Origin of the sequence: Neosynechococcus sphagnicola sy1, assembly GCF_000775285.1 — a bacterium.
In the GTDB taxonomy this organism is placed as follows: domain Bacteria; phylum Cyanobacteriota; class Cyanobacteriia; order Neosynechococcales; family Neosynechococcaceae; genus Neosynechococcus; species Neosynechococcus sphagnicola.
In genome coordinates this window covers 115,344-173,014 of record NZ_JJML01000017.1, presented here as the reverse complement: position 1 = coordinate 173,014, position 57,671 = coordinate 115,344, and the positions used below count along the sequence as shown (strand labels likewise).

Annotated in this window: 45 protein-coding genes, 5 pseudogenes and 1 riboswitch (1 of these 51 only partly in view); of the genes and pseudogenes, 21 read left to right on the top strand and 29 right to left on the bottom strand. The window is 51.9% G+C overall.

Going from position 1 to position 57,671, the window contains the following annotated elements; all coding sequences use genetic code 11:
* Positions 1-383, bottom strand: partial view of a hypothetical protein gene (locus tag DO97_RS09060; protein WP_036532613.1) — the beginning only. The gene continues 595 nt to the left of window position 1, outside the view; 383 of the gene's 978 nt are visible here — the first part of the coding sequence; the start codon lies at positions 381-383; its stop codon lies beyond the left edge, outside the window.
* Positions 384-686: 303 nt separating this feature from the next.
* On the opposite strand from DO97_RS09060, the gene DO97_RS09055 reads away from it, so the two are divergent.
* On the top strand, positions 687-2,048 hold the full coding sequence (locus DO97_RS09055) for a radical SAM protein (protein ID WP_036532612.1): 1,362 nt from the start codon (positions 687-689) through the stop codon (positions 2,046-2,048).
* 238 nt (positions 2,049-2,286) lie between these two features.
* Here DO97_RS09055 and DO97_RS09050 read toward each other — a convergent pair whose 3' ends face one another.
* Positions 2,287-4,149: a coiled-coil domain-containing protein gene (locus DO97_RS09050; RefSeq protein ID WP_036532611.1), complete on the bottom strand. Its 1,863-nt coding sequence runs from the start codon at positions 4,147-4,149 to the stop codon at positions 2,287-2,289.
* A 109-nt stretch (positions 4,150-4,258) separates the two neighbouring features.
* Here DO97_RS09050 and DO97_RS09045 point away from each other — a divergent pair, with 109 nt between their 5' ends.
* The 4 genes from DO97_RS09045 (at position 4,259) to DO97_RS09030 (ending at position 10,477) form a co-directional block, all read left to right on the top strand.
* Positions 4,259-5,260, top strand: coding sequence for a hypothetical protein (locus DO97_RS09045; RefSeq protein ID WP_036532610.1), 1,002 nt, complete (start codon positions 4,259-4,261; stop codon positions 5,258-5,260).
* 476 nt (positions 5,261-5,736) lie between these two features.
* Complete coding sequence (locus DO97_RS09040) at positions 5,737-6,543, top strand: hypothetical protein (RefSeq protein ID WP_036532608.1); 807 nt, start codon at positions 5,737-5,739, stop codon at positions 6,541-6,543.
* 11 nt (positions 6,544-6,554) lie between these two features.
* Positions 6,555-9,203 (top strand): glycosyltransferase, encoded by a 2,649-nt coding sequence (locus tag DO97_RS09035; RefSeq protein ID WP_052128551.1) that lies wholly within the window; start codon positions 6,555-6,557, stop codon positions 9,201-9,203.
* A 272-nt stretch (positions 9,204-9,475) separates the two neighbouring features.
* The gene (locus tag DO97_RS09030) at positions 9,476-10,477 is read left to right on the top strand and encodes a zinc-dependent alcohol dehydrogenase family protein (RefSeq protein WP_036532607.1); all 1,002 of its coding nucleotides are present in this window, start codon (positions 9,476-9,478) and stop codon (positions 10,475-10,477) included.
* A 68-nt stretch (positions 10,478-10,545) separates the two neighbouring features.
* Here DO97_RS09030 and DO97_RS09025 read toward each other — a convergent pair.
* The 4 genes and pseudogenes from DO97_RS09025 to fbp form a co-directional block, all read right to left on the bottom strand.
* Positions 10,546-11,938 (bottom strand): annotated as a pseudogene (locus tag DO97_RS09025) (cobyrinate a,c-diamide synthase).
* A gap of 27 nt (positions 11,939-11,965) precedes the next feature.
* Positions 11,966-13,294 carry a glucose-6-phosphate dehydrogenase assembly protein OpcA gene (opcA, locus tag DO97_RS09020; RefSeq protein ID WP_036532605.1) on the bottom strand — a complete coding sequence of 443 codons (1,329 nt, stop codon included), beginning with the start codon at positions 13,292-13,294 and terminating at the stop codon, positions 11,966-11,968.
* 71 nt (positions 13,295-13,365) lie between these two features.
* The gene (zwf, locus tag DO97_RS09015) at positions 13,366-14,895 is read right to left on the bottom strand and encodes a glucose-6-phosphate dehydrogenase (protein WP_036532602.1); all 1,530 of its coding nucleotides are present in this window, start codon (positions 14,893-14,895) and stop codon (positions 13,366-13,368) included.
* Positions 14,896-14,949: 54 nt separating this feature from the next.
* The gene (gene fbp, locus DO97_RS09010) at positions 14,950-16,014 is read right to left on the bottom strand and encodes a class 1 fructose-bisphosphatase (RefSeq protein ID WP_036532600.1); all 1,065 of its coding nucleotides are present in this window, start codon (positions 16,012-16,014) and stop codon (positions 14,950-14,952) included.
* 256 nt (positions 16,015-16,270) lie between these two features.
* Positions 16,271-16,375: riboswitch (Glutamine riboswitch) on the top strand.
* 48 nt (positions 16,376-16,423) lie between these two features.
* On the opposite strand from fbp, the gene pirA reads away from it, so the two are divergent.
* Positions 16,424-16,840: an arginine synthesis PII-interacting regulator PirA gene (pirA, locus tag DO97_RS09005; RefSeq protein ID WP_036532599.1), complete on the top strand. Its 417-nt coding sequence runs from the start codon at positions 16,424-16,426 to the stop codon at positions 16,838-16,840.
* A gap of 1,452 nt (positions 16,841-18,292) precedes the next feature.
* Here pirA and crtD read toward each other — a convergent pair.
* The 3 genes from crtD to DO97_RS08980 all read right to left on the bottom strand — a co-directional run bounded on the left by crtD (position 18,293) and on the right by DO97_RS08980 (position 20,587).
* Positions 18,293-19,807 carry a C-3',4' desaturase CrtD gene (crtD, locus tag DO97_RS08990; RefSeq protein WP_036532596.1) on the bottom strand — a complete coding sequence of 505 codons (1,515 nt, stop codon included), beginning with the start codon at positions 19,805-19,807 and terminating at the stop codon, positions 18,293-18,295.
* A 125-nt stretch (positions 19,808-19,932) separates the two neighbouring features.
* Positions 19,933-20,226, bottom strand: coding sequence for a DUF3288 family protein (locus DO97_RS08985; protein ID WP_036532595.1), 294 nt, complete (start codon positions 20,224-20,226; stop codon positions 19,933-19,935).
* A gap of 1 nt (position 20,227) precedes the next feature.
* Positions 20,228-20,587 (bottom strand): hypothetical protein, encoded by a 360-nt coding sequence (locus DO97_RS08980; protein ID WP_036532593.1) that lies wholly within the window; start codon positions 20,585-20,587, stop codon positions 20,228-20,230.
* Positions 20,588-20,813: 226 nt separating this feature from the next.
* Between DO97_RS08980 and cdf31 the strand changes: the two genes are divergently transcribed.
* Positions 20,814-21,716, top strand: a complete 903-nt coding sequence (gene cdf31 / locus DO97_RS08975; RefSeq protein WP_036532592.1) for a CDF family zinc efflux transporter Cdf31 — start codon at positions 20,814-20,816, stop codon at positions 21,714-21,716.
* Between the two features lie 194 nt (positions 21,717-21,910).
* On the opposite strand, the gene guaA is transcribed toward cdf31, so the two are convergent.
* Complete coding sequence (gene guaA / locus DO97_RS08970; protein WP_156120506.1) at positions 21,911-23,479, bottom strand: glutamine-hydrolyzing GMP synthase; 1,569 nt, start codon at positions 23,477-23,479, stop codon at positions 21,911-21,913.
* A gap of 237 nt (positions 23,480-23,716) precedes the next feature.
* On the opposite strand from guaA, the gene DO97_RS08965 reads away from it, so the two are divergent.
* The gene (locus DO97_RS08965) at positions 23,717-24,028 is read left to right on the top strand and encodes a hypothetical protein (protein ID WP_036532587.1); all 312 of its coding nucleotides are present in this window, start codon (positions 23,717-23,719) and stop codon (positions 24,026-24,028) included.
* Positions 24,029-24,043: 15 nt separating this feature from the next.
* Here DO97_RS08965 and DO97_RS08960 read toward each other — a convergent pair whose 3' ends face one another.
* Positions 24,044-24,856: a hypothetical protein gene (locus tag DO97_RS08960; RefSeq protein WP_052128550.1), complete on the bottom strand. Its 813-nt coding sequence runs from the start codon at positions 24,854-24,856 to the stop codon at positions 24,044-24,046.
* Positions 24,857-24,943: 87 nt separating this feature from the next.
* On the opposite strand from DO97_RS08960, the gene murG reads away from it, so the two are divergent.
* The 4 genes and pseudogenes from murG to thrB all read left to right on the top strand — a co-directional run bounded on the left by murG (position 24,944) and on the right by thrB (position 28,049).
* Positions 24,944-26,041 carry an undecaprenyldiphospho-muramoylpentapeptide beta-N-acetylglucosaminyltransferase gene (murG, locus tag DO97_RS08955; protein ID WP_036532585.1) on the top strand — a complete coding sequence of 366 codons (1,098 nt, stop codon included), beginning with the start codon at positions 24,944-24,946 and terminating at the stop codon, positions 26,039-26,041.
* A 50-nt stretch (positions 26,042-26,091) separates the two neighbouring features.
* A complete protein-coding gene (locus DO97_RS08950) occupies positions 26,092-26,502 on the top strand; it encodes a tetratricopeptide repeat protein (protein WP_052128549.1) in 411 nt (136 codons plus the stop codon).
* Positions 26,503-26,569: 67 nt separating this feature from the next.
* Complete coding sequence (locus DO97_RS08945; RefSeq protein ID WP_036532583.1) at positions 26,570-27,076, top strand: hypothetical protein; 507 nt, start codon at positions 26,570-26,572, stop codon at positions 27,074-27,076.
* Between the two features lie 25 nt (positions 27,077-27,101).
* A pseudogene (thrB, locus tag DO97_RS30980) lies at positions 27,102-28,049 on the top strand (homoserine kinase).
* 6 nt (positions 28,050-28,055) lie between these two features.
* On the opposite strand, the gene DO97_RS08935 reads toward thrB, so the two are convergent.
* From DO97_RS08935 to DO97_RS08920, 4 genes and pseudogenes are all read right to left on the bottom strand, one after another.
* Positions 28,056-29,093, bottom strand: coding sequence for a serine hydrolase domain-containing protein (locus DO97_RS08935; protein ID WP_036532581.1), 1,038 nt, complete (start codon positions 29,091-29,093; stop codon positions 28,056-28,058).
* Positions 29,094-29,265: 172 nt separating this feature from the next.
* Positions 29,266-30,330: a RuBisCO accumulation factor 1 gene (locus DO97_RS08930; RefSeq protein WP_036532579.1), complete on the bottom strand. Its 1,065-nt coding sequence runs from the start codon at positions 30,328-30,330 to the stop codon at positions 29,266-29,268.
* Positions 30,331-30,363: 33 nt separating this feature from the next.
* Positions 30,364-31,260 (bottom strand): DUF6999 family protein, encoded by an 897-nt coding sequence (locus DO97_RS08925; RefSeq protein WP_052128548.1) that lies wholly within the window; start codon positions 31,258-31,260, stop codon positions 30,364-30,366.
* A 12-nt stretch (positions 31,261-31,272) separates the two neighbouring features.
* Positions 31,273-33,133: pseudogene (locus DO97_RS08920) on the bottom strand (3-oxoacyl-[acyl-carrier-protein] synthase III C-terminal domain-containing protein).
* A 223-nt stretch (positions 33,134-33,356) separates the two neighbouring features.
* Between DO97_RS08920 and sir the strand changes: the two are divergent.
* The 3 genes and pseudogenes from sir (at position 33,357) to pbpC (ending at position 41,026) form a co-directional block, all read left to right on the top strand.
* Positions 33,357-35,274 (top strand): annotated as a pseudogene (gene sir, locus DO97_RS08915) (sulfite reductase, ferredoxin dependent).
* 137 nt (positions 35,275-35,411) lie between these two features.
* A complete protein-coding gene (locus DO97_RS08910; RefSeq protein WP_072016409.1) occupies positions 35,412-38,510 on the top strand; it encodes an FHA domain-containing protein in 3,099 nt (1,032 codons plus the stop codon).
* Positions 38,511-38,731: 221 nt separating this feature from the next.
* Complete coding sequence (gene pbpC / locus DO97_RS08905; protein WP_052128567.1) at positions 38,732-41,026, top strand: penicillin-binding protein 1C; 2,295 nt, start codon at positions 38,732-38,734, stop codon at positions 41,024-41,026.
* Between the two features lie 26 nt (positions 41,027-41,052).
* Here pbpC and DO97_RS08900 read toward each other — a convergent pair whose 3' ends face one another.
* Positions 41,053-42,348 (bottom strand): tetratricopeptide repeat protein, encoded by a 1,296-nt coding sequence (locus tag DO97_RS08900; RefSeq protein WP_156120502.1) that lies wholly within the window; start codon positions 42,346-42,348, stop codon positions 41,053-41,055.
* Positions 42,349-42,507: 159 nt separating this feature from the next.
* Between DO97_RS08900 and rnhA the strand changes: the two genes are divergently transcribed.
* Positions 42,508-42,912, top strand: coding sequence for a ribonuclease HI (rnhA, locus tag DO97_RS08895; protein WP_036532576.1), 405 nt, complete (start codon positions 42,508-42,510; stop codon positions 42,910-42,912).
* 13 nt (positions 42,913-42,925) lie between these two features.
* Here the strand turns inward: rnhA and DO97_RS08890 are convergent, their stop codons facing one another.
* The 5 genes from DO97_RS08890 to DO97_RS08870 form a co-directional block, all read right to left on the bottom strand.
* On the bottom strand, positions 42,926-43,657 hold the full coding sequence (locus DO97_RS08890; RefSeq protein WP_204368547.1) for a hypothetical protein: 732 nt from the start codon (positions 43,655-43,657) through the stop codon (positions 42,926-42,928).
* A 103-nt stretch (positions 43,658-43,760) separates the two neighbouring features.
* The gene (locus tag DO97_RS08885; protein WP_036532574.1) at positions 43,761-44,675 is read right to left on the bottom strand and encodes a hypothetical protein; all 915 of its coding nucleotides are present in this window, start codon (positions 44,673-44,675) and stop codon (positions 43,761-43,763) included.
* Between the two features lie 56 nt (positions 44,676-44,731).
* Complete coding sequence (locus DO97_RS08880; protein WP_156120501.1) at positions 44,732-45,253, bottom strand: hypothetical protein; 522 nt, start codon at positions 45,251-45,253, stop codon at positions 44,732-44,734.
* Between the two features lie 70 nt (positions 45,254-45,323).
* Positions 45,324-46,421, bottom strand: coding sequence for a chemotaxis response regulator protein-glutamate methylesterase (cheB, locus tag DO97_RS08875; protein ID WP_036532570.1), 1,098 nt, complete (start codon positions 46,419-46,421; stop codon positions 45,324-45,326).
* 242 nt (positions 46,422-46,663) lie between these two features.
* A complete protein-coding gene (locus tag DO97_RS08870) occupies positions 46,664-46,903 on the bottom strand; it encodes a hypothetical protein (protein ID WP_036532569.1) in 240 nt (79 codons plus the stop codon).
* 569 nt (positions 46,904-47,472) lie between these two features.
* Here DO97_RS08870 and dpsA point away from each other — a divergent pair.
* Together dpsA and DO97_RS08860 are read left to right on the top strand one after the other, a co-directional pair.
* Positions 47,473-48,027, top strand: coding sequence for a DNA starvation/stress protection protein DpsA (dpsA, locus tag DO97_RS08865; protein ID WP_036532567.1), 555 nt, complete (start codon positions 47,473-47,475; stop codon positions 48,025-48,027).
* 30 nt (positions 48,028-48,057) lie between these two features.
* The gene (locus DO97_RS08860; protein ID WP_052128547.1) at positions 48,058-48,912 is read left to right on the top strand and encodes a sirohydrochlorin chelatase; all 855 of its coding nucleotides are present in this window, start codon (positions 48,058-48,060) and stop codon (positions 48,910-48,912) included.
* On the opposite strand, the gene DO97_RS08855 is transcribed toward DO97_RS08860, so the two are convergent.
* The 6 genes from DO97_RS08855 to DO97_RS08835 form a co-directional block, all read right to left on the bottom strand.
* Positions 48,888-50,114 (bottom strand): DUF1501 domain-containing protein, encoded by a 1,227-nt coding sequence (locus DO97_RS08855; protein WP_036532565.1) that lies wholly within the window; start codon positions 50,112-50,114, stop codon positions 48,888-48,890. The two genes, DO97_RS08860 and DO97_RS08855, sit on opposite strands and share 25 nt — an antisense overlap.
* A gap of 34 nt (positions 50,115-50,148) precedes the next feature.
* Positions 50,149-51,444, bottom strand: coding sequence for a DUF1800 domain-containing protein (locus DO97_RS08850; protein ID WP_338038495.1), 1,296 nt, complete (start codon positions 51,442-51,444; stop codon positions 50,149-50,151).
* Complete coding sequence (locus tag DO97_RS27565) at positions 51,389-51,709, bottom strand: DUF1800 family protein (protein ID WP_275574982.1); 321 nt, start codon at positions 51,707-51,709, stop codon at positions 51,389-51,391. The genes DO97_RS08850 and DO97_RS27565 overlap by 56 nt, the downstream gene beginning before the upstream one ends.
* Positions 51,710-51,762: 53 nt before the next feature.
* Entirely contained in the window at positions 51,763-52,314 is a 552-nt protein-coding gene (locus tag DO97_RS08845) for a Spy/CpxP family protein refolding chaperone (protein WP_052128546.1), read from the bottom strand.
* Positions 52,315-52,383: 69 nt separating this feature from the next.
* Complete coding sequence (locus DO97_RS20890; protein WP_052128545.1) at positions 52,384-52,758, bottom strand: hypothetical protein; 375 nt, start codon at positions 52,756-52,758, stop codon at positions 52,384-52,386.
* The gene (locus DO97_RS08835) at positions 52,755-53,354 is read right to left on the bottom strand and encodes a sigma-70 family RNA polymerase sigma factor (protein ID WP_081980684.1); all 600 of its coding nucleotides are present in this window, start codon (positions 53,352-53,354) and stop codon (positions 52,755-52,757) included. Before DO97_RS08835 ends, DO97_RS20890 begins: the two co-directional genes overlap by 4 nt.
* Before the next feature lie 213 nt (positions 53,355-53,567).
* Between DO97_RS08835 and DO97_RS08830 the strand changes: the two genes are divergently transcribed.
* Both DO97_RS08830 and DO97_RS08825 read left to right on the top strand, forming a co-directional pair.
* The gene (locus DO97_RS08830; protein WP_052128544.1) at positions 53,568-54,617 is read left to right on the top strand and encodes a tetratricopeptide repeat protein; all 1,050 of its coding nucleotides are present in this window, start codon (positions 53,568-53,570) and stop codon (positions 54,615-54,617) included.
* Positions 54,618-54,848: 231 nt separating this feature from the next.
* A complete protein-coding gene (locus DO97_RS08825) occupies positions 54,849-55,649 on the top strand; it encodes a TPM domain-containing protein (protein ID WP_036532562.1) in 801 nt (266 codons plus the stop codon).
* Positions 55,650-55,657: 8 nt separating this feature from the next.
* Here the strand turns inward: DO97_RS08825 and DO97_RS20885 are convergent, their stop codons facing one another.
* On the bottom strand, positions 55,658-56,035 hold the full coding sequence (locus DO97_RS20885) for a septal ring lytic transglycosylase RlpA family protein (RefSeq protein WP_239651585.1): 378 nt from the start codon (positions 56,033-56,035) through the stop codon (positions 55,658-55,660).
* A 159-nt stretch (positions 56,036-56,194) separates the two neighbouring features.
* Here DO97_RS20885 and DO97_RS08815 point away from each other — a divergent pair.
* Positions 56,195-57,146: pseudogene (locus DO97_RS08815) on the top strand (aldo/keto reductase).
* On the opposite strand, the gene DO97_RS08810 reads toward DO97_RS08815, so the two are convergent.
* Positions 57,143-57,580: a hypothetical protein gene (locus tag DO97_RS08810; protein ID WP_204368546.1), complete on the bottom strand. Its 438-nt coding sequence runs from the start codon at positions 57,578-57,580 to the stop codon at positions 57,143-57,145. The pseudogene DO97_RS08815 and the gene DO97_RS08810 overlap by 4 nt on opposite strands.
* Positions 57,581-57,671: the final 91 nt, after the last annotated feature.

The following is a 57,671-nucleotide window of genomic DNA, read 5'->3' as shown; positions in this document are numbered from 1 at the left end:
GACTTAAGATGCTGGTTGTACTCTGACAGCAACAGATCGTCCTGCCGTCGCAGGTACAGAACGATGAAAACATCGCAGTAGTCAAACTCGGCGCGGACGATTTCCACGTTGCGGCAGAATTCGAACTCCTCGCTACTCATCACGACCTGTTCGCAACGCGAATTCAGGATCTCACCCTGGAGTCCGGCAAAATCGAAGGGCTTCTTCTTCGCCTTTATCAGACCCCATGCGGCATCGTGATGGCCGAAGTTTGACTCGGGGCATCCTGCGCGGGGGTAAAGCCATCCGTCTACTTCCAGTGCCTCCCGATTGAACGAGAGAATCTGTTGCAGAGCGGTGGTGCCGGTCTTGTGAGTTCCGATATGTAGGAACAGTGTTTTCATGTGGTGAGACTAGATCGCGGAGCGCGCTGACGACCGGACATGGTTGGGAAATTTGGAGTAGACATTTTCGATGTTATTTTAGCAGCTGTTTCATCGCTTCCCAATTGAACTAGTAACCCGTCAGCAATTCTCACTATGGTTCTTTAGTACTATTTTGCATCTGTGAAACCTAACTTGATGACAGTTGGATTAAACACCTATTCAACGGAAGAATGAATGTCTAAATTTCTATCACAGGGCAAAGAACGAAAAATATTCTCATAATTAGAATGGATGATAATTTCCCCTAGGGGGACTACCAACATGGTGAGCCTATCTATCGCTAATGTTCTACCAGCCATTCGTAATCAGGACTTGGAGTTCAGAAAATACGCCAACCTCCTAGGAGTGCTGATCAGTCGCCGAGAACGCTGGAACGTAGTTCCTGGCAAACCTCTCGACATCACCGTTGACCTGACTACTTTCTGCAATCTGCGCTGTCCATATTGCGTCACTGGCAGAGGCGAATTGGAACGTCCAACCGGAATTCTCAGGGTTGAGGGCAATGAGAACATCCTGAATTTTTGCGGATTCGAGCTGTTCATGTGTTCTTACTTCAGCAACGGTGAACCCTTGCTAAACAAACACCTCCCCGAGTTGATGACCATGGCTTCTGAGAAGGAAGTATTCACCGTCATCTCAACTAACCTCAGCGTACCTGTTGGCACGAAGAGGCTTGAAGCGTTGGTAGATTCTGGCTTGAATGTTGTTGTGGCCTCAATTGATGGAACGTGTGAAACCACCTACAAAAAGTATCGGGTAGGAGGAGATTTTAACTTGGTCTTGGACAACCTAAGAACACTCGTAGAGATCAAGAAACAGCGGAACCGGGAGTTTCCAATCATTGAGTGGCGCTTTCTGGTGTTCGAACACAACCAGCACGAAATGCCTGAAGTCTTGAGAAAAGCCGAAGAAATAGGCGTTGATCTGGTCGAATTTTTTCCTGGAAATGCACCGCCAGATCCTCCACCCGGCAGCGTTCGCCGGAACACACTTGAAAAAGTTCCATTTGCTACCTACGGTTCGTACCTGGTCAAAAGCAAAGCCAGAACCGACACGTTGTTGCGCAGACGCTTGTTAGGACAACAAGAATCTGAGGGCAAGCTCGATTTTCCCAGCATCCAGCAAAAGTGCGACTGGCTTTACTTCGGAGGGATGTATTACCCAGAAGGCAACGTTGGGCCTTGCTGCGTTGTAGGGAATACCGAAACAGACTTCGGGTCTTTCTCCAAAGAAGGTGGATACGAGCAAATTTGGAATGGCGATATCTACCAATCTGCGCGCCAACTGTTCAAGACCAGGGACATCTCATCACCATCGACTGTATGCCATAGTTGTCCCATGCCATCGGCACAAGACCAAATGTTCAAAAACTCCTTGCGTGCCTATTTGCTCAACGCACCCGAATGGTTTCTGGCTATTGTTTCGGCAGATCCAGATCGCTTTTTTCATCCCCACGATCCACTTCTGTTGCCGCGCGAGGTGATCGGAATTGTGATGATGAGCAAAGAGAAAATTTCCGTATCTTCAGAAGTAACGTCGCGCCTGTTTCACCTGTTCAAGGAGCATCCTGGTGTGTTAGGCATCATTCGAGATATTGTTGAGAAGCATGGCTGGGGTGATTGATATCACTACTATTACTATATTCTGACCAGCTGTTGCGCATTTAAACTGCATTGATAAGCTGTTGCGCATCCAAACCGCATGAGACTAGGCGTGAAACCCTTGCAGCAAGGTAATCAGCTTGGAAAAATAAATGTAGAGGCTATTAAGCTGGTGAAGTTCAGTCGATTCTTGACTGGCAAAAGCTTTAGGGCTGGAAGTGTACCGCACTTGGCAGAGAACCTCTATGCCGATTAGTTTATTACTTCGACGTATTTGATAGAACTCGTCGCTTAGGAGACGTAATCGATTTCACCAATTGTTGCCATTCTGCTGAATTTGTCAGGATATAGGTATCAAAGTGATTCCCCCTTTCCAGTGAAAATTCAGCGAATCGTTGTAGCCAATTTAAAATCGTTTCTGAATGGGTCAATGGTGTATGTTTCAGAGATTTTTTTAGGCACTGAGTCATTTCCGTGAGGTTGGCATGATGGTAGGCACTATAGGCATCCCAAACTAACAGCTGATAATCAATAGGTAGTTGCTGATCGGGTTGACTCGTAAGACGCTGTGCCAGTTGCATGCGCTCTAGTTGCCCCTGAGATTGCCGCAACTGACTTTGAAATTGCTCCAGCAGTGTTTGGGTTTGGCGCAACTGTATTTGAGATTGTTCCAGTAGTCCTTGAGTAAGTTGTTGCTGAGTGTGGGTCTGTTGGAGTTGAGCCTGAGTGTTTGCTAGTTTTTCAGTTAACTGCTGCTCTCGGGTTTGAGACTCCTCTAGTTCGACCTGAACCCGTAATGACTGGCTGCGAAATTGTTTTAGTTCTTGGCCAGCCTGAAGGGCTTGGATGTTTGACTGYGCTAATGCCTTTTCAGTTTGTTGATGCTGGGTCTGAGAGGTTTGCAACTCTGCATGGGTCTGTTGGAGTTGAGTCTGAGAGCGTGCTAGTTCTTCAGTTAAATACTGCTCGCGGGTTTGAGACTGTTGCAATTCCAGGTGAGCTTGCAACAACTGGCTGTGCAATTGTTTTAGTTCTTGGTCAGACTGAAGAGCTTGAAGTTTTGTCTGTGCTAACGCCTGCTCAGTTTGTTGATGCTGGGTCTGAGAGATTTGCAACTCTGCATGGGTCTGTTGCAATTGATCCTGAGACCGTGCTAACTCTTCGGTTAAATGCTGCTCGTGGGTTTGAGACTGCTGCAATTCCAGATGAGCCTGCAACAGCTGACTCTGGAACTGCCTCAGTTCTTGGCCAGACTGAAGCGCTTGAAATTTTGTCTGTGCTAACTCTTCGGTTAACTGCTGATCGCGGATTTGGAACTGCTCTAGTTCCGACTGAGTTTGTGACAGCGTTAGTTCCGCCCCTGCCTGCATATCTTGCAGCAGGGATTTCTGCTGTTCTAGATTTAGCTGTAGAGCCTCCGTTGCAGATTGAGCCTGAAGGATCTGTGCTTTAACAGTTGTGAGTTCTGTGGAAGTTTGCGCTAGTTGTTGAAGACGCTGGGAGACATTAAACCAGACATTTAAAATCTCAGGTACCGCAGGGAGAGATTGAGAGCGGTTCTCATAGTTAAAATCTGGCTCTCGCCCCAAGAGTTCAGCGTGGGACTCAAGACATAGGTAAAGTTCATTCAGTTCGGGTAACTGTGGACTCAGTAGCGGAACACAGAGGTTACCCCAGTCCTGGAGATTGTTATCAACTGGTTGTCGGAACTCTGTCACCCCAGGAGCGGGTGAGGCTATGCCCAGCCTCTGCCAGAGGTGCGGCCAAGCCTGAACATCCAGGTAGTCTAAATTCACCAGAAAACACGCTTGGGGGTAAGCATATTTGAGCTGGAGCATTGCTTTAGTGCCAGCTTGCCACTCTGCCAGTAACTGTTCTCCAGGTTGACCTGTGACTAAACCGTGGTGCAGCATCATCCAAGGTGAAATGTAACCCAGGATGGCAATAGTCCCCGAATCTGACCGCAGCACCGCGTCTAAATTCTGAAAATCATGCCAAACGAACGCGTGGGCATCAGGCAGGGGCTGAGAGGGCCGAATGATCTCAATTTCTTTGGCAGAGAACCAACTCTGGTAACGCTCCCAGATACTTGCTGGAGTACCCGCGATCAGGACTTTGGACATGTTTTCAAGGATGACTTGGAGCGATAATATCATAACTCTGACAGAGGCTGGGGTAGGCAACCATAGGTACGTCGTACACTAGACCCGGAGCGCACTATAATAGGTTGCCATGACAGAACAGTACTCAAATAGTCAGGGCATTAATAGTCAAGGCATTGTCTGGGTCGGTGCTGGGGATGGTCGGCAGATTGAACGTCTGTGGAATTCAAAACGACCACTGTGGGTGCTTGAGGCTGATTCCGTTCTCTCAGAAAGACTTAAAGAACGATTTAAAGATGATCCACAGGTACACGTTACAACCCAGCTAGTGACGGAAGTATCGGGTGATGCTACCTTCTATTGCTATAACAACTCCCGTGAGAATGGGCTGTTACCACTGAACTTATCTCAGGCTTTTTGTCCAAATATACGGTTACTGTCAGAGCAAAAACTTCAAGGCCAATCCCTAGCCTTCCTCCTGGAAGATACCGAAGTTCACTACGCTGATTTGGTGATTGACTGCCGACCCGCATTACCGATTTTGCGCGGAGCAGGGGGGATACTCAGCCAATTTGAACAGGTGCAAGTTATACTCTGTCGTGCAGGGGAGCAAGACGAGTCAGAGGCTGTTATGCAACTCCTACAGCAGTTTGCCCTAGAACTATCCAGCACTCAAGAGACAGCCCATCCAGCCCTAGCCATTTTTTCCTTCAAGCGCGATCGCTTAGCTTGGTCAGAACTACACCGCCATCATTTAGCGCAACAACTGGCCGCCAGTGAACAGGTAGCCAGCGATCGCCTAACGCAGGTTGAGACTCTGAGCCATGAAATAGCACAGATCACCGCATCGCTGACCGAACAGAAAAACCAAGTTGAACAACTCAGGCAGGCCAGGGATGAGCAGACCCGATTAGCCCAAGATCGCCTGACACAAATTGCATCCCTGAGTCAAGGCAAGGCCGAGTTGGAGACCAGACTCAGCGAAAGCATCACCCAACTAGAAATACTCCGTCAAGTCAAGGGAGAATTAGAGCAATCCCTAGCCGCACAACAGACCCAGATTGAGAAACTGACCCAAGCTCAGGCAAAACCAAGGTCAATACTGGGCAGACTGAAATTATTCCTAGGATAATTTTGGCACTGGGAGACGTTGACAAATGAGGCGAAGGAGCAGAGAGCAGTTATATCGAGACTAGAAGCAGAGGATACGGCACTTAAACACAGTCAGTTACAGACAGTCAGATACAGTAGGAACTTAGGTGGACAGAACGCACCTTGGAGTATCCCACCCATTGACTTCTAAGCTTTTAAGTAGCGCCCACCTTTTATATTTCATATTCAAGGGATATATGGAAGCAAGAATTGCGGGGTCATTATAGTTTAAAACATGGGAAAATATTTTATGTCCAATCAAAAAACGAAATATGCTTCCCCTGGAGATCCTAATTGTTCATTTTTTCAGCTAGCCATCAAAATACTATAAATCTTGTGGGTATTGAATGCATTTCCATTCAGTGAGTTCTAATCCAAATAGAGTGGCGAGAAAACCCAGAAAACACCTAGAATATTAAACTTATGTCTCACTCATCTAGCGATATCACTAATCCTGTGGCTGCTAACCTTCCGAACCCAACTGTGCAACTTCTCGAACAACAACAGACCACCAACACACACCATCTAGAAGCAGCCGAATCTGGTTATTTTTTAGGTATTGAAGAAGAGTATGCAGTTGGCTATCTTCTACTAAAAGAAGATCCTAAAATATCACCCTCAGTTGAATTACTAGATGGGCAAAAACTGATCGCCGTAATGCCAACAATCAAACAGGCACAGAAAGCAAGATGCGGAGTTAACCGAATTTACAACTCAAGTTTTAATCAAGACATAGACAACTGGAATTTAGTTGTTAGTGGTGAAGAATCCCATCACCTAGGTGTCCGTCTTAGTGATACATGGAATTTAACAAATGGTTCTACAGCCTTTATTCACCAGAATTCCTCCAGTAGCCAAGGGTTTGCTGATCTTATTTACCAAGATCCGGAGGAAGGTGAGTTTTTGCGAATTCGCGAGTTTTACGAATATCAATTTTCAGGGTATTTTGGCCTACATCGATGTAATGGATCTCTGCAAGTTGAGTGGTTTGATGCCCATAAAAACTCATTAAAAATAGATACTCAATTCATTGAAACTAAGCTCCTAGGAGGAGCTGATTTATCAGCTTACTTCAAATCAATTAATTTACTAATTGCTCCAAAAAGTGCAGCATTTGCTCGACTGAGTCTCAGGAAAAATGCAACCAAAAAACGTGAAGATGATAGTTTTTGTTTTTTACACGGCTGTTTTTTGGTGAAGTGTCTAAAACTCCTGTGGAGTGGTGTGAATCCCCCGAGCGATTGCCTGGGTACTCAAGTTTAATCGCTCATGACTTGGTACGTTATACATTCAAAATTCCGCTGCCACCGCTGCTTTTTGATGGACAACTACACCTGTTATCAGTTCGTGAGCTTTCAACGGGTAGAGTTTGTGGCGGTTCCCAGCTGACCTTTCAATACACAGTCAAGATTGTTGGCGAAGTCATTGGTTTAGATGGTGCAGCAATCTGTGGCTGGGGGATGGACGAAAAGTCTCCCCATGAACCCCTGACCGTGAAACTTTTGGAGGGAGATCAGGAAATTGCGGTGGCGATCGCTAATTTACCTCAGTCTGCAAAAGGTAATGTTGGATTTCGGCTCCCCCTAACGGCTGATTTTTTTGATGGCAGACCTCACCTCTTCTCAGTTATTGCTGCACCCTCAGGATTCCTGATTGGGCAGACGGCTGTGATTGTGCCCTTTATGATCACGCCTTGGCATGCACTCCAGAAATATGCTGGTGATCCTCTGCCTGCTTTCTTAGCTCCGACGGCTCATTTTCGTTATCAGGCATTACTGGCTCACTTAGCTACCCTTAGTCAGCAAGTTGGCCTCCATAAATTGGCTCCAGGGGCAGTTAACGATGAAGATAATTTAGACTCCAGGTTGCCGATCTCTCAAATTGAACAAATGATGCAGTTGTCCCAACTACATCATCAGATTCTTCATGGCTTTGAGAAACGCAAGACACTGGAACCGATGAAGGTGCCCAAAGTCGTTAATCCTCGGGTTTCAATCATTATTCCAGTCCATAACAAATGTGCGGTCACCTACAACTGTCTGGCAGCGTTACTATTTGCTCACAACCAAGCCTCATTTGAAATCATTATTGTCGACGATGGTTCTACGGATGAAACCTTAGAGTTACCAGAGTTAATCCCAAATGTGACCTATGTCCGCCATGAATCAGCCCAGGGTTTTATTCGAGCCTGTAACCATGGATCTCAATATGTCCAGGGTGAGTTTGTTGTTTTTCTCAACAATGATACTGAGGTGACTGTCGGTTGGCTGGATGAAATGCTATTTGTATTTGAGAGCTTTGAGAATGTAGGTCTTGTTGGTGCGAAGCTGCTTTATCCGGATGGCAGGTTACAAGAAGCAGGGGGTATTGTTTGGGGAACTGGCGACCCCTGGAACTATGGCCGCTTAGGTAATCCCCAAGATCCCAAGTACAACTACACTCGCCAAGTGGACTACCTATCTGGAGCAGCAATCATGGTGCGGCAGGAAGTCTGGCAACAGTTGGGAGGATTTGATGAAGCTTATTGTCCTGCTTATTACGAAGATACCGATCTAGCTTTTCGGGTGCGATCTTTGGGATTAAAAGTTGTCTATGCACCCTTTAGCCAGGTGATCCACTTCGAGGGTCTTAGTAGTGGCACCAGCACTGCCTCTGGAATTAAACGCTACCAAGAGATTAACAAACCCAAGTTCAAGAGTCGCTGGTTTAATGCCTATCGTTGGAATGGCGAGGTGGGTAAAGATGTGGATCTACAGAAAGATCGTGGTATTGATCGACGGGCTTTATTTATCGATAGCCAAGTTCCCTGCCCCGATCAAGATGCAGGGAGCTATGCCGCGATCCAAGAAATGAGACTGATACAATCCTTGGGATTTAAGGTGACATTTATTGCGGAAAGTTGTGCCTATTTAGGGAATTACACAAAGAACCTGCAAAAAATCGGAGTCGAATATCTCCATGCTCCCTTCTTTAGTTCTGTTAATGAAGTCTTAGAGCGGAGAGGGAGAGAATTTGATGTTATCTATATCACTCGCTATAATGTTGCCGAAAAATATTTGAAAACCGTCAAGATGTATGCACCCCAGGCAAAAATTCTGTTTTGTAATGCTGATTTACATTTTCTCCGTGAACTCAGAATGGCGATCGCCCAGGGTGATGATTCATTACTGAAAAAAGCAATTCAAACCCGTGAAATAGAATTGGCTATTATGCGGGATGTGGATGTTACCCTTTCTTATAATGAGACGGAACATGCCGTGATCCAATCTCATAATTTGGGCCAGAGTTGTATTGCTAAATGCCCATGGGTGGTTGATGTTATCCCTCAGGTGCCCTCGTTTGAGAAGCGTCAGGATATCGCCTTTCTGGGTGGTTTTGGTCACCCTCCTAACATCTCTGCTGTGAAGTTCTTTGTTCAGGAGGTGATGCCACTACTGCACCGTCATTTGCCAGATCTCCGTTTCTTAATTTACGGTAGTAAGGTTACGGCCGAAATTGAAGCACTTCAATCTGACACAGTGATTATTAAAGGATTTGTTCAGGATGTTGCTGAAGCTTACAATTCCTGTCGGGTGTTTGTAGCTCCGCTTCAAATCGGAGCAGGCATAAAGGGAAAGGTCATTGATGCCCTTGCCTATGGGGTTCCTACGGTCATGACCCCGATTGCGGCGGAAGGTACAGGGATTCGTCATGGCATCGAAGCAATGATTGTAGATGAACCCCAGAGATGGGCAGAGGCAGTGATGGAGCTATATAGCAATCAGGTAAGGTGGCAGGCGATGTCTACCGCAGCCCAGACCTTTGCCCAGGTGCAGTTTTCCTTTGAAGTTGGGCGATCTCTGATGCGGAAAGCTCTAGAAATGGCAGATATTTTCGTCTCCGAAGACATGCAGTCTCTGAGTTTAAATCGATGTCAAATTTAAGGGTAAGATTTGTTTGGATTCCCGAAACCTCTAGCCATGGACGATCACCATACAGAATTCAAGGGAATTGCTGTAACAAGTGCGATCGCTACGATTCAAACACAATCTTCAGCTACAATCCCCGACGATTTATGTCCCTGGGCGATCGCGTTTTACAGGTAAAAAACAACTCTTAGATGGTTCTCGGCATTGGCTTTTATGCTGCTGCACAACTTAGGAAGGAGAATAGAAGCATCGAAGTTCCTCGCTGCTCACTATACGATGATCTGTCTATGAAAGCCGCCGTCATGACTGCCCCAGGGGGGCCAGAGGTTTTACAAGTCCAGCAGTGGCCGATGCCGATCTTGCAACACGATCGCCAGTTGCGTGTTCGCATCAAAGCCGCAGGGATCAACCCCATTGATACCAAACTTAGGCAGCGGGGCACCTTCTATCCCGATCAAATGCCAGCCATCTTAGGGTGCGATGGGGCAGGCATTGTCGAGACCGTGGGTTCAGCTGTCGAACGCTATCGTCCTGGTGATGGCGTTTATTTCTGTCAGGGGGGGTTGGGGTCGGCGGCGGGGAACTATGGGGAATACATTGTGGTCGATGAGCGCTTTGTCGCTCCCAAGCCAAGTTCTATTTCCTTTGTAGCAGCGGCGGCAGCTCCCCTGGTATTAATTACAGCCTGGGAAGCCCTCTACGATCGGGGGCGGCTCCAAGCGGGACAGCGGGTACTCATTCACGCGGGAGCTGGAGGAGTTGGCCATGTAGCGATCCAACTTGCCAAATTGCAGGGTGCGGCAGTATGTACCACGGTTGGGTCTCTGGATAAAGCTGACTTTGTCCGTCAGCTAGGAGCCGATCACACCATTCTTTACAAGCAAACCGACCTAGTGCCAGCGGTTCTAGACTGGACTCAGGGAGATGGAGTTGATTTAGCCTTTGATACGGTGGGAGGGACAACCTTGATGCAGACCTTTCCCGCCGTTAAGCTCTATGGCGATGTGGTCACGATTCTGGAACCCGCTGCCACGACCCATTGGCAGGTCGCTCGCTCCCACAATCTGCGGATTAGTTTGGAAATGATGCTGACACCGATGCTGCAGGGGCTGATCGCTGAACAACAAGCCCAAGCCAAAATTCTGGAGCAGTGTGCCCGTCTGATCGATCAGGGAGATCTTAAGATCCAGGTGGGGCAAACTTTCCCCTTAGCAGAGGTGGGGGCTGCCCATCGGTTGCTAGAAACAGGGGCGACGAAAGGGAAAATCGTCTTGAATTTGGACGACTAAGGGCTGTACCTGACCCTTGCCGTTCAGTCTCCTGGCACCACATTGCTGAGATACTGGACGGTCGGCCTCTAGGGTTGCTGATCCGATGGACGACGATAACGCCGACAATGTTGGACAAATCTCATGGGTAGTTCGGGTTGACCGCCCCAGTGGAGATGCACATAGGAGGCATGGAGATGTTCCAACCGCCAACCTTCTTCCCAAGTAGGGCTGTTACGCTCATGGCCTCGAAGATGGTAGAGCGGAGCGGTGGGTTGTGGATGCAGGGAAGAGTGATGAAATTCATGACCCCAGATACAAGTCCCGGCTGTCAGTAGGGGGCTGTCTTGCAAAGCAGTTGCCTGCCGATAACCTAGGATTAGACGTTGTTGCATCACCGCTCTACTGGGGAGGCAGCCCACCATCGGAAATTCCTGTTCCTGAAAATCAATAATCCCTGCGCACAGATACATCAACCCCCCACACTCTGCATAGGTGGGCATGCCCGCCGCGATCGCCCGTTGTACAGCGCTGCGAGCCGGATGGTTGGCTGATAAGGTGGCAGCAAAGAGTTCTGGAAAACCGCCTCCCAAGTACAAGCCCTGAATCTTGGGGGGCAAATCGGTGTCCGTTAGGGGACTCCAGGGAATCAACTCCGCACCCAGGGCGGTGAGTAAGTCCAGGTTGTCGGCGTAGTAGAAGTTAAAGGCGCGATCGCGGGCAATGGCAATTCTGATCGGAGGCACTGCCGAAGTTTTTGTTTCCAGGGGGGAACTCAGGGAGGTGAAGGTTGACGAACTGCGCGGTGTTGCCAGCAGCGGTCGCAATTGCTGCCAGTCAAAACAGTCAGTGCCCATCTTAGCCAGCCGCTCGATCAGCTGAGAAAATTCGGGCAATTCATCCGTGGGTACCAACCCCAGATGGCGATCGGGGATCGTGATTGCTGCCTGACGGCGCAAGACTCCCAGAATCGGTAAGGCTAGGGGGGCCAGTGCCTCTTGGAGAAATTGTAAATGGCGATCGCTCCCTACCCGATTCAAGATCACCCCCGCCAAATGCAGTCGGGGATCGAAGGAACGATAACCGTGAGCGATCGCCGCTACGGAGTTCGAAAGGTGGGCACAGTCAATCACCAAGACAATGGGCAGATGCAACAACCGGGCTATATGGGCCGTACTGGCCCAATCTCCCTGCCCTGCGGCACCATCAAACAAACCCATCACCCCTTCCACCACGGTGTAGTCAGATCCCTGGAGATGGGTGGAAAAACCACTGCTGCACGTAGGGTTCAGACGTTAACACCGGATCGAGATTTCGGCAGCTCCGTCCGGTTACCTGGTGGTGAAACATCGGATCAATATAATCCGGACCCACTTTGAAAGACTGCACTGCTAACCCTTGATGCCGGAGAGCGGCGAGGAGCGACAGCGTTACCGTTGTCTTACCCACACCGCTCCGCTCTCCGGCAATCATCAGGGCCATGCTGTTAGGGCATTAGACTGCTCCACCCTAATGGCCGAGTTTGAGAATCTTAACCGCCACAGCTAAACTTTCCTCAAACAAGACATCCCGACCCCACCGTTGCAACTGCTGACTCAGCAGAAATTCCGCCCGTTGGTCATTGATCGCCGTGACCTGTTCGGTGCGACAGGTCTGGGCACTGCCCCCGGACTCCATCCGCATGCATCCAGTGGTTTCGGAACAGAGGATAGTGCAGCAGTTAGCATCCAAGTTGGAAGAGGTTAGGCGCAAGCCAATTAAATCACCCGTAATCTCCCCAGATTCGGCGGTTGGAATGGCTGCCAGCTCGGCTTGGATGGTCTTCTGATTCTTCCCCATCAAGGTAATATGCTTCAGATCGTACTCTCCCCCCGTTGGTACGAAAGAAGTTGGCTCCCAACCCAGGCGACTCGCCAGCCAACCCAAGAACATCAGCGCTTGGGCGGCATTGCCCTTTTCATAGTCAATGGTGACTTGATCAATTTCTCCTAGGGAAGACCGCCGTTCCGGGGGGTCGAAGGCCGCCGCCGTCAGCTCTTGCCATGCAGAGAGGCGATGCCAGTTGAGATCCGCCACCGAGGTGCCGGAATCAAACAACCCCTGCACCCTAATAAATTCTGCTTCTGGAGCCGTGAAGTAGGAGGAATCCAAAATAATGCAATGGCAGGTTTCTACCAGCCGCTTGAACAGATCCTGCTCAATATTGGGCGTTGCCTTCCACCAAACGAACTTCGGCAGATCTGGGATCAGCAGCGATGCGACCAAATCCCCAACCTGGTTCAGGGCGGTCTTAGTACCTCGCAGAGTAATATACTCGCAACAGATCAAGTTGCTGCCACTTTGCTGCACCGGACAATAGGCAGACACCTGAGCAGTGACCCCTTGATCCTCTCCCAGGGTTGGACAGAGGGTAATAATGCGGCAGGGATTCTGGATGGCGATCGCATCACTAATACTGAATCCTCGCAAGTTAGGATTAGAAATTTTCGTCCGCTCTGCGGGTTGCTTTGCCACTTCCTCTCTTAGCCGCGCCAGAGTTGCAGGATCAATTCGTCCTGTAATCCGCAGGCTGTAGGACTTTTGAGCCTCTTCCACAGCTGCTTTCGTCAGGGGACCGTGAATTCCATCAATGGGGCCATCATAAAAGCCCAACACAGCAAGCAATTGCTGAAACTCTTCCGGTTCGTAGACAACCATACTAAAGGTTGAGGCTCGCGTCGGTGCGAGGGAAGCCTTGTCCCCATTCTGGCTATGCCAGATTGCACTGAGTTCAGCTTCGATTTCATCCAGGGAAATCCCCTTGGGTTTTTGCAGGGTGACAAGTGGAGTAGTAGTCATAGGTTCAGTAGTCAGCAGTGAGTAGATTAGCAATCGTGTAGAAATTCATCCCTAATCCTGGAGGATTGAGCCTAAAGTCTTCGCCAGTTACGCCCATCTCGATTCAGCAGCAACTCTGCTTCAACCGGCCCCCAACTTCCAGCCTCATAGAGCGGAATCACCTCAGGGGGCGCGGGTGCATCCCACACCTCCAGTAAGGGCGTCAGAATTCGCCAAGAAGCTTCCACCTCATCTCCCCGAGTAAATAGAGTCTGATCCCCTAACATACAATCCACCAGCAGCCGACTGTACGCATCAGTGTTGGCTTGTCCGAAGGCCGTATCGTACCGAAAATCCATATCCACTGAGCGGGTGCGCAGGGAATTACCTGGGGTTTTCACCTCAAAGCGCATGGAAATTCCCTCATCCGGCTGAATTCGAAGTACCAAGGTATTGGGGTTCGCTTGTTTGGCAGCGGATTGGAACATCAGAAACGGGACTTCGCGAAACTGAATGGAAATCTCCGACAACTTACGTGGCATCCGCTTACCTGTCCGCAGATAGAAAGGCACCCCTTTCCAACGCCAGTTATCAATATTGAGTTTCAAGGCAGCGTAGGTGGGCGTTGTGGAACCAACCGCTGCCCCCTCTTCCTGCCGATACCCAGGAACAGGCTTACCATTTCTCCACCCGGATGTGTACTGCCCCCGCACTGCCGAGAGATTGAGATCACTCAAGTTAGACAGGTGAGTGGTTTGCAACACTTTGACCTTTTCGTTGCGGATACTATCGGCATCCAGGGAATTGGGCGGCTCCATTGCCGTCAGACAGAACAACTGCATTAAATGGTTTTGCACCATATCCCGCAGCGCCCCAGCTGATTCGTAATAACCAGCACGGCCCTCGAGTCCAACGGTTTCTGCCACTGTGATTTGAACATGATCAACAAATTGGCGATTCCACAGGGGTTCAAAGATGGCATTGGCAAATCGAAACACCAACAAGTTTTGAACGGTTTCTTTCCCCAAGTAGTGGTCAATTCGGTAAACCTGCTCTTCTGCACAAACCTGCCGCACAATCCGATTGAGAGCTTGGGCAGATCCCAGATCGCGGCCAAAGGGCTTTTCAATCACCAAACGTTGTTTGCGCGGGTTTTCAATCATCCCTGCCGTTCCCAACTGTTGCACCGCCTCAGCGAAAAAGCGGGGAGCCACTGACAAATAGAAAACCCGATTGCCCCGAGTTCCTCGTTTCTCATCCAGTTCACTCAAAAAGGCTTTCAACCGTTGGTAGCTTTCTGGGCTATCCATATCACCCGGACAGTAAAACAACCCTTGGGCAAAGTCATCCCAAATCGGCATCGAGCCGAGGCCGCCCCCAAACTCTTCCACACCTTCACGCATGTGATCCCGAAAGTACTCGTGGCTCCAATCGCGCCGCGCCACGCCCACAATCGTCAGTTCTGGCGGCAACCGTCGCTCCCGTTTCATTTGATAGATCGCCGGAACAAGCTTGCGCTGGGTGAGGTCGCCAGATGCTCCGAAAATCACGAGAATTTGTGGCTCTGGAACTCGGTCTTGCTGTAGACCTACACGGAGGGGATTCTCAAGCAGAGTGACCATAGACAATAGGGTAATCAGAGGGTAGTTAAGGTTAGAGAATGGTCTGGCGCACAGCTAAGGATTCAGGATCACGGGTTGCTGCAATTCCCGCGCTCTTTCTTGAATAAAGGATTCAACCAGGGCAACATCCTCTCTGCTCCCAATAATCAGCGGAGACCGGGCATGGAGATGATCAGGAATCACCTCTAAAATTTCCTGGGTACCAGTACTCGCTCGCCCCCCCGCTTGCTCAATCAAGAACGCCATGGGTGCAGATTCGTAGAGCAACCGGAGTTTCCCCTCCGGTTTTTTCAAGGTTCCGGGGTAGAGAAACACCCCACCTTGAAACAAAATGCGATGGAAATCACCGACCATGGCCCCGCCATAGCGAGCAGTGTAGCCCTCATGGCGATGGACATAGCGAATATAGTCACGGTAGGACTCCTCCCACTGCCAGAAGTTTCCCTCGTTGACACTATAGATGGCACCGTGATCAGGAACCGTAATGTTTTCATTAGAAAGAATAAATTCACCCAAGCTCGGGTCAAGGGTAAAGGCATGAACTCCCTTGCCGATAGAGTAGACCAACATCGTGCTAGGGCCATAGAGAATGTAGCCCGCCGCTAACTGCTGATGTCCGTCTTGCAACAGATCACTGCCGGAGCCATCCGCATCTATTCCTTCCTGTTGGCGAATGGCGAAGATCGACCCCACATTGATATTGATATCCACGTTGGAAGATCCATCAATCGGGTCATAGAGCAAAGTGTAGCGCCCAATTGGGCAGTTTTCTGGAATGTAGTAGGGTTTCTCCATTTCCTCCGAGGCAAGCCGGCAAACCAAACCACTTTGCTTGAAGACAGAAATGAAGACCTCATTGGCGTACACATCCATCTTCTTCACCGCTTCACCCTGCACGTTTTCAGTGCCCGTGAAACCCAGAACCCCCTCCATGAGTCCGGCACGGCTGAGGTGACGGGCAATCAGCTTACCTGCCAAGGCAATCCGGGTTAGCAAAGCACTCAGATCTTGAGCATCCGGAGAAAAACTCTGTAGTTGTTGCAGCACATGGCGGGAGAGGGTAGTGCAGTCACGATCCAATGCATATTCGCGCACTAAGGACTGGTATGTATCGACCATGCTTGAGCCTCCCGGACAAATAGCACTGAGTCTAGTTAAGTAACTAGGCGTTTACACCGCCCGATACCCACCTACTATCTTAGGGAGGCATTTCCAGAATGGAGACTAACTTTAGAACAACTTCTGATTTCAACCCCTGACAGCTGTAGAGCAGCGATATCCCGCATTGTCCATTGAACACCTATAAAGCATTAAGTTTTACTAAAATCACCCTGATTAATCCAGAAAAGTAAATTAGGATACAGAATATAAATTAAACGTTCATCTCTTCTCGCGATCTCTGTCTGGATGGTGTGCATTCTGAGGTTTTTCAGGTATTGAGAAGGGACGGAAGTAGGGAAGTCGCCCGAAGGAACGCGCCTCGTCTCACCCAGACACCAGTACCTTACAGCATTTGAGGCGGAAATTTATGAAACTCATGTATCGCGGTGTTGCTTACGAATATACACACCCTACCCTGGAAATTACTGAAGGCGAGATTGCCGGGAAATATCGCGGCCAACCTTGGCAACGTCACTATCTCAAACATATTCCGGTACCTCAACCCACGATGAACTTAATGTATCGGGGCGTTGCGTATTCCAAGAATCAGTTGGGTGCTGGGGAGAAGCAAAATCTAGTGCAAACAACTACATCCCAGGCAGTCGCTGTTGCCAAAGCAGATGTAGTGCCGTTGATCCGGAATCGCTATCGTCTCTCAGCGGAACTCTCCAAAGTTCATCACATGAATGTACAGCGCATCCTGGAGCATCGGCTAGAAGTTGCCCGCAGTCAGGGGAATGCCAGTCTGGTCAAGATGCTGGAAGCAGAGCGCGAATATATTTAGACCTATTAGTTGTGACGCGCCTTGCGATTTGCCAACAATGGACGAGGCTGTGCCTACAGATTGGGGTCAGGTAATCGGCATTCAATTTTCTAGCTGATTATCTGACTGCATGGGGTTCAAGCCCAACTTTATGCAGTTTGGATGCACAACAACTTAGGGATTTATAGGCTTTACATGTTGACACCAGTTCAAATCTGAAGTGCATCAGTGTATGGCATCAGAGTCCTCCAATATTGGAGGACTCTGAATAAAAACTCCTTCCTGGTTAGAAGGAGCATAATCGGCTATTCGAGTTTTTCTACTACCACATTCCTCTTACTGGCTCAACAGGTCGAGGAATAATGGGGCTAGGCGTGACGACTGGGATGGGAGTCACAGCGAGGGGCACCATAGCCTCAGGTACGGAGAGAGTACTAACTATGACCTTATCAGGATAGGAAACCTTGAGAGCGAAACACTTGGCATCGCTCACAACAACCACCTCTTCTCCGACCTTAAATCCTTGAGTGAGTGGGTTCATTCCCATGTGGGGAGACATCAGCACAATTCGGTGTCCATCTGGAGGCATAAGTACTAATTTATGTGTGCTAATGAACTGGATTGTTCCCCGATTCTCGGCCATTCTTGGCCATGAGTCTGCCAGGATTGTATTGTACTTTTCTCCATAATGAGCCTGTGCCGGACTACTAGCGAGGGCAAGAAAAATGGATAATGCTGCCACTGATAGATGTTTTGACTGCATTTTTAACTCTCTTATTGTTTGATTAAACTGAAGACTTCGACGAAACAGAACTGAAATCTTAATTGATTCCAAATACTCCTCACTCTCTTTTTGTTGATCTGGGCTTCACAAGATAAGTCGCGTTCAGATATTGGTTTTCCGAACGTTGTAACACCCCTATTGTGTAATTCAAAAATCGATGTGGTACTTCCATCCAATTTTGATGAACTTCACTGCTCACGAGAGAAGCGATACGAATTAGCTTGTACCCTGGAATTCATTCAAACAGCAGTATAGAAGCTCTGTTGGTTACACCTTATATTAAATATGTCAATGCAATTATCTGTCATCGATAAAACATAACTCTTGATGCTTTGATTGATTACGAATCTGATTGATCAATCGTCTTAATCATTTCGAGCAATTCAAACAATGCTAAATTGGATCAGCTTTTCTGTTAATGTTAAAAACAAATTAATTTTAATCTTCCGAAAATTTTATTTAAAGAAGACGAATTTCCATAAAATCAAAGCTAGTATAAGTTTTTTTATCGTTTTTATCAGTGTGAGTACAAGCTTTGAAATCTCAAAATGCAACCTATATATAGCGGTTCTTCGTAACATGAAGTGCGCCTGAATGAGACAGGGAAATGGTTTCAGATTGTTACTTGTACCACACGAGATCGGTAACTGCTATAATTCAATTCTTATTGAAGCTGAATAGAGTTGAATTTAACTGTATTCAGCTTCAATCTGGCGTACCACGGTCAAGGCCGAGTAACTCACCCCAGCCGTACCTTCTCCCGGATGGGTTGAGTCCCCCACTAACCATAAACCGAGAATGGGGGTGCGATTGGCAAAGCCAAAGGGGCCAAAGGTAGCAATGCGTTGCCCAATGCCACCCACCACTCCCTGAGCTCTGGCTGTAAAGCGGGCAAAGGTGCGGGGTGTAGCGGCTTCTTGATACAAGAGTGTGTCAGGCGTGAGGTGAAAAAACTGGCTTAAACGAGCGATCGCCGTTTGAGTGTAATCTTGTTTCCGTTGGTGATAGTCGCGATCGCACTGCCATGCTCTGGGATCGGTAAAGGAAGAAGCAATCAGGGTTGCCTGACCTGCGGGGGCGCGACCATCGCCGGGACGACTGACAGAAACAAAGAGGGAATTATTTTCACCAATCGGGCCAGCGTAGTCGTACAAAAATTGCAGATGCGGTGGGCAATCCTCAGGAATGGCTCGCTGATTGACTCCCAGGTAGACCACAAAGGCTCCTGAAAGCGGGGGCAATGACTCGACGCGCTGACGGTACCCTTGAGGAACCCGATCTCCTAGGAGTTGTACCAGATTTTGCACCGTGACATTGGCAACCACCTGATCCGCCCCTTCCGTCCAGGTGGCTCCGGTTTTTTGATTGCGGATCACCACACCGCTACAGCGATCGCCCGTGACCACAATTTGCTCCACAGTATGACGCATTAACCCTTGACCGCCCTCTTGTTCCAGCGCCGTCATCAGGCGATCGCTGAGGGTCTGCATACTACCTTGCAAGTGGTAAAGCCCCAAGGGTGCTTGGGAAACCCCCAGTGCCGTGGCTGCGTAGAGCAACGCAGTTTCCTCGGCATCCACCTGGGAATAGAGCTTCAGTTGCAAATCTAAGAAGGTACGCAGTCGTTGATTATGACTCAGTCCAAACCAGCGCAGGGCATCTCCCACCGTAGCCAGGGTAAAGGGAATCGTTGTCAGGGTATCCGGACGCACGGCTTGCAGCAGTTGCCCCAGATCCCAGAGATTGCGGGGGGGTAAAACCGGATCTCGACTCTGAAACCGCCAACTCACCTGGAACAAATCCTGCAACAACTGCCAGAATTGCTGGCTACCGGGAAACTGGCGATCGCGCTCCTGTTGCCATTGCTGGGGATCTCGCCATAGAGAAATCGGTTGGGTTTCCGCCGGTAAATAGACCGCGCAGGCTGGGTCACAATAGGTTGCCAGGGGTGGGGCGATCGCCAACTCAGAAAAAATGCGATCGTGAATGCCGCCAGGTTCCAAGCCCGCCACCTGGGTGGCCCCGACATCAAAGGTAAACCCCCGTCGTTGAAAGGTGGAAGCACAGCCCCCCGGTACCTGTGCCTGATCGACCATCAACACCGAATAGCCCCGTCGCGCCAATAGAGCCGCCGTGGTCAGGCCGCCAATTCCCGCCCCAATTACTACTACCCGCTGAGACTTGCCCTGACTAGGCTCGATCATGGTGAAGAATTTATTTGTTATGTTTCTTCATAAATTCTAGGCGTTGCACCGGAAGCAGTGCTGTGATAGCAGCAATGAATTCAGTGGGAGTGGAGCAACCCTAGCCAATGGCAGCGGGGAGGGAGTTAAACCCAGTCGTCATCGAAGCGCTTATTGCTACGGCCTTTGTAAATGGGTGTATTCCCATGAATCTGGCGTGTTTGCTCGAACAATTCCGCTTCCGTTAATTGCCAACGCTGGAGCACTTGATCTAGATCGGCCTGAATGCTCTTGGCTCCAGGAAAGCCACGGTAACGCACCCGCAACCGGGCTAACTCTGCCAGGTTATAGTCACTGGGTTCCCCGGTCTTCAGGGTATTCACAATCTGGCGATCGCCGCTTTCTTGGGGATGTTGCTGCTCTTTAGGGGCGGCTGCCATCTCAACCAACGCGCTCCAAATACTGATTAACATCCTCAACAATGCGACTGAGTTCGGCTTCGGTGGTCAGACGGATGCGTTCATCGCGCACCGTGATCAACACCTTGGCAGCAAAGGGGCTGGGCCAAATATTGGGATTACAAAAAATCTCGATAAACACATCCCCGGCATGTTGATATTCCATTGCCTTTTGGGGGCTGGCTTTGCTAACTGCAACCCCCGGGGCTGCCTTTGCAGCGGTTACCTTCAAGCGTTCCATTAACTGGGCAATTTCCTGCTTCAGGATCTGGGCAGCTTGGGCAGAGAAGCTAAAGGTCACGGAACCTTCCACCAAATTAAGTGTGAGGGGTGCAGACATCATGAAAAAACTGGCGGAGTGTGGAGGAACTATCCAAGATGGTAGCAGGTCGCTACCCTTGCGCCATCGCTTGCAGTTCCCGGACAACTCACCGCTAGGATGGTGACAACCGATGCTCAGTCGCCCTTGGTAGTCATGCGATAGTGACTGAAGAATCACAAAACCCTTCTGGATGCTACTGCCTGGGTTCTTAAGTAAGTATGTACCGCATGGGAGTGAGAAATACGATATGAGTCCTGATCATCGAGCCATCATCCGTAACGTCCTGCTCCTCACACTGGCACTCAACCTTTTGGTAATGGGCTTGAAGATCATTGTCAGCTGGTGGACAGGTTCCCTCAGCCTGATGGCCGATGCCCTACATAGCCTTACCGATAGTGCGGGCAACATTTTGGGGCTGGTGACCACCCGTCTGGCCTCACCGCAGCCCGATCGCGACCATCCCTATGGACATCTCAAATTTGAGGCAATTGGAGCACTAGGCATTGCTGCCTTTCTCGGGGTTGCCTGTTTTGAAATTTTACAGGGCGCTGTCGAACGATTACTGCACAGCGAAAAGGCCGTTCAGATCTCAGGGGTGGAACTCTGGATTGTGGTAATGGTTCTGGGCATCAATATTTTTGTTACCTACTATGAGCGCCGAGTAGGCATCGAAACGGGTAGCGCCGTCCTAGTGGCCGATGCCCACCACACCATGAGTGATATTTGGGTGACGATCGGGGTATTAGTGGGCTTGGTGGGGATTTGGCTCTGGAACTGGCAATGGCTGGATGCAGCCATTGCTTTTCCCGTGGCGGTAATGGTGTTTTGGAGCGGGTGGTCGGTGTTACGTCAAAACGTCCCCGTCTTGGTCGATGAGGCAGCGATCGCCCCGGAAGTAATTCATGCGATCGCCCTGCAAGTGTCTGGGGTGATCAACTGCCATGATATTGCCTCCCGGGGGATCGTAGGGCGACAGGTCTTTATTGAAATGCACTTGATTGTCGGGACGGCCGATGTCGAGGCTGCCCACCAAATTACCGAAGCTATTGAGTCCATCCTGGAAGATCGGTTCGGCCCCGCTCGAGTTTTGATTCATGTTGAGCCACCAACCTACCATTCCGATCGCATCAGCTATGAGGCGACGGATTGACATCCCTGACCCACCATTTCGCTGCCTTGGGTGTCCCTAGAACCAAACCGGAAAATAGCAGGTTTTCCACAGGAAGTCGGGGTTTTCCACAGACTTTCCTGAGTTTTCCACAAAAATTAATGCCAAAGATTAAGTTTTGATACTAAAATCCCCTCGCTGTGGGGGCGTTTGTGGTGCGGGGCTGGGGAGAGAAACTACTCCCATTCAATCGTGCCGGGAGGCTTGGAAGTAATATCATAAACCACCCGGTTCACACCTTGCACCTCATTGACAATCCGATTGGAAATTGTTTCTAACAGCTCGTAGGGAACTCGTGACCAGTCAGCGGTCATGCCATCTTCACTGGAGACGAGGCGTAAGACAATTGGGTAGGCGTAGGTGCGCTGATCCCCCATCACCCCGACGCTGCGAACGGGCAACAAAACGGCAAACGCTTGCCAGAAGTCATGATAAATGCCCTGGCGGTTGATCTCTTGCCGGACAATATAATCGGCATCCCGAAGAATTTCTAGCCGTTCAGCGGTGACTTCCCCCAAAATCCGAATGGCCAATCCCGGCCCAGGAAATGGATGGCGCTGCACAATTTCTTCCGGCAGACCAATGGAGCGTCCCACGCGCCGGACTTCATCCTTGAAGAGTTTCCGTAAGGGCTCAATTAGCTTAAAGCGCAAATCCTTGGGTAAGCCGCCGACGTTGTGATGACTTTTAATTTTCACCGCCACCCGTTCCCCCGTTTGGGGATCGACGTTGGTATCTGCCGATTCAATGACATCGGGGTAGAGGGTTCCCTGGGCGAGATAATCAAAGGGGCCAAGACGCCGGGACTCGGACTCAAACACCCGAATAAACTCATGCCCAATGCATTTACGTTTTGCCTCTGGATCGGTAATCCCTGTAATTGATGTGAGAAACCGCTCCCGCGCATCTACATACTGCACCGGAATATGAAACTGTTCGTGAAAGAGCTTCACCAGTCGTTCCGGCTCCAGCTTGCGCATAAACCCCTGGTCAATGAACATGCAGGTAAGTTGATCCCCAATCGCCTGATGCAGTAAGAAGGCCAAGGTGGAGGAGTCCACCCCCCCCGAAAGCGCCAACAAGACTCGCTTGTTGCCAACCTTGCCCCGAATTTCCCGAATCGCCTCTTCCACAAAGGCAGCGGTTGTCCAGGTGGGTTCACAGTCACAGATGTGATAGACAAAGTTGCGGATCAGCGCCAAGCCTCCCAAGGAATGCACCACCTCGGGATGGAATTGCACTCCATAGAGTTTTAGTTGAGGATGGGCGATCGCGGCACAGGCGGTATTGGTGGTATGGGCTAACAACCCAAACCCATCAGGTAACCGTACTACAGAGTCCCCATGACTCATCCACATGGTGATACCGTCTTCCACATTGGTGAGCAGATCCGTTGGGTCATCGATGCAAAGGGATGCCTTCCCATACTCCCCCCGATCGGAGCGGGTAACTTCCCCCCCAAGTTGCTGCACCATCAACTGCATCCCATAACAGACCCCCAGCACTGGAATTCCTAATTTCCAAATCTCGGGGTCACAATGGGGGGCGGCGGCATCGTAGACTGAACTGGGGCCACCGGAGAGAATAATCCCCTTCGGACTCAGCTGCCGCAGTTGCTCAGCAGTGGTGCGGTAGGAAAGCACCTCAGAGTAAACCTGCGTCTCACGAATGCGGCGGGCAATCAGTTCCGAGTACTGGGAACCGAAGTCCAGGATGGCAATCATCTGGCGGTTGAGTCGCTCCATACCCGTAGGAGGGCGTACTGTTTCAGTCTTTAGAGTCACAATCCAATTCCTGGTGCAGTCAAGGACAGGTCAATCAGTGAAGGGAATTATTGTACAAGAATAGCTTCTGAAATCCGATCTATTCGGGGCTGTGATCGATTCATATATTTTAATCTGAGAATTCCGGGAGCTGAGCCTGCCATGGAATTGGTTACAATCACTGCTGATAGCTTGCTCTGAGTCCGGGAGCCTTAATGAATGAAAACGCCTGATCCGCAAAAGCTTGAGGCGCGCCTGCGCCAAATGGAAGCAGACCTGCATCGCTCCCCTCCTCCAGTCCCTGAATATGAGCCCTTGCCCCCTGCCCTCTTCCAAGGTGGCTTTTTAAATTGGCTGGGACAACTTCCAGGGATTGGCAAGATTGTCGTGGTGGCTGCGATCGCCCTAGTGGGGTTGTCGGTGCTGCGAGGCATTCTTTCCTTGATTACCATGGGAATCAGTCTGACCCTGGTGGCCGCCTTGCTCTATGGGGTTTATAAGGTATTCATTGCCCCCCAACCCCCGAAGTAGGCCATGGTGAGAGAACTAGCGGGACACCACCTGTAAGCGTTGAGTAATCAGGTTCATGCCATCTTGACGGATAAAAACGGCTGAAATCCATAAATCCTGGGGTGTGGTCGGTGCTTTGCCAACCTTGAAGACCCCGCCAGCGGTTAAGAGATCTAGATCATCGGGCAACTTTTCCAGATAGTGTTGTGGACTGACTGGTTTTTCATAGACCCCGCCGAGGAGCAAACCATCCCCCAATGGCTCTTTGACAATGGCATCGAACTGAAACTCTTGCCCTGCTTTCACCTTTTCGGGAAGGTTAAGTACCACGGTGGGCGGTTTGGTTCCAGAGGTGAGTTGACTGCGCTCTGAGAGAATCGATTGTTGAAAAATGTGGTTATTTTCAACGTACTGGAGGGAACGAATCGTTGCTTGCAGGGTCATGGTGCGTCCCTGGAGTACCTGGTTCCCCTTCATCGTCGTTATTGTCTCAGCCACAATCGCGGCTCCTTCCCGTTTCCAGGACTGGAGTTCCGTCCGATAGGTGAGTTTAGGAAAGCGTTTCCAGAGGGCGGTCAGGTTTTGCTCCAAGCCGGATCGATTCAGGCCATTGCCGTCAGTAAAGGTGGAGCTATAGTACTGAAGTACCCCTTGTAGATTCTTGCTATTCGCAGCTTCATCAATCTCAGCCAGAGCCGTTTTCAGATCACCGGGGGCGCTGTTGGGGCTGTCTGCCTGAGCGGGGGGTAACCCCAACAACAACCCCAAGGTGAGAGATGCCAGGAGTAACCGTGGGGCCGTTCGGAGGGTGGGCAGTAGCCGAGCAAAGCCAGACAGAGAATGACGCATAGGTGATAGCCTGAAGAAAAATGGAGCAGTCGCCATAGACTGACTTCGATTCTAGGCTATTCCTGAGATGGACTTCAGCACCTACCGATGACGGATCAAAGACCGACAGGGCAGCGACTCCTAATTGCAGCCAGTGGCACAGGGGGCCATCTCTTCCCAGCAATCGCCACCGCCGAGCAACTGCCCGACTTTGAAATTGAATGGTTAGGGGTATCCGATCGCCTGGAAACCCAACTGGTACCCAGCCACTATCCCTTACATACGATCGCCGTCACCGGGTTGCAGAAACGCTTCGGGTTGGAAACTCTCCGCATTCTCTGGCGGTTGATGGGCGCGGTGTTTCAAGTCCGAAAACTGCTCCAACAGGGTCAGTTTCGGGGTGTCCTCACCACCGGAGGGTACATTGCCGCCCCGGCGATTCTGGCGGCCCGATCCTTGGGACTGCCAGTGGTTTTACACGAGTCCAATGCCATTCCTGGCAAGGTAACCCGATTCCTGGCCTGGTTCTGTAGCCGCGTGGCGGTGGGCTTCCCGGTGACTGCTCGCGCCTTACCCACCCAGCGCACCGTTTGGGTGGGAACCCCAGTGCGATCACAATTTCGCCAGCCAACACCTTTGTCCTCCCTGGAGATTCCCCCCGAGGTACCGCTGATTGTCGGGGTGGGGGGAAGTCAGGGGGCGATCGCCCTCAATCGTTTGATCCGCCAATGTGCCCCTGCCTGGTTAGCCGCTGGGGCTTGGGTGGTTCATTTGACGGGGGACAGCGATCCAGATGCCCATAGCCTGATCCATCCCCACTACGTGGCCTTGCCCTTCTATGACAATATGGCGGGGTTATTGCAACGGGCGAGTTTAGCCGTAAGTCGAGCCGGAGCCGGAACCTTGACGGAGTTGGCGGTGACGGGGACTCCAGCAATTTTGATTCCCTATCCCTACGCCGCCGAGGATCACCAGACCCACAATGCCGCCAGCTTCGCAGCGGTCGGGGCGGGATTCGTGTACCAACAGGCTGATCTCACCCCTGAAATGTTAGAGACCCAGGTGTTAGCCTTGCTCCACGATCCCACCCGTCGAGAACAGATGGCGCACCAGGCGGCCTCCCTGGCGGTGACAGACAGTGCTGAACAGCTAGCGATGCTCGTGCGTCAATCCCTGGCAGGAACGGTCAGGAATGGGGTGGCTTGAGGGAGAGTACTTGAGATAGTTTGGGGGGAACCGTGACAGTAGGAACCATCATGAAGCGAATCTATCGGGGTTTCTTGGTGATTAGTCTCAGTGGGCTGCCCTTGATGGGAGGGGTGGGGATACCTGGGAGTCTAGCGCAGACCCAGCCTGTAGCTTCCTTACAGCAGCAATTGCAGCAAGCACTGCGGCAGTCAGAACAGCGCCAGTTCCCAGCGGCGATCGCCACGCTCCAGCAAGCACTGCAACAATCCCGACAGTTAAAATCGCCAGAATTTGAAGCCTTGATCCTGACGGAACTGGGGCGAAATTACTATAGTCTCGGTCAACCCCAGTTAGCCCTGGAAGCCTATCAGCAAGCTTTACCGATCCTCCAGGCTTTGGGGAATCAAGCTTCAGAAGCCACAACTTGGAATAACCTCGGCACCCTCTACGAGGGATTCGGGGCAACCCCCAGCGGCTGAGGCAGCATTTAGCCAAGCCCTGAATCTTTACCAAGCGCTCCAGGATCGCGGCAATGCCTCCATCGCCTTGGCAAATCTCCGGCGAGTGACTCCAACGATTGCCCCCTCTCCACCTGCGATCGCCCTTCGGACACCCTCCCTGCCCCCCGCCTTACCCCCTGCTATCAAGGGTGCGGTTAGCTCCCCACCCCTGAGCGTCCGGGCTCTGTCCCAGCAGCTTGGTGAACTCAGCCATTCCTTCCAATGCCTCCGCCCTCTGGCTCTCTCAACCCAGACGCTGGGCAAGGGCAACAACCGCTTCAACCTCGGGGAGGTGCAAAGGATGCTGCAATGCCTCAGCCAAAATCTCCCTCAGGGATTCCCAGAGACCTTGTCCGCTGAAACCTCCCAGGAGAACCTGCGTCAAACCACTCAAGTTCTGGGACAATTTCAGCAGACGATGCAGTGTCTGAGTCAGGAGGCTCCTAGAGGATTGAGAGGGAGCGCTGAAAATTTGCCACTACTGGGAAATCTGAACCAGTTTCAGAAAACCCTGGACTGCCTCGATTCCCTGCTGCAAAGTGCTCGACCTTGAGCGCCCTAAAGGAAAAACTGACTTCATGCCTCGACCTGATGCTGTTACCGTCACTGTCCCAGCGACCACGGCCAATATCGGCCCCGGATTTGACTGTTTGGGGCTGGCCCTCAGCCGCTACAACCGCTTTCGCTTCTCTCGATTGCCCGCAGCGGCGGCGTTAGAGATTGCTGTCACAGGTCGGGATGCCGCAGGCGTAAAAACCGATGGCAGTAATCTGGCCTATCGTGCCTTTACCCACTGTTATCAGCAGTGGGGAGAGATCCCCCCCCGCTGTGGCAATTCAGATTCACCTGGATGTGCCCTTAACTCGCGGCTTGGGGAGTTCGGCAACGGCGATCGCGGCGGGGGTGGTGGCAGCCAACGCCCTGGCTGGGTTCCCCTGGGATCAAACTACAGTGCTTCAACAGGCGATCGCCCTGGAAGGACATCCTGATAATGTTGTCCCAGCCATCGTCGGGGGATGTTGCCTCAGTGCCACCGGGCAGGAGCCATCGGCATGGGTGATTTGCGATATCCCCTGGTACAGTGAACTCGTCCCCGTGGTTGCCATTCCTAACTTTGAGCTATCGACCCAGGAAGCTCGCCAGGTGCTGCCCCTGCACTACTGTCGGGAAGATGCCATTTTCAATACCGCCCACCTGGGTCTCTTACTTCGGGGGTTAGAAACGGGGAAGCGACGTGGTTGCAGGCGGCTCTGCAAGACCGGATTCATCAGCCCTACCGTCAAACCCTGATTCCAGGCTATAAGGCCGTCGAGACCGCCGCAGTGGCAGCAGGTGCCCATGGCTTAGTCATCAGCGGTGCGGGGCCGACCCTCTTGGCCCTCGTTGATCGACCCCAGGTTGCAGCCGTCGAGGCCGCGATCGCCGTAGCTTGGGAACAGCAGGGGATTGCGACGGAGGTAACTGCCTTGGCGGTTGACTTTCAGGGAACGCAGGTGGAGCTAAACGCCCTGGGAGACGAACCCTGAAGTTAGTTATCGTCCCAACGCCAGACTCAAAAACCGTTGATGCTCGAAAGTGCCTCTTTGCAGCAGTGTGCGCAGCTTTAACTTGCCTTGGCGAACGATCACCAGCTGTTCTGACGGGAAAATATAGAGCGACTGGTTTCCGGCTCCGATGGCCATTACCAAATTCCTTGGCGCTGGTTTGATGCGATGAAAGGGACGATTGCGCGGCATTTCTCCCTCGACATTGAGCCAAAACGTCAGACCATAGGCCGGATTGATCCGGGAACCTTGGAAGCAGTTACTGAGCAACTCAGGTTTGAGCAAGCTCTGACCTTTCCACTGTCCTCGATTTGCGATCAAAATCCCAAACTTTGCCCACTCATGGGCAGTCAGACTGGCTCCAGAGGGGAGATTGGGCATCCCATCCGCCGAACGTTTCCAGTCCCCGATCTGGAGTCCAATGGGAGTTAGTACTTGCCGCTGGAGATAGGCCAGTGGATCCTCTGACATCCCTGCCTTGGCCAATTTACGCCGGATCAGTTCTCCAAATATCTGAAACGGCACTGGCCCATACTGAAAGCGGGTTCCCGGTTCAGCTGTTAGGGGTTGCTGGAGTGCCTCGGTGTAGGTCGGAACCCGCCCTAGGGTGCCGCCGGATAGTCCACTGGTGAGACTCAACAACTGTCGGAGGGTAATTTTGGATCTCACGGCATCTGATCGCCACTCGGTAATGGTTTGAGAGACGGGTTCATCAAAGCTCAGAAGCCCATCTTGAATGGCAGCAACCGCGATCGCGCAGGAGAATGACTTAGTACCACTGGCAAGGGGATGGGGTTGGTTAGCCGGGATGCCCGGTGCATAGGACTCAAAAATCACCTTGCCCTGCTGAGCAACTAGCATCGCCAGCCCCTCGTTGGCTTCCGAGTAGTCAGCTGCTTGGCGATAGTTGGCCAGATCCGTTGGCAATTGGGATCGGGCTGGCGTATTGGAATTCAACATTGAGCAGCCAAGTAAAAGCATCGCGACGGTCAGCCCAGCAAAGACCAGTCTGAAAGATCTGTCCATAAACCTCTGAAACGCTCCTCATTTAAGAGGACTTCAGACTACTCTGAGGTTCAAAAACTCCCGAATTTTCCCTCTTAAAACTCGGCCTGAAGGTCTAAAACAGTGGGTGACGGAATAAATTTTCGAGTATTCATCGCCTTTGAGATCAAACACCCTCATCCTGGCATGATTTTTACTCATCCACTTGCCAGGGATCTTGATTGACCGCTTCAATCAGCACCTTGCGGGGACGCATCACCAGCACCACCCGTCCCAGGATCGGTAACATTGGAGTTTCAGGGAACCATTGCACGATCAACTGATCGTCCTGCTCACTTAAGAAATAACCCTCGTTACTCCACTGACGTTCTGCCCGATCCACCACCAATAGGAGTTCCTCCGCTGCACCCGGTAGGGGGGTGGGCAACCGTTCACTGTCACATAAGAGCGCCACTGGGTCTGCCGCATTGAGAATCACTTGCCACCCTGGAATTGCCACCCAGACACCACTGCCCTGAAAGGAAACCAACTGGAAGGGAGCCACAGCCTCGATCCAAGGGGTCGCCTGTAAATCCGCTGGGGTGAGGGGCAATTTACCCACCACTGGCAAGATCCGGGGCAGTTCTTCCTCACTGTCGAGACGGTAGAGCGGCCAGTACGGGGCTTTTTGCGGAGCTACTACGGTAAAATCCGTGAGCAGTTGCTCAATTTGGTGGCGAGCGGCTTCACTGTGGACGTAGGTAAAAGCTTGTCCAATCAACCGCGATCGCGCCTGGAGATCGGGCTGTTGGCGGGCTTGCTTCCAGTACTGGTGAGCCATCGCATCCCCTGGATGCCGGGAAAAGCCCTTGGGCAGTTCGGGAAGCCGCCCATAATCTTTTAAGGCTCGCACGACTTCCCTCGCCCCATCCACATCCAGTTTTTTAGCCCAAATCAAGGCGGCAGCTTCGGCACGTTCTTCCTGGGTCAACACCCGCAACTCATAGAGAATATCGCTCCCTCGCTGTTGAAAGTGCGCCTGCACCGCTTCCGGAGCTGCGGTAACCACCAGGGTGGCATAGACCTGAGCAGCGACGATAATCTGATTTTGTTGAATCGGCTCAAAGCCCGTGGCTTCAAAAATTGCCTGGGGACTGTGGCCTGATTTTTGCAAGGTTTGGCAGGCTTGCCCCCATTCCACCCAAGTCCCTTCCTTACGGCGCAAGGATTGCAGCAATGCTTCAGCGTCAACAGCAGAGGTCGGGGGAAGATCAGACATAGCACACTTACGGGCTGGCGGTACCTGCCCAAATCATAGTAGATCCCTGTCCTGCAAATGCTGTTGTTTACGGATTTCCAGATAGCGGTGCAGGTATTCACTGAGAATTCCATGGAGAATTAAATCTCGAGCCGCATGAAAGGGGCTGTTGGGCGCTAGGGGATGGCGATTGGTCACCAAATGGTTCCAGTGATGGTCCCCTGTCACCACACTGACATGACAGGCAATGGTTTCATCCAATTGCAGGGATAAAACTGCTCGTTCAAATTCATCACAGGTAAGCCAGAGGGAATAAAACACCTTGAACAATTCAATCGCTGATTCCAGATCCAGCACCCTCAGCGGGGAGGTGTGGTTCTCCGCCACCTGCACCTCCAGAGGTTGGATGCTGTCATAGCTCAACCCCCGATGCTGTAACTTCCCTACCCAGTCAGGATTGGCTTGCTGGGCAGCTTGGTAGTCCAAGAGAAAGTTATAGAGAATTAAATCGTGTTCGAGAAAGGCATTCTCTGCTAGATCCGCCACAGTGCGGGGATACAGTTGGGATTTTTCTAAGGTGGAGTCTGGGCCATTGTCAATCAAAAAGTTAACAATATTGGAGCCAATGCCCAGATGCCGCACAATCAAGTAGCAGGCGGCAGGGCTGACCCAGGTCTGCAAGAACCAGGCCGCAGTGCGGTGCATCAACTGGTAGGCATGGAACTGAAAGGGGAGCAGCCGCTTCAGGGTCAAAATCATAGCCAGCGATAGATTAGCCACCAGCCGGATCGGCACCAAGAGGTAGCGACGACTCCAGCTTTGTAAATCCTGAACCATATAGGCTTTGGCCACCGGATCCACGGGAATCGCCTGATCGAGGTACAGGGCATCCCAAGCATTGGGATCGCGGCGATCGCGCGGGGCGGGGAAATAAGACGCAAGGAGGGTCATAACTGGAGCCTGCTAACGAATTGCTTCTAATTGCAACACATACAGTCGCGCCGTCACCTGAGCCGTTTTTACAATCCGGCGAGCCATGGCATCCGTCATCCAATCTGCGGCGAACAGGGCATCGAGTTTGGCGGTGTGGGCTTGATCATGGTCAGCATGGTAAGCCAAAAACGAAACCTGCTCACGGGGGAGTCCCAAGGTTTGTTGAATCTGGGTTGCCCATTGCCCCGCTAGACGGGTTCCCAAACCTTCAATGATGAACAGACTCCCTAACAAATCAATGGGGTTCTCCTGATCCGCCCGTTGAAAGATAAACGCCGACAGCGCCTCACTGCCGATATTTTTCTCCGCCTGCTGGATTGTCTCCAAGCTACCCCCCACCGAGACAAAATTGTGCTCAAGCATTTGGTAGTCCCGATGTTCCTCCTGGGCATGACCAATAAACAGCGATCGCAGCCGAAAGTCAGTCATGTTCGAGGCTGCACGAGCAATCCAGCGAGCACCTTCCACCACCTGGGGGCGCAAATTACACAGCAGAGCCTGGTAATCCTCAAGGGTGAATTCCCCCCCGATGGAGCTTTCGCACCAAGGGCACCGACCGGAGCTGGCGTTCAAATTCTAGCCACACCAGGGTGAGCTGTCTCCAGAGCCTTGCCGGAACTGATTCTGGGGTTTCCAAAGGCAACACCACGGCGGGGGAGTCAGTCTCCTGTAGACCTGGGGGTAGGCAATGGGGGGGATGACCTGCCACCACCCGCAACATCAGGTAGGCAGTGGTGAAGCGACCACTTTCCGGGACAAAACAGAAAATTGTCTGACCGGGTTGGAGTTTACCCGAGTGGAAGAGTTCCTCCAACATCAGGTAAATGGCCGCACAGCCCGTGTTCCCCTTTGTGTAAAGATTGGTAAACCACTTGGATTCTGGGATTAGGCACCCTGCTTTTTCCAGCAACGTCACAATTTGGCTGCGGAAAAAGTCAGAGGAATAATGGCACAACAGCCAGTCAATCTCATCGGGCTGCACCCGTCCGGTTTCGATTAATTTCAGCCAGCCCTCCACCCCCAGTTTGACCACATCTTCCAGCAGTCGGATATTCTGACGCAGGTTGATCGCCCCCGCCGCCGCGGCGGTACCGTAGGTCGGATAGTCTAACCAGCTTTTCTGAGCCGTAGCATCCCTCGCCCCTGCGTACATACACACCGGGTAGGCATTGGCATGGGAAATCAGTTCGATCCACTCTAGTTTTAAGCTCAACCCTCGGGGATTGGGATGATTTTGGAGCCAACAGGCTCCCGCGCCATCGGAGAGCATCCAACGCAAAAATTCTGTATCAAAGGGGAGGGATTTCCCGGTTTGGACTGCCGATTGATCGGTAAATTGGGTGTGTTTAAATAGCCGGGACGCTAACTCAGAAGCCACGGCGATCGCCCCCCGTTTACTGCCCAAGGCCACTTGAGAGGCCGCATATTTGAGCGCGGCTACCCCCGCACAACAAACCCCCTGGGTGGAGACAATTTCTAAGGGACTGAGTTCGGGTAAGTTGCCATGCACCATGCTGGCAAACCCTGGAATCAGTAAATCTGGCCAACTGGTGGCAGCACAAAGCAGATCAATGGCTTCCGGCTCTAGGGCTGCCTTTGCCATCAGATCTCGAACTGCCAGGGCCGCCATTTGACTATTCTGATAGGTGGTATTTTGCTGGCGATCCAGGGCGTAATAGCGTTGTTGAATGCCATTACTTTTGAGAATCCGATGTTTGACCTTGGAAGGGCGATCGCCAATTTTGCCCAAGTAGTCTTCCATCTGTTGATTATCAATGGGATTTCCCGGCAGAAATCCAGCGATGTTATTGATATAAACACCGTGCAACATAGTTGTGAATTGTGTGAGGAAGGAATACTTTTGACTGTAGGCAGCTCCAGGGGTGCGATCGTTAGGATCTGTGACAGTTCCTCGACCGAGACCTGGTTCGGAGGCAGCGATCAGGTTTTCTTAAGCTCCCCTGCGTTGAGTCCGATCCCAACGGCAGGCTAAGATAGGAAAATTCAACAGATTTCCGATCAAGTTACCGGAAATTCAGATTCGTTTAGCACCTATGGTACAGACTCCGACGCCCACCCCGCCGCCAGCCCGCAAACTTTCCAAAGTAGAGGGCATTAAGGAACGCAGTCATGGACTGCGAGAACCCCTGGCAACTGAACTGCTGCAAGAGACCACCCACTTCAGTGAAGATGGGATCCAAATCCTCAAATTTCACGGGTCCTACCAGCAAGACAATCGCGATCATCGAGTCAAAGGGCAGGAAAAAGACTATCAGTTCATGCTGCGAACCCGCAGTCCCGGTGGATTTATTCCCCCCCAACTGTATCTGACCCTCGATCAACTCTCGGAGACCTATGGCAACAGCACCCTGCGAGCTACCACCCGTCAGGGGTTTCAACTCCATGGGGTGCTGAAAAAAAATCTCAAAGTAGTGATGGCCGCCATCGTCAACAGCATGGGGTCTACCCTCGGAGCCTGTGGCGACCTCAACCGCAATGTCATGGCACCACCGGCTCCCTATCGCCACCGCCCCGAATATGGGTATGCCTGGGAGTATGCCCACCAGATTGCCGATCTCCTCACCCCCCAAACCGGGGCTTACTACGAAATCTGGTTGGATGGGGAAAAGGTGATCTCAGCGGAAGAAGCTCCAGCGGTGAAAGCAGCCCGCCAACGCAATGGCAGTGGCACGATCTTCTCGGATCAGGAGGAACCGATCTACGGCAGCCACTACATGCCCCGGAAGTTTAAGTGTGCTGTGACGGTTCCTGGAGATAATTCAGTGGATCTCTACTCCCAGGATGTCAGCCTGGTGGTGATCACCAACCCCCAGGGAGAACTGGAAGGGTTTAACGTCCTGGCAGGAGGGGGACTAGGCCGAACCCACAATAAGGAGGAAACCTTCCCGCGTTTGGCCGACCCCATTGGCTATGTGGAGACAGCCGATATCTATGACTTGATCAAGGCCATTGTCGCCACCCAGCGGGACTACGGCGATCGCGGCGAACGACGACACGCCCGGATGAAGTACCTGATCGAAGATTGGGGGGTCGAACGCTTCTGCGCCAAGGTTGAGGAATATTTCGGCAAACCGATTCTGCCCTTTAAGCCGCTGCCAGAATTTCAGTATTTAGACTTCCTCGGCTGGCACGAACAGGGGGATGGCAAGCTGTTTCTAGGGTTGTCGATTGATAATGGCCGGGTTCACGACCAAGGGACGCTGCAATTGAAAACCGCCCTGCGGGAAATTGTGCAGCGGTTTAGCCTCCCCATGCGCTTGACTCCCCACCAAAATTTACTGTTCTACGATATTGAGCCGTCTCAGCAGTCTGAGATCCAAGGGATTCTCAACCGCTGCGGCATTCAACGGGAAACCGAGATTGATCCCCTGGTGCGCTACGCCATGGCCTGTCCAGCATTGCCCACCTGTGGATTGGCGATCGCAGAGTCTGAGCGGGTGATTCCTAGTATCCTGGGGCGGATTCGCACCCTATTGAGTCAGGTCGGTCTGGCTGGGGAGCATTTTGTCATCCGGATGACGGGCTGTCCCAATGGCTGTGCCCGACCTTACCTGGCAGAGTTGGGGTTTGTTGGCAGTGGCCCCGACTGTTACCAGGTCTGGCTGGGAGCCGCCCCCAATCAAAGTCGCCTCTCCCAGGCCTATCTGGAAAAAACTGCCGATTGACCAGCTGGAAGCGGAGCTGGAACCTATTTTTGTCTACTTTAAGCAGTCCCGGCAGTCAGGGGAAGCCTTTGGAGACTTCTGTCATCGCGTCGGCTTTGCAGCCCTGCGTCAGTTTGTGACCACCTATGAGGCCACCACGCCGCGGGTCACCAAAACTCGCCATCGCATTACCGTCCAACCGGATCTCTACGCCCGTCTGCAAACAGCGGCAACTGCCCAGGGCAAGCAAGTATCCCAGTTAGCCACTGAGGCGATCGCTGCTTACTTAGCAGGCGAAGCCCCATAGACCATCGGATCTCAACCCAAAGCACATCCCCAAAACCTATACCCAGTCAGCTTTAGACCTGCGTTAGTGCCTAAAGTGCAGCTTTGCAAAGCACTGAAAATCCAGTACAGTTGCAGCAAAATGATCGCACACAACGTATGACGGCAAGTCCCGCCCGGTTAGAAGTAATCAAAAACATTGGTCGGCAGGAGTTTCTGATCGAGCAGGACACGGTCAGCATTGGTCGAGCGCCGGACAATCACTTGATTTTGAACGATCCAACGATTTCTCGCTACCACGCCCAGATTGATCGGGGCAGTGAAGGCTACTTCATTACAGATCTTGATAGTGCCATTGGCACCAAGGTGAATGAGTTCCAACTCACTGCAAAAACAGCTCAAGCCCTGAGCAATGGCGATCTGATTCAGATTGGTACGTTTACGCTCTGCTTTCGCACCAATCAACAGATAACTCCCCACGCCACCCTCTCCTATGGTTTGGCGACAACAGCTCCCGTTCTGAGAATTATTACCGATCAATGGTTTCAAGATTTTTCCCTGAATCGGGAAACATTACTACTGGGTTCTCACCCCACCTGCGATATTGTCATCCATGACCCAGCGGTGGTTGCCTGCCACGCCCGTCTGGTTCGACAGGCAGACAATCGCTTCACGATCATCAACCTCAGCACCCCAGAAGCATTGACCGATCAGGGCAGGCCAGTGGATCAACGGGATCTGCAAGCAGGGGATAGCCTGCGCATCACCCCATCCCTGAGTTTGTCCTATCGAGGGGTGCAACCTATAGAGGAGATGGCCCTGGAGAAAGTTTGGTTGCCGCGCCTGCCCGTGACGCAGCTGGAGGGCTATGAACCAGAAACGATGGCCTTAACCAGCCTGACGGAACTGGGCATTAGCCTGCCCCCCGATAACCTCTCCCTCAGTGGCCGCAATTCCTTGAGCATTGGCCGTGATCCGCGCAATGACATGGTGATCAGTCATCCCACGGTCTCCCGCTTCCACGCCAAGGTTGAGCGGCAAAATGGTTCTTTTGTCCTCAATGATCTGGGTTCCAGTAACGGCACCTATGTGAATGGCAAAGAAGTCATGTCCCCCGTCGTGCTGCGGACAGGGGATACCATCCGCATTGGGTGCGATCGCTTAGTGCTGAATATTGATGAATCCTTCACCCAACATGTTGAGGAGGGGAATCTCCGCTTAGATGCCCTGAATCTCTGTAAGGTGGTGGGCAAGGGTACCCAGATTCTCAACCACGTCTCCCTATCGATCTTGCCCCGGGAATTTGTCGCCATTCTTGGCCCCAGTGGCAGTGGTAAGTCCACCCTGCTGGATGCCCTCAATGGGCTGCGCCCAGCCAGTAGTGGGGCGGTGTTGGTGAATAGTATGGATTTGTACAAGAACTACCACGCCTACCATGCTCAACTGGGTTATGTCCCTCAGAAAAATATCATCCATGAGGAATTGACCATTGCCCAGGCCTTAGAATTTGCGGCCCAACTGCGGATGCCCCCCGATACCACCCCAGAGGAACGCCGCCAACGGATACAAGTCGTCCTCGCTGAATTGGGGCTCTCCCATCGGCAGCAGGTTCCGATCAAGTTATTGAGTGGAGGGCAGCAACGCCGTGTCTGTATTGGGGTGGAGCTGCTAACCAAGCCCAGCCTGTTCTTTTTGGATGAGGCCACCTCGGGTCTTGACCCCGGCACCGAAGCGGACATGATGAGCCTCCTGCGGCAGTTGGCCGATCAGGGGCGCACGATTCTGATCATCACCCACGCGACGCAAAATATTCGAGAATGTGACCTCGTCATTTACATGGCAGAGGGGGGACGGGTCGCCTACTTTGGCCCCCCTGAGCAGATGCTGGATTACTTCCGCGATAACTTCCGGGAACAGTTCCAGGGCATGAAGCTCCAAGACTTCTCCGGCATCTACCGAGCCTTAGATATTGAGAAAAACCCCAACGCTCCTTCGGCGGAGGAACTCCAGCAAAAATATTGCCAGTCCCACCTCTATCAACAATACGTGGTGCAGCGGCAACAAGGCATCGTCCTAGACGATAGCCGCAAAAACAGCCGCACCCGTCCTAAGTTTCCTCCCCAGAGTCGTCAGCGGGTTTCCGCTTGGCAGCAGTTTCTGATTTTATCGGGTCGCAATCTGGCAATTCTGCTTCAGGATCGCACCAATCTCCTCCTGACCCTGGCGATCGCCCCTCTGCTGGCAATGCTCGACTTTTTTACCTGGAAGTCCAATCTGTTTGACGCTACCCATGGCAGTGCGGCCCAAGCGCTGACGATGCTGTTTGTCACCGCCTTGGTGGCGGTGATGGTGGGAGCCATGACCACGATGCGAGAGTTGATCAAAGAGGTAGAAGTCTACCGCCGGGAACGGATGATTGGTCTCCAGGTTTTGCCCTACGTGCTCTCGAAGGTTTGGATTGGGGCGCTGCTGGCCATCTACCAGGGAGGGGCTTATCTGCTGGTGATCAAACTCGCGGTTAACCTTCCCGGTGGGTTGGAAGTGACCTGGCAGATGTATGTGACCCTGGTGTTGGCAATCTTTGGGGGCATGGTGACCGGTCTGCTCGTCTCTGCGATCGCCCCGAATCAGAATGTGGCTCCGCTGCTGATTCTGATGTTTTTGATTCCCCAGATCATCTTCAGTGGTGGCATTCAACCGATTGGTTCCTTTGGGTTACCCGGCCAGGTGATTAACAATCTCACCGTGATTAAATGGCCCTTTGAGACCTTAGTCACCTTGTCGGGTTTGGGGCAAGGGGTGGCGAAGGATGCTTGTTGGCAGAAAACTGAAGCCGAACGGGATCAATTGACCGATGCCCAACTCAGCCAATGTCACTGTTTTGGCTCCCAGGTGTTTAAAGTCTGTGACTTCCCTGGCATTAAGGCGAAGTATGACCCCGCCGTTGATCTGCCCCAGCCCGTGAAGCCAACCCCACCGGGAGAGATGCCCTTTGATCCAATCTTGGCTTTGCAGTATCAAAGCCAAGTCGATGCCTATCAAAAAGCCATGGAAACCTGGCAAACGAACTATCTTGACTGGCAACAAAAACGCAGTAAGTCCATCAATGAAGCGGAGGGTCTGATCAACCGCTTCAACAAAGACCAGGGCTATATGTTCAATGTCAATGTGGTTCAACACTGGCGCAATTTAGGCTTATTGATTCTGGGGATGTTGGTAGTGATCCCGTTGTTGCAAAAACGCAAAGATTTTGTTTAGGCAGTCGCTGCCCCTGGAGCACTCAGTCCTGCATTTCTGACAAAAAAATCCGGAGATTTTAGAACCGCCGAGGCAGAATAGGAGGAACATCAGGTCAGAGGTGAGGGATGGGACAACCGTGGTTGCAACGCCTGTATCGGATCCAGCACCAAGGTGACCGTACCGGGCGATCGCTGGGTTCAGTCTGGTTTCGCCTCCCCCGTTCGGTGTCCTTAATCCTGATGCTCATGGGTCTGGGGTTAACGGTGCGGCTCTTGCCCTACCTAGCGCCGATTCACGCCCAGGATCTGCTGCAAGATCAGCAGGCGGTAACTTTACGCGATCGCCATGGATTGCTTCTGGGAACGCTGCTCAGCCGGGATCAGGAGCACACAATGGCCGTGGCCTTAGATCAGATTTCCCCTCTGTTGATCCAGGCAGTGCTCGCTGCTGAAGATGGGCGGTTCTATGACCACGGAGCCTTAGATCTCCGAGCGATCGCCCGGGCGGTTCTGGAAGCCGTTGCCGCCAGACAGGTGGTCAGTGGTGCCTCTACCATCACCATGCAATTAGCCCGGATGTTACATCCATCCCCGCGCACCTGGGTGGGGAAGCTTCAGGAAATCTGGGATTCCTGGCGACTGACCGCTGGTATGAGCAAAGATGACATCCTGATGGCCTACCTGAATCGGTTGCCGATGGGGGGCAATATCTACGGAGTTGAGGCCGCAGCCCGCATCTATTTTGGAACATCAGCACGGGAGCTGAATCTGGCTCAGGCCAGTCTACTGGCAGCCCTGCCCAATGATCCAAACCACTTAAACCCCTACGATCACTGGTCAGCCCTGAAACGACGGCAGCGGTATGTTTTGGCGCAAATGGTGCAGGACGGCTATCTGACATCCGCCCAGGCAGATCGGGCGGCGATGACAGCCGTTGCCCTCCAACCGCGTCAGCAAGGAATTTTGGCAGCGCCGCACTTCCTGTTTTGGTTGGCCCGTCAACTCCCGCCCCAACACCCTTCTCAAATTCGCACCACCCTGGATCTGCCTTTGCAAACCTTCGTCGAAACCCAGGTGCAGCAAGTTCTTCAGAGTTTAACCGTCCACAATGTCCACCAGGCAGCGGTGCTAGTTGTCGATAACCATTCCGGGGAAGTCCTCGCCTATGTGGGGTCCCCGGACTACTTTGCCGATACCCAACTGGGTCGGAATGATGGAGTACAAGCCCTCCGCCAACCTGGCTCAACCTTGAAGCCCTTTGTCTACGAATTGGCCTTAGAGCGGCGGGTGATTCGACCGAATACGGTGTTGGCAGACGTGCCCACCTACTATGCGATTCCCGGTGCCCAGCTCTATAGTCCCTCGGATTACTCCGAAACCTTTCAAGGCCCGGTACGGGTGCGAGTCGCCCTGGCTAACTCCCTCAACATTCCGGCGGTGCGAGTGCTGGAGCGGTTGGGTGTCCCTGTATTTCTGGAACGTTTACGGCACCTCGGCTTTGAACATCTAACCCATTCCCCAGACTACTATGGCCTGGGACTGGTGCTCGGGAGTGGCGAAGTCAGTCTTTGGGAACTCACCCGTGCCTACGTCACCCTGGCAAACCAGGGACAGGCGCTCCCCTTGGTGGCAACCAGAGCCGTAGCGCTCCCGTCGGCATCCCCCCCCCAACCCATGCCCCAGGCTGCTACTTGGGCCTTGATTACCCACATGCTCAGCGACCCCCATGCCCGTGCCAAAGCCTTTGGGGTGACATCGCTGCTGAGTTTGCCCTTTCCGGCGGCGGTGAAGACGGGCACTTCCTCCGATTACCGAGATACCTGGACGGTCGGCTTCACCACGGATTACACCGTTGCCGTCTGGGTGGGAAATTTTAATGGCGATCGCATGCTTCAAGTTTCTGGCATTACTGGAGCCGCCCCCCTGTGGCATCGGATCATGTTGCACCTGCATGAGCACCAGGAACCCGAAGCCTTTGCCCTTCCCGATGGGCTAGTACAGCGCCCCGTATGTGCCCTTTCTGGACGGCGACCGACCCCCGCCTGTGCCGCCGTGGTTCAGGAATATTTTTACCCTGAAGATTTGTCAACCTATGAACAACAGCCCGATACCTTTTACCAAGGGACAGGAGCAAGTACAGAGGGAAATGCTTACCAGCTGAATTTACCGGATGAGTACAATGAATGGCTGACGCGGCAACCCTATTCCATCAGCAGTGAGGCTGGGCTGAAGATTATTGCCCCCCAAAATGGTGATACCTTTCTCCTCTATCCCACCGCCTCCGCCAACCCTGGTAGTCAACGCCTGGAGTTTAAGTTGGCCGCAGAGAGCCAGACCGCTGTGGAGTGGCAACTCAATGGACAACCCCTGGCAGGACAGGCTGGGTCATCTGTGTTTTGGCCGTTGCGCCCCGGCACTTGGAGGTTGACGGCGAAGCGAGGCAAGGATCAGGATCAGGTGCAATTTCAGGTGATTTCTGCCACTGACCTGCCGCGATCGCCCCGACGGGGATTTGCGATCACTCCCAATCGGTGACCTCGATCATGCGTGCCAATATTGAATCAACCTTGGAAGTGGATATCGGCTAAGGGAGGCAGTTCTGCTATCAGCGTCTGGACAATCGCCGTCAGATGACTGGGTTGCTCCTGCGTCTTCAGCAGATCCAGTGCGGTTTGCAAGTCCGACCAAGCCTGGGGAATCTGCCCCAGTTGGTGATAGGCTAAACCGCGATAGTAATAGGCCATGGCTGCTTGAGGTCGCCGCTGAATTGCTTGATCCAAGGCCTGAATCGCTCGGTGATCTTGACCTTGTTGGTAATAGAGTAAGCCCTGTTGACAGTATATTCCAGCTTCCCCTGGATTGATTCTTAACACCTGAGCATAAAAGTGTTCCAACAATTGGCTAAAGTCCAGGGTGTTCCCGACGGGTTGATGGTTCTTGGCTAAGGTTTCTAAGGTCTCTTGAAAGGGAGTTGCTCCGCAGGCGATTGCCCCCTTACGAAAATAACCACAGGCTTTTTTAAACGCCTGAAAATCAGGGGTATTGAGGAACTGGGGGGTCTTTAACAACTCGCCGTCGGCCAATAAATGATAGACCAAAGATGGTGGCTCCTCACTGGGCAAGATTTCTTCCAGGATGAAACGCCCCCAAAGGTAGTATTGTCGCGGTCGATTGCCAATACCAACAATCACATACAAGGGTTGGCCGCTGGCGGTGACAATCCCTCGGTTCGCAACTGATACGCTCAAGCATTTACCGTACTCCGAGGTGATTTTATCGTGATAGAGCAGCGGTTCTATGGGCAAATAGCCCAACTTCTCGAAGTTGTGATAGTAGATCCAGAATTTTGGGGCTGGGGAGGATGGAGCCCGTTGACGGCGAACCACTGGGGTGACGTTATAGGCTGGTTTTAGGGTCTCAATCCAGCGGCTTTGAGTCTCTAGTAAAGCCTCAGGGGCACAAACTTCGGTGATATAAAACTCAAACACCCCATGGCGACCCGCTTTGGTCACCACTGTGCGCAGATTGTAGGCTAGAAACTCCGACCGTAAGGAATACTGCCTTGTTTCTAAGGCAGACACCTGATCCAGATCTTGGGTGTGTTGTTGCCAGCGTTGCTCAATCTGGCGGGCGTGACCAACATAGGATTTACCGTTGACGGTATTGAGGATTTGGTAAATACCGCAGGTCATTGCCAGAGAAGCACCGAAAAGGATGAAGCAGATGAGAAAAATCGTCTGTAACCAGAGTAATCCAATCGGGTGATGGCCTGGAGTCGTTTTCAGAGGCTGATGGGTTGGTTTGGGGGAGATCTTGCCCCTGTGCCCCCAATCGGTAGGCGGGAGTTTGGGATTCACTGCATTGCAGGTACCCAATTATGCTAGTTCAAAGTTGCTGTCAGAATGAGGCAAGGAGTTGACTGAGAGGATCACTCTCCCCGTTAGTATCGATATCCCAGCGTTTTTGCCGTTTATGCTCTATCAGTGCGGTTGCCATTCACTCAATCTCTTTAACTTATGACTTCTCCCGTTGTGATTTATACCGATGGTGCCTGTAAGGGTAACCCTGGACCTGGCGGCTGGGCTGCTATCCTCCGGTATGGAGACCATACCCAAGAAATTTCCGGCGGGGCGGCTGCCACCACCAATAACCGCATGGAAATGATGGCAGCGATCCAAGCCCTCCAATCCCTCACCCGACCTTGCCAGGTGAGACTACACACCGATAGCCAACTGTTGGTGAATACCATGACGCGTAACTGGAAGCGTAAGGCCAATTTAGATCTCTGGGCAGAGCTAGATCGGCTAGCAGCAACCCATCAAGTTGAGTGGACTTGGGTCAAAGGTCATGGCAGTGATCCTTGGAATATTCGGGCAGATGAGTTGGCAGTGAAGGCAGCCCAGGCTATTATCCAACGTTGAGGCATGAACAACCCTAATATGGGGCACATCGAGGTTCAAACTTTAAGTCATTAAAGTCATAAATCAAGGTCATATCTTTGAGTTGATGACTGCGGAGATATCCGGTGTAGAGACAGCCCTCTGCTGCCCAAACCAGGCGGTTGCGATCCCAATCTGCCCATTCCCAAGTAGGGAATTTGAGGAGAACCCCAGCGGTTAGGTGTTCCAGCTCATGCTCATCCCAGTAACAGCCTTTCCCAGGGGGAGCACCAACTTCTGCATGGGCAATCTTCCGCAGCATCCACCCGTTTTTCAAGGGCTTCTCAAAGATATCTAAATGTTTTCGTTTCGCCAGTTGATCTCGCTGGAGATAAGTCCAGCCATCGCGCTGCAAGCGCAAGTAATATACACCGGGGCACTCGCCACCATAGGATTCCAGTACCTGATAACGGGTGTCTCGATGAACTTCGCTGGCATCTTGTAGCAAGCAATGACCATATCCGTCGTTGAGCCAGTACGCGCGATCGCCGGTAAATAACCCACCGCCATGCCAGCAGTCCCCCTTACTAAATAAGGCGATCGCCCTTAGCCAGGGCGCACGGGAAATCGCCGTCCATGAACCTTTGGTTTCTGATGACCAATGCCCATTCATCGCAAAGTAAATCATATACTTGCCATCGGGGGATAGGTCACTCCGTCGCTCGTAAATACGCCCTTTCAGCCACTGAGCGAGGGTAAATTGATCACGGCATCGATCCCATAGCAACGTGCAAACCTGTTTAGAAGGCCCACGCCTAATCACAACGCCAATGGGTGCGTTGCTAGCTAAGAGAATGTGAATTCTTGCAGGGAATCGTTCCATTTCCATTTCAGTTTTCTATATTTAAAAATCCCTCACTGTCAACCCAACACTCAGTTTTACATTTCAAATAACCAAGAGGCAAACGATTTTGTGCAAGAGGATTATGGAATACTAAAAGTTTATCAGTCAAGTCCTTTGAATCGTTGAAAATAGCGTCAAAGACATCAACACAAGAGTAAATTACTGCACTAATCTTAGAGTATTTAGCATCCGAGAAAGCAGTTGTTGCTACCGGATCACCCTTCGCTTTTGAAATAAAATCTTTGTAGGAATAACTATAGTCATCAACTTCTAGAGTATATCTGTTGACAGTGATTTCATTTTGGTTTCCAAATGGCAAAAGTGCTTTGACTATTATCGGAACATCATCATTTTCAAAACTTGCCATCGGTACTCTAGCAGCATTAATAGCAATAATACAAGGTTGTCCATCACAGATTATTTGGTTTGATATATATTTGTTGAATTGCTTGAATTTCTTGTCAAACACGGATGTCAGTCGCAATTTGATTTTCTCGGCAAGTTGTTCCTCGGTTTGGTTGTCCAAAACACTTATGCCTACTTTGGGCTGTATCTCAAAAACTGCATCTTCTGTAGTGCCCTTTGTTGCGGTAACTGCCTCTACCCATATCTTAGGTAAATCAACGGATTTTTCTATGCAAATATCAGGTCCCTCAGAGCGACCTTTTTCAAGTCTTTTCCCTAAATCTAACTGAGTGGCTGCTAGATACATCTCCCAAAAACGAGAATGGCAGTCTGACCTTAGGTCTTTAGTTAGGTTTTGGTCGAGATAGGCATGAGTCTTTTCCCAAAGGTCTTCAACAAAAATTTTACCTTCCCGAGAGAGAATATTGTTCTCATTCTTGAGGTAATTAAATAATTTATCGGTTCCATCGTATTTAAATATCTCTTTTTTATTCAAAATGTCCTCATTTAACTAAAAGCAGACAACAAAAAAGAATAGAATTGTCCCTAATTTCACCGTTTAATAATATACAATCCAAAACCGATGATCAGTAACCCACAACCCAACAGGACAGGGGCAACGATCTTCCCTTTCTGAGTGTTTTGATGACTCCAGGCAATGTAATCTTGATGGGTGAATACCTGCTTGCCATTTACCGAGAGTGAGTAGAGATTGATGAAGTCCTGTCCTCTCACAAGATCTCTTCTTGGCTTTACCTTTTCTGCAGGGTTAATCGTTACTTCGACCTCAGCACCAGGGACAAAAGTATCAAGCAGTACGGCTCTATAGTATTTTGGATAGCCGCTGCTGCCTCGGTACGGAATCGCCGCTCCCTGAAGCCAAATCTCCAATCCCTTCCCAGCTACCTTCGGGTCGATCTGAATCGCCTCACGGAGTCTACCGTGAACAAGTTCAGTATTTTCAGTAGTGGGGTAGAAGGATTGATCTGTAAATAAATGAATACTAGCAACCCCAAATAAAGTGGAGCCAAGAACCCCTATTCCTATGAACAGCTTTGCCAGATAGTGATTCATGGACGTGCTCAAAAATCACAGCGGAGTTCAGCGACCGTCGGTATCAATCCTGGGCTTTCAACGCCAGGTTTCAGGTTCGAGATGTTCTGAGCTTCAACCTCCGGATGATGACATTAGCGATCGCCTCTGGGGACAAAATCTCCACTGCCGCGTTTAACTCGGCGGCGGCTTTCGGCATTCCATAGACCACAGAACTCTCTTTATCCTGGGCGATGGTATGCCAACCCCGCGATCGCAGGGTACTGAGTCCTTCTGCACCATCCTGTCCCATACCTGTTAATAACACAGCGGTTTCCTGGTGGCTCCAGTGCTGAGCCAAACTTTTGAAAAATACATCCACCGAGGGGCGGTAGGGATAATCAGCAGGCTCTTTCACATAGTGCAAGGTCAAATCGGCTCGGAGGCTCAGATGGTCGTTGGTTCCGGCTACCAACACAGTGCCTTTTTCCAGGCGATCGCCGACTTTGACTCGCCTAACCGGCAAGGGGGTTTGCTGATTCAACCAATCCACTAATCCGTCAGAAAATTGTTGATCGACATGCTGAACGATGGCGATCGCGGCTCCAAAGTCAGCAGGAAGCCGAGACAGAATCACAGCAAGGGCTTTGGGGCCACCTGTGGAAGAACCAATCGCGATCAGTGGGGGGCGTGAGCTGTGGTTTAGGGGTTGTGGACTGGAGGCGTGAGCCGTGGGAGCGGATGGGGGCGTGATTCTCGCAGAAGCAGATTTATGGGTGTAAGCCACTGGAGGAGCTTTTGCAGATTGGGAGAATTTGCCAATCAGCTTGCTGAGAGTGGCAATCTTGCTCAACAATGTCAGGGTGGCACTGGCATTTCCTTGAACGCCCAAGACTGGAGTATCGACGGCGTCTAAAGCTCCATATCCCATCGCATCGAATACCTTGCCGACATTGGAGGCGACACTGGCCGTGACAATTAGGATGGCGCAGGGCGTATTTTGCATAATTTGCCGAGTGGTTTCTACCCCATCCATCCCAGGCATGAGCAGATCCATGAGAATCAGGTCGGGTTTGTCCTTCGCACACTGAGCAATGGCATCCGCCCCACTTTGAGCAATCCAGGCAATGTCAAGGTCTGGGGTATTCATTAATGCTCGCCGGAGAGCTTCTACTGCCATGGGCATGTCGTTGACAATCGCGATTCTCATGATTAACCTTGGAACTTGATCACTATATATTTGATTACTCGTGCTAGAGAGCCTTGTCGTTTCATATCACAAATCAACTGGGCTATCTCATTGCCACAGCAAAACCGAGGGTAGTTTGCTGGAATCCGCAGCGACCGCAAAGAGTCGCATCAGCGGATAAACTATTCCAGCCGTCCCTTGAGAAAAAACCGTGAGTCTGAATCCCGCCAAGTTTTCCAGGCTCTAGGTAGGGTGTCAACCCCCTATTGATGCCGAAGTAAACGTTCTCCGCAGGTAATTGCCACTTCCAAGGCTGGGGAGGTAGGCACAGCTTCCCACAATGTTAGCAGGCCAAGAATTTTACCAGCTATACCTCCCAGCACATCAAAGTTTCGATCCGCCAGAATCAGTTCTGGGGTGAACAGTGAAATTACTAGATGGGCTTCCTGCTGTAGAGAGAATTCATCAATGAGCTGACTGATACGAACCAGGGCGTAGATCATTGATTTCCAAACTGATCCTCATACTGCGAGGGGTTCAAGCCTGGTTTTAGGAATTCTGGATGCACAAAAGCTTAACATCGGTACTGACCAAAGGCAATCAGGTTCCCATAGTCAACTACTGACCGCTACATTCGAAGCATGTAGCGGGAGATTGCCCCTAACCCGTAGCTTGCTTCCGCGTAGCGGTAAGTTGAGACGATCCGCCAGTTGACGATGACGCACTCGCAGGAGACATGCCCCCACCAGCAAGTTCAGAGGTTAGGTCTGTGGGATATCCTGTATTCATTGCTTTCGAGATGGCTTTGGGTTGAATTATTTGAGCCTACACACTCGGAAGCCTTTTTCATACAGGTGTCATTGGTTACTTTCTAAACATCTTCTCAGCTCTGATCTGCGATCGCAGATCGCTAGTGAAAATCAGTCCAATGCTGTATTTTCAGTGGTACTGGGTTGCAGAACCGTGGATGCAACGTCGGAGAATTGAGAGAAAAGGTTAGAATCAACGGTGGATGATGACTCACAATCCATCCTCCAGAAACTGGACTTCTAGATTTAAGGAGAGAAAAATCATGGCTGAGACACAGCGCGTCCTCCGCGCTTTTGATCAGACTTACGAAAATCCAGTCTTGCTGGATACCTCGGTGACATCCCCTGTCTGCGAAGGATTAAACATTGCCTTAGCAAGTTTTCAAGCCCTTTATTTGCAATATCAAAAGCACCACTTTGTGGTTGAGGGTGCTGAGTTTTATGGGCTGCATGAGTTCTTTTCCCATTGTTATGAAGAAGTTCAAGAACATGCCCATAAAGTGGGGGAACGTCTAGATGGCTTAGGGGGGACTCCTGCTGCCAGCTTCACCAAATTAGCGCAACTGTGTTGCTTTACCCCAGAAGCCGATGGTGCCTTTCATGCCCGTCAGATGCTGGAACATGACCTAGCTGCAGAGCAAGCCGTGATCAGTGTCCTCCGGCGGCAGGCAGGTCAGGCAGAAAGCTTGGGCGATCGCGGTACACGATATTTATACGAGCAGATTCTCCTGGAGACTGAAGATCGCGCCTTCCATTTGGCTCACTTCCTTGCCCATGACAGTTTAACCCTGGCGTTTGTCCAGGCCAATGGCAACTAAGGTAACGCTCCTCTCCTTTGAGTCTCTGTTTTGCCCTCTGACCTTGCCTATCTGTTCGTTGCCCACGGCAGTCGTGATCCGCGGTCGGCGCAAGCGCTGCAACAACTGTTGGCAGCCGTTAGGGTGCGACTGAGCACGGATAAATTATCGGCAACCCATAAATTATCGGCGGCCCAAGGTGTAACGTCCGAGGGGGAACCGCTGATTGAGGGCGCAGTTCTTGAGTGTCACCCCCTTCCCCTCCATGCCCAGGTGCAGCAGTTTGGGGAGCAATCCTTGCAGTCGGGTTGTCAGCGGATGCTGGTGGTGCCGCTGTTTTTAGTGGCGGGGGTGCATGTGATGCACGATATTCCTAGGGAGTTAGCGATCGCCCAAGCTTCCCTGGGAAATCGTTTAAAGCTTCAACTTGCCCCGCATTTGGGGAGTCATCGGGGGATGCTCCAGATTCTGAGGGAGCAGATGCACCCAGCAACTGCCACCGCCTGGATTTTGATCGCCCATGGCAGTCGTCAATCTGGCAGTCAGGAGGCAATTCAGGCATTGGTAACCCATCTAGGATCGCTGGTCAAAGGCCGATCGGAGACCCTTGCAGCTTACTGGTCGCTGCCACCGGACTTGTCAACACAACTCAGCGTCCTGATTGCAGCTGGACATCATGACATTGGCTTATTACCTTACGTATTTTTTGCCGGGGGGATTACAGATGGGGTTGCCCAAGTCGCTGCCTTCACCACCCAGCAACATCCAGGGGTGAAACTCCATCTAGCCCCGGTATTGGCTGCTCATCCTGGATTAACTAACTTAATGCTGGATTATATGTCAGTCCCCAGCAGGGATGCAGAACAGCTAGGAGTAGCTGATTATCCTATCAGTTCCAAAGGATGAGCCAGCGTGTACCCTGGAAATATCTGGGTGATTTTCCCGCGATCAAGGTGCAGATGTTGGGTCAAGACACTGGCGATCGGATCACGAAAGTCAGTGGTCACTGCTAAATCCCGTCCTTCATAGAGCTGTGCCGTGGCGAGTCCCGGCCACTGTCCATAAACCTTGCCTCCCTGAACACGGCCTCCCATCGCCCAGAGGACATTCCCATGCCCATGATCGGTGCCCCTGTTGCCATTCTCGTGAACAGTGCGGCCAAATTCTGAGATTACGAGGATCACTGTCTCTCGATAAACAGAGCCAAGTCCTTGCGCTAGGGTGGTCAGTCCCGATCCCAATGCCCGAAGGTGACCTGCCAGTAACCCATTATTACTGCCCTGATTCACATGGGTATCCCAACCCCCCAGGGATAAAAATGCCAGCTGAATGCTGGCATCACTGACCATTAAGTGGGCAAGTCGCCGCATATCCTGGTTAAACCCTTGATCGGGCAAGGGTGCCCCATTATTGGCCATGATCATTTCCGAGTTGAGATCCGTTAGCAGGGTTTTGCGCGCCCGTTGGCCTTCTTGGTATGCCTGACTCAGGGGATCACTCCCACTATAGAGGCGATCAAAGGCATTACTCACTTGGGGGCGATCTAAGGGGAGGGTATTGATGGCTCCCTTCCCCAAGGGCAAATTGGCTACTGGCATCTTACCTGTGAGAATCCGGGGCATCGTCGCCCCTAAATTCAGAGCCTGGGTGGGGGAGTGATCAGGTAAAACTTGTAACAGCCGATTCATCCAGCCATCACTTGCCCGTTTGTTACCAAGGATGCCGGTCTCCATATAGTCTTGGGCATCAAAATGGGAACGGGTGGGGTCCGGTGAACCACAGGCTTGGACAAAAGCTAGACTCCGATTTTGCCACAGTGGCATCAGGGGGTTCAAGGCTGGGTGCAGCCCAAATTGCCCATCTAAATTCAAGGCACCCTCTGGCTTTCCGGGTTGGGGAATGGCAATGTTAGGGCGGGCTGAGTAGTAGGTAGACTCCTGGTAGGGAACCACGACATTCAATCCATCGACGGCACCGCGCAGGAAAATAACGACCAACCGTTGGCGGCTGGCAGCCTCTGTCCGCAAGGCCCAACCATGCAGTCCAATGGAGAAAACGCTAGAGGCAGTCAGAAGTCCGGCTTGCTGGAGAAAGTGACGACGGTTCATGGCAGAGGGGTGGGGAGAGGGAAGGGGATCAGGATCAGCGCCGCATAAATTCTGGACTACCCAACATTAATGCGGCTCTTAAGGATGCCGGACTATTGGCGATCGCTGCCTGGGTTTGGGTCGTGAACGGGTTACCCAGGGTAATGCGGAGTTGTTGTGGGTCAATGGTCTGACCGGACTGGGGACTTGGCACCCCCATCGCTGGCGGCATCGTAGGGGTCGGAAGCAGAGGAGTATCAGGATTAACCGGCACCTGGTTCAAGGGCAGGCGACCACTGGCAAGGGCAGTGGCAAAGCTGAGACGGCGGGTCATGGCATCGGGATTTAACCAGGCAGCCTGAGTGTTTTTGTAACCGTCAGGGGTTTGGCAGCCATAGAGGGGCATCCCCAGTTGTTGCAGGGTGCCCAAAATGGGACGGAGATTCTGCACCGATACATCTGTCGCTCGCAGAGCCGATACGACGTACTGATATGGGGTCTTGAACTTGGCGTTGTAGTACTTGGTGTCCCAAAATTCTGGGCTGTGGAAGAGAGTGTTTAAGACAGCCTGAATATTGCCATGGGTGTCGATAAACCGTTGAGCCAGACGATCCACTAGGGCCGCAGGGGGTTGATCCGCAACAAAATATTGAGCCAATTGGTAGCTGAGATGGTGAGCGGTTGCCGGGCTACGAGCCAGGATATCCAAAGCCTGCTCCCCTTCGGCAATGCCACTGCCTTTGATCCGCTGCCCTAAAAAGACCTTATCACTGAAGTCATGGCGGCGGCTATCAAAGCAAAACCCACTCGGGTCGGCGATCGCTGCCAGCTGTCGGCCAAAGTCCTGGCACAGTCCCCAGCCAGTGAGAATTCGTGCCAGGGTGACCACATCCTGCTGGGTATAACCACCGTTTACCCCCAAGGTATGGAGTTCCATTAACTCCCGGGCGTAGTTTTCATTCAACCCCTTCAAGCGACCGCGGGCTCCGGGGCTATCGGGGGCTGTGTTCAGCCAATTATCCAGGTAAAAGAGCATGGCCGGGTGACGAGCGGTGGCCCCGAGCAATTGGCGAAAGTTTCCCAGAGACTGGGGGCGGATCACAGAGGCTTCGTAGGAACCCACCCACAGCCGGGTCAGCCCCTTGTTGGCAAACACATTGAAATGGTTAAACCAAAAGTCCACCATCACCTCTTGGAGTTGGCGTGGACTTTCGCTGGCTCGTAACAATCTTGACTGAGCCGATTGCTCCACGAGAATCCGATATCGCTGCTTTGCGGCCTTGACGACCTCAGGATCAGGCTTTTGGCCTTGAGGGGGACGTGGAGGGAGATACTGTTGGGCGATCGCCACAGGACTCAACGAGAGAGTTTCCAGGCGCGATAACCGAGCCGTCAGCTCGGGGGGGGTCTGGAATCGACTGCGGCGAGAGCTGCATTTGAATGTAGCGCTCAGTTCCCATGGCCTTCACTTGGACAATTTCGCCAGGTCGGGGGCCAAAACTCAGGCGATTCAACAGATGCAGAATCTTAGCATCGGAACTGGTGGCCCCCTGGCTGGGAGAGGGGAAGGTGAGCCATAAAGCGAGGGATAGCACCCAGAACTGAGGACGGATCATGGAGCAGTTACCTTCAGATGGGATGGGGCGAACAGCTTGATGGGGAGATATCGCTAAAAAGCTGGATCTGGGAGCATGCCTGGATTCATGGGACGTTGATCGGGCGTCCCATTAGAATTCCCTGAATTCATAGGACGCTGCCGTTCCTGTCGTTGGCGGTTTATCTGGTCAGCCAGCAGCCGTCGTTGTTCCGGGGTGAGGAGGCGACGAATGGCGAGGGTGCTCTCAAAGCGCAGGCTGGCCAGTTGCTGCCGCAGGGTTTCTATCTGATGATATTTATCCCGCACCTGACTATCGGAGGCAGTACCTGCCATGAGACTTTGCAACTCCGCCTGGGCTTGCTGCAACGCCTGCATCCTCTCAGACATCTGAGGTTTGTATTGCCGGAGTACAGACTGCATTTGTTGCATCTGATCGGGATTGAGGTTGAGGGTGCGGAGCCAACCTGGCATTCTGCGCGCGGGTTGGGAATTCTGAGCTAAGAGGAGGGGTTTTGCAGGCTCCTGTGCGGTTAGAGCCGGAGATTGCGCGGCCAACAGCACGGTTCCACCGCAGGACAGCAGGGCCGGAAGCATCACCAAACTCAAGCGTGTCAACACAGACATGAATTCCTCAACTCCTTGATACAAGTATCTGTAATTGCTCATAGCTACAACCGCAACGGGTGGTTCCGACTAGAAATCACTGCCACCGTAGACAACACCATCCCAGCTGGTTTCTAGAAAAGCTTCTAGCCTCACGACCTCCGTGGTACTAGCGGGGGTGGGTCTTAACCAGCGATCGCCTGCCCAGGCAATCAGCAGGCTCGCAGCCATTAAGGGGGAAACAACCCAAACAGAATACCATCGCCACCGCTGCTGGGGCGTAGGGGAGGCCGTTATAATCCGCTGTATCAGATCTGCTTCTAGATGGGAGGCAGCAACAGGAGGAGCAGGAGCATGTTGTCGCAGAAATCTCTCTAGTTGGCTATCCTCTGGGGGCGAGTTTTCCCAGAAGCAACCAGGGGTGGGGACTTCAGAGTCATCCTCCGATGTCGGGAATTGGTTCATAAGTGAACTCCTTGTTGCTGCAAAAACTGGCGAATGGCTGCACGGGCGTGGAAGAGGCGGGATTTAACCGTACCGATGGGGATACGGAGGATGGTGGCCACCTCCTTCTGAGGCATTTCTTGGAGATCGTGGAGGATCAGCACGGTGCGATGTTCAAAGCTGAGATGATCGAGTCCGCGTTGCACCAGATCTTGGTAGTGGAGATGGAGCAAGGTGGGGTCGCTGTGGTGGGTCGGTGTATGATGGGCTACCTGCTGGAGATGCAGCCGCCCTTTGGCCAAGGCTTTGCGCTGATCAGAGGCGACATTCCAGGCAATGCGATACAACCAGGTCGAGAATTTGGCGGTTTGCTGGAGGTGGGGGAGACCCTTCCAGGCTTTGAAAAACACGTCCTGCACCAAGTCATCCAGGCAGGCAGCACCGCATAGTTGGTAGAGGATAGAGCGTACCCGCTGTTGATGGCGGCGATAGAGCTGCCGAAAACTATGGCGATCTCCCTGCAAGCAATGCTGGATCAGGGAACTATCGAGATCCAAGGCCGCATCTTGGCGATCGGATTGAACATTGGCAAACACATCCGGCGATGTAGCCATCATGGGCGGTTCCTCTCCCGGCGATGAATCCTTCATATCTTTAAAGACGGTAGAGCTACGACCGGGGTTCACTGGTGGATGGATCTCTGGGCAAGATGTCATCAATCAACAGCGGCTACCCGCCATTAGATTTGCTACAGCTAGCAAGCCCAATCTGTACAATCAAAGCAGTGACCTCAGTCACCCTTAAGGATCGGGCAATCTCCCACGATTAACATGCTTATCAGATGGATCGATCACACCCTCGCCCGATCCGGGCAGCGCATCCTCCTTGCCAGTTGCCTGAATATTTTGCTGATCTTCCCTGGGATGGCACTGACCCTGACTACCAATCCCAGGAGGGTGACAGATGGAACCCTTCCCCTGCCAACCCTACTCGCTGAGGGTCATGTGCAGCGTTTGATTGATCAGGGAGTGGAAAAACTTAAACAAGGCAATAGCCAAGGGGCGATCGCCGACTTCACCGAGGCCATTCAACAGGATGCCCGCAATGCCAGTGCCTATTACAACCGTGGCCTTGCCCGTTATGAATTAGGTGATCTCCGGGGAGCAATGGAAGACTTCACCCAAGCAATTCAGATCAATCCCAAAGATACCAAGGCTTATACCAGTCGGGGAAAGGCACGTTACGATGCTGGAGATCCCCAAGGGGCGATCGCTGACTTAAATCAAATTATTGAATTGCGTCCTAAAGATGCCCTGGCATACACCAATCGAGCCTTGGTCAAAGCTGAACTGGGTGAGAATCAAGCAGCCCTGGCAGATTTTAATCGCGCCGTGGAAGTTGATCCAACCTTTGCCGATGCTTACTACAATCGGGGCGCAGTGCGGATGAAGCTGGGTGACCGGGCAGGGGCGATCGCCGATTTGAGTGAAACTCTGAAGCTCAATCCTAAATTTGTCCAGGCCTACATTAACCGGGGTTTAATTCGCTCCCAACTCAGCAACTATCAGGGAGCAATGGAGGATTTCTCTGAGGCGATTCAACTCAGCCCTAAAGACCCCCTTGCTTACCACCATCGAGGATTGGTGCGCTATGACATCGACGATAAAAAGGCGGCAATGGCCGACTTCGACCAGGCGATTGACTTGAATCCTGACTATGCCGATGCCTACCTAGCACGGGGAACAGTGCGTGCAGACTTAAAAGACAAGTCGGGTGCCCTGACGGATCTGCAAAAAGCAGCGGCTCTCTACCAACAACAGGGGCAGACTGAAGATTATCAGGCAGCCCAAGCCGCCATCCAAAAACTACAACAGGAGTGAGGATCGGCCCGACAAATTCTTGACTCGTCAAAAAAAGCCCCCTTCAACCGCTTTAACCATCTCCTCAGAGTCGACAACGGATGAGTAGGTTGACGGTTGGGGCCAAGAATCCGTAGGATTGATCCTAAAGACAGAAATGTAAAGAAAAGTGACGTTTATGAGGCTGGTGTGTTCGTCCCGACATCTGCCTCAGGAATGTCTGGTTCGTTAAAATTCTTACTCGTACCTCCAATGCAGCAGTTTCGTCAAAGTGCTTGGGTCATTCTAGTTACGTTGGTGCTTGTTCTTGCCACTTCCCTGGCGGCCTCCCCTGGGTGGGCATTGAATAACCCAAACCTCCTACCAGCAGAACCCACCCCGGTTGTTGATTTAGCCAAGTCCCTAACCAGTATTCAAGAGTCGGCCCTGGTTGAGGATTTAGCTACCTTTGAAGCTGAAACTGGCTGGAAGTTACGGGTGCTCACCCAATTTGATCGCACCCCTGGGATTGCTGTGAAGGAGTTCTGGGGCTTGGATCATAAGAGTGTACTTCTGGTCGCTGATGCCCGAGGGGGCAATATTCTCAACTTTAGTGTTGGAGATGCCGTCTATCCACTCCTACCTCGCACCTTCTGGATTGAACTCCAGACCCGCTTCGGTAATCAATTTTTTGTCCGCGAACATGGGGAAGACCAGGCGATTTTAGCGGCGATCTCGTCCCTGGAATCCTGTCTGCGGCAAGGGGGATGCCGGGTTGTCCCCGGATTACCCCGCGAACAGTGGATTCTCACCCTGATCACCTCAGTGATCGGGGGACTGGTGTTGGGCTTTGCCGCTCAGCCTCGCCAGGAAGGACAGTTCTTTGCTTGGCAGTGGGCCCTGATTTTTGCCCCCCTGTGGGGGATGTTATTTGTTGTCTTCGGCATTGGCCCAGTGGTGTCCCGAACTACCGAGTGGTTGCCCCTGTTTCGTAACACCGCTGGATTTGCCATCGGGGCGTTGGTTGCCTACCTGACGCCTTTTCTCGGTCGGTCTTCCACCTCCGATCCCTAGGACTAGGATTACCGACCGAGAACATCAAGTCTGACCTGAGCAATCCCAGCTCGAACCATATCCAGGGCATAGGCAGCACCCGCCGACAGATCGATGACGCGGCCTCCATGACCCAGTCGATCGTTGATGGTGACAATCACAGAACGACCATTATCGAGATTGGTAACCCGCACCTGAGTTCCAAAGGGCAAGCTGCGATGGGCGGCGGTTAAAGCTTTGGCATTAAAGGGTTCTCCGCTGGCGGTGTACCCACCTCCAAAGCCACTACCATACCAGGAGGCAAGTCCCTGTAACGGTTCTGCTTGTCCAAGTTGGGGCATGCCGAGGGTGGCAGTAACTAGCATCATTCCCCCCAGGATCTGGTACCAGGAACATGGGTTTAACATCTCACAACATCCTAAAATTGCGCAATGGTTAACCAGAGCCTGATCCACAGCATCTTGGCTCTGGTTTTGATTCCCCGTCATTATAAGGATTCAGGGTGGTGCTGCAAACCCCAAAACCGCAACATTAGACTAAAAAGGTAAACTGATCGCAGAACAACAGTGCAAATCATCACGCTGGGAACAACCGGGATTCAGGTTCCAGCCCTCGGTATCGGTACGTGGGCTTGGGGGGATACTCTGTTCTGGGGGTACGGGAAAGATTTCGGCGCTGCGGATGTGAAAGCAGCTTTTGAGGCAGCAGTGGCCTCCGGGGTGAAGTTTTTTTGACACAGCAGAAATCTATGGCTTTGGTGAGTCAGAATCGCTGCTGGGGCAGTTCATGCAGCAAACGGACTTGCCTGTTTTGATTGCAACGAAGTATTTTCCACTCCCCTGGCGCTTCACGGCCACAGCAGTGACTGAGGCCCTTACTGCCAGTCTGCGCCGCCTCCAAGTCAACCAAGTAATGCTCTATCAGGTTCACTGGCCCTTTGATTGGTTGCTGGGTCAAACCACCTTGCTCAATACCCTCGCCGCCGCAGTCAAGGAGGGAACGATTGCTGCCGTGGGGGTAAGTAATTACTCAGCGGTACAGATGCAGCAAGCCCATGAGCTTCTGGCTGCTCAAGGGATTCCCCTCGCCGCCAACCAAGTGTGCTACTCCCTGTTAACGCGACAAATTGAGCACAATGGGATTTTGCAAATGGCACGGGATCTGGATGTGACTATTTTGGCCTACAGTCCCCTAGCTCAGGGATTGCTGAGTGGCAAATATACGGGCGATCGCACCCATTTACAAGGAGCTAGACGCATTGACCCCCGGTTCAGTGGCAGCGGCATCGCCAAAATCTCGCCGCTGTTGACCCTGATGCAGGAACTCGCTGCTAAGTATACAAAGACCCCCGCTCAGGTGGCGCTCAATTGGTTGATTGCCCAAGGTAACGTCCTCCCCATCCCAGGGGCTAAGAATGCCAAACAAGCCAGGGAAAACGCTGGCGCTTTAGGATGGTGCCTTAACCCAGACGAGATTGCCCAATTAGATCAGGTCAGTGACTCCCTCAGCAATTTTTAGTCGAGAAAACCCATCATTGAGGACTCGACATCACTGTCATTGGAGGCAATGGGACGATTGCCGATTAAGGTATGAGCCTCAGAGATATGCAAGGTACTGGTGCCAATGGGGCGAATCCCAGAGTCATTCATGGTGCCCCAGATTTCAAAATTATCGGCAGTAATGGGACGATGACCAGCGGCATCTAGGCTACCGACGATCCGCAGGGTACTGGCAGAAATTGGCCGCAGGCCGGCATCATTGATGGTGGCAAAAATTTGCAGTTGGCTGGAGGTGATGGGGCGATTGCCAGCGATCTGCATCGTGCCAGCGACCTGAAGGGCGCTGGAGGCAATGGGGCGAGTTCCGGAAATATTTAAGGTATTCAGTACTTTCAGTCCCCCGGAGGAGGGCTGGTCTGGAGGGGTTGACTGAGCTTCGGGTAGTGCAATCATGGGCTGTCCATTCTCCGTTTCCATTATCTCACCTTCATGAACTTCAAGCTTATTGACTGTATTCTCAGCATTCACCTTGCGGCTCCGAGGG

Bases quoted from the DNA above. Each gene is read 5' to 3' on its own strand.
- cdf31 (WP_036532592.1), top strand. From the start codon at position 20,814: ATGAGTCCTGATCATCGAGCCATCATCCGTAACGTCCTGCTCCTCACA.
- DO97_RS09030 (WP_036532607.1), top strand. From the start codon at position 9,476: ATGAAAGCCGCCGTCATGACTGCCCCAGGGGGGCCAGAGGTTTTACAA.
- DO97_RS08810 (WP_204368546.1), bottom strand. From the start codon at position 57,580: ATGATTGCACTACCCGAAGCTCAGTCAACCCCTCCAGACCAGCCCTCC.
- zwf (WP_036532602.1), bottom strand. From the start codon at position 14,895: ATGGTCACTCTGCTTGAGAATCCCCTCCGTGTAGGTCTACAGCAAGAC.
- DO97_RS08930 (WP_036532579.1), bottom strand. From the start codon at position 30,330: ATGTCTGATCTTCCCCCGACCTCTGCTGTTGACGCTGAAGCATTGCTG.
- dpsA (WP_036532567.1), top strand. From the start codon at position 47,473: ATGGCTGAGACACAGCGCGTCCTCCGCGCTTTTGATCAGACTTACGAA.
- pirA (WP_036532599.1), top strand. From the start codon at position 16,424: ATGAAACTCATGTATCGCGGTGTTGCTTACGAATATACACACCCTACC.
- DO97_RS08950 (WP_052128549.1), top strand. From the start codon at position 26,092: ATGAAGCGAATCTATCGGGGTTTCTTGGTGATTAGTCTCAGTGGGCTG.
- rnhA (WP_036532576.1), top strand. From the start codon at position 42,508: ATGACTTCTCCCGTTGTGATTTATACCGATGGTGCCTGTAAGGGTAAC.
- DO97_RS08830 (WP_052128544.1), top strand. From the start codon at position 53,568: ATGCTTATCAGATGGATCGATCACACCCTCGCCCGATCCGGGCAGCGC.
- DO97_RS09045 (WP_036532610.1), top strand. From the start codon at position 4,259: ATGACAGAACAGTACTCAAATAGTCAGGGCATTAATAGTCAAGGCATT.
- DO97_RS08835 (WP_081980684.1), bottom strand. From the start codon at position 53,354: ATGATGGCTACATCGCCGGATGTGTTTGCCAATGTTCAATCCGATCGC.
- DO97_RS08825 (WP_036532562.1), top strand. From the start codon at position 54,849: ATGCAGCAGTTTCGTCAAAGTGCTTGGGTCATTCTAGTTACGTTGGTG.
- DO97_RS08985 (WP_036532595.1), bottom strand. From the start codon at position 20,226: ATGGCAGCCGCCCCTAAAGAGCAGCAACATCCCCAAGAAAGCGGCGAT.
- cheB (WP_036532570.1), bottom strand. From the start codon at position 46,421: ATGAGAATCGCGATTGTCAACGACATGCCCATGGCAGTAGAAGCTCTC.
- murG (WP_036532585.1), top strand. From the start codon at position 24,944: ATGACGGATCAAAGACCGACAGGGCAGCGACTCCTAATTGCAGCCAGT.
- DO97_RS09055 (WP_036532612.1), top strand. From the start codon at position 687: ATGGTGAGCCTATCTATCGCTAATGTTCTACCAGCCATTCGTAATCAG.
- DO97_RS08925 (WP_052128548.1), bottom strand. From the start codon at position 31,260: ATGACCCTCCTTGCGTCTTATTTCCCCGCCCCGCGCGATCGCCGCGAT.
- DO97_RS08980 (WP_036532593.1), bottom strand. From the start codon at position 20,587: ATGATGTCTGCACCCCTCACACTTAATTTGGTGGAAGGTTCCGTGACC.
- pbpC (WP_052128567.1), top strand. From the start codon at position 38,732: ATGCTCATGGGTCTGGGGTTAACGGTGCGGCTCTTGCCCTACCTAGCG.
- DO97_RS20885 (WP_239651585.1), bottom strand. From the start codon at position 56,035: ATGTTAAACCCATGTTCCTGGTACCAGATCCTGGGGGGAATGATGCTA.
- fbp (WP_036532600.1), bottom strand. From the start codon at position 16,014: ATGGTCGATACATACCAGTCCTTAGTGCGCGAATATGCATTGGATCGT.
- DO97_RS08935 (WP_036532581.1), bottom strand. From the start codon at position 29,093: ATGGACAGATCTTTCAGACTGGTCTTTGCTGGGCTGACCGTCGCGATG.
- DO97_RS08880 (WP_156120501.1), bottom strand. From the start codon at position 45,253: ATGAATCACTATCTGGCAAAGCTGTTCATAGGAATAGGGGTTCTTGGC.
- DO97_RS08855 (WP_036532565.1), bottom strand. From the start codon at position 50,114: ATGAACCGTCGTCACTTTCTCCAGCAAGCCGGACTTCTGACTGCCTCT.
- opcA (WP_036532605.1), bottom strand. From the start codon at position 13,294: ATGACTACTACTCCACTTGTCACCCTGCAAAAACCCAAGGGGATTTCC.
- DO97_RS08960 (WP_052128550.1), bottom strand. From the start codon at position 24,856: ATGCGTCATTCTCTGTCTGGCTTTGCTCGGCTACTGCCCACCCTCCGA.
- crtD (WP_036532596.1), bottom strand. From the start codon at position 19,807: ATGATCGAGCCTAGTCAGGGCAAGTCTCAGCGGGTAGTAGTAATTGGG.
- DO97_RS08910 (WP_072016409.1), top strand. From the start codon at position 35,412: ATGACGGCAAGTCCCGCCCGGTTAGAAGTAATCAAAAACATTGGTCGG.
- DO97_RS08870 (WP_036532569.1), bottom strand. From the start codon at position 46,903: ATGATCTACGCCCTGGTTCGTATCAGTCAGCTCATTGATGAATTCTCT.
- guaA (WP_156120506.1), bottom strand. From the start codon at position 23,479: ATGGAGCGACTCAACCGCCAGATGATTGCCATCCTGGACTTCGGTTCC.
- DO97_RS08965 (WP_036532587.1), top strand. From the start codon at position 23,717: ATGAAAACGCCTGATCCGCAAAAGCTTGAGGCGCGCCTGCGCCAAATG.
- DO97_RS27565 (WP_275574982.1), bottom strand. From the start codon at position 51,709: ATGATCCGTCCTCAGTTCTGGGTGCTATCCCTCGCTTTATGGCTCACC.
- DO97_RS08845 (WP_052128546.1), bottom strand. From the start codon at position 52,314: ATGTCTGTGTTGACACGCTTGAGTTTGGTGATGCTTCCGGCCCTGCTG.
- DO97_RS20890 (WP_052128545.1), bottom strand. From the start codon at position 52,758: ATGAACCAATTCCCGACATCGGAGGATGACTCTGAAGTCCCCACCCCT.